This window comes from Dactylosporangium sp. CS-033363, assembly GCF_050942475.1.
In the GTDB taxonomy this organism is placed as follows: Bacteria; Actinomycetota; Actinomycetes; order Mycobacteriales; family Micromonosporaceae; genus Dactylosporangium.
In genome coordinates, this window is record NZ_CP192032.1 from 5,589,829 (window position 1) to 5,645,541 (window position 55,713).

Consider the following 55,713-nt stretch of genomic DNA (forward strand, 5'->3'; position numbering starts at 1 on the left):
GGCGGGTCAGTTCGATCACGCCGCCGACCCTACTGGCCGCCCGGCCCGTCACCACACGTACGGTACGAGCCGCGCTCTGGTGCGGGCGAACTCGCGGTACGGCTCCCCCAGCGCCGCCGTGAGCGCCCGCTCCTCGATCCGGATCCGGTAGCTGAGCGCGGCCGTAATGACGGCGACCGCTGCGAGGGTGCCGGCCCAGGTGCCGAGCATGAGGCCGCAGCCGGCGATCGCGAGCAGCAGGCCGGTGTAGCTCGGGTGACGCAGCACCTTGTAGGGGCCGCGGTCCACCACGGGCTGGCCGGCGGCGGTTTTGAGCACGACGGTGAAGTACCGGCCGAGGGTGAGAAACGACCACCAGCGCAACAGCAGCCCGGTCCAGGCGACGACCACCCCGGCCCCGAGCGCCCACGGCCGGGGGATGTTCGCCTCGGGCAGGAAGGCGCGTGCGGCGGGCAGCAGCAGGATGCCGGCGAAGAGGACGGCCCGGAACAGCACCTCCGCGCCCAGATCGATGCGCGTCGCCCCGCGGCGCAGGCGGAGCGCTTGGAGCAGTTCGCCGAGGACGATGGCGCCGATGGTGATGCGGAGCGCGACCACACCGGGATTATGCCGAGTTCAGCCGGCTACTGGAGGGCGGGGACCTCCGTGGAGGCGCGCGGGACCAGGCGGCAGGGCAGGGCGTGCTGGCCGGCGATCTCGTCGCCGTTGATGGCGGACAGCAGCAGCTCCGCGGCCGTGCGGCCGATGCCCTCCAGGTCCATGTCCACACTGGTCAGTTGCGGGCGGCAGCCCTCCACCATGACGTCCCAGTTGTCGAAGCCGACCAGGGCCACGTCGTCCGGGATCGTGCGGCCCGCCTCGCGGAGGGCCTCGGCGACGCCGCGGGCGATCTGGTCGCTGCCGCAGAACACGGCGTCGAACTCGCGGCCGCCGGCCAGCATGATGCCGGCCGCCTGGCGGCCCCAGGCCTCGCTCCACTCGCCGTAGAGGGTGGGGGCGACCATGACCAGGTCGTCGTAGGCGAGGGTGATGGCCGCCGCGCCGGCGCGGACGCGGGCCGAGTGGTGGTGTTCCGGGCCGGTGATGTGCGCTATGCGGCGGCGGCCGATGCCGAGCAGGTGCAGGATGGCCCGGCGGGCGCCGTCGGCCTCATCCGGTACCACGGAGCAGTCCTCGGGGTTCGAGGAGCTGATGAACGCGTAGACGGTCGGGACCGGCAGGTCGGCGGCGATCGGCGGGCGGGCCTGGGTGCGGCGGCCGGTGACGATGATGCCGTCGACCTTGCGGCTGAGCAGGGTGCGCAGGTAGTACTGCTCGCGGATCACGTCGTCGCGCGCGTCGCAGAGCAGGACGGAGACCTGGCCGGCGCCCAGGGCGTCCTCGGCGCCGATCATCAGCGGGATGCTGAACCGGCCGATGCTGTCGGTGGTGATCATGCCGACGGTGTAGGTGCGGCCCGCCTGCAGGCCGCGGGCGGCCGCGTTGGCGATGAATCCCAGCTGGTCGGCGGCCTGCTGGACGCGCTGGCGGGTCTCGGCGCGCAGGGAGCCGCGGCCGTTGAGCGCTTTCGATGCGGTGCCGGTCGAGACCCCGGCCAGGGCCGCCACCTCGCTGATGGTGGCGGGTCGGACGATCCTGCTCAGAACGACCTCCGGGGAAGGAAACTCGGAAACTCCGGCTGTGACCGTAACACCGCCTTGACAGCCGTTCAACCCGCTCAATAGCGTGAAGGCAATCGTTTTCCGAATTTTCCTTACACCCCCTCGAGGAAACCGCCATGAGAGGCTTCAAAGCGGCTGTCGTTGCCGTGTCCGCCTGCCTGGCCGCCGCCGGGTGCTCGACCGCCGGCGGCGTCGACGCCGGCGCGAGCGGCGGCACCGGCAGCACCGACACGTACATGGTCTGGGACCCCTACCCGCAGTTCGACGACTCCTCCGACTGGGTCAAGCTGCTGCGCAAGTGCGGCACCGACGCGGGCGTCACCGTGAAGCGGACCGGGTACGACACCACCGACCTGACCAGCAAGGCCCTGCTGGCCGCGCAGCAGAGCAACTCCCCCGACGTGCTCATCGTCGACAACCCGGTGGTCTCCACGCTCGCCGACGCGGGCGTGCTCACCACCACCGAGGAGATGAAGGTCGACACGTCCGCGGTCGCGCCGAACCTCCTGGCCGCCGGGCAGCTCGGCGGCAAGACGTACGGCATCCCGATCGGCGCCAACACCCTCGCCCTGTACTACAACAAGACGATCCTCACCGCGGCCGGCGTCGACCCGGCCGGCGTGAAGGACTGGGCGGGCCTCACCGCGGCGCTGGGCAAGGTGAAGGCGACCGGCAAGAAAGGCATCACGTTTTCCGCCATCGGCACCGAGGAGGGCAGCTTCCAGTTCCTGCCCTGGTTCTGGGGCGCCGGCGCGAACCTGACCAAGCTCGACTCCCCCGAGGGCGTCGCCGCGCTGCAGCTGTGGACCGACTGGCTCAAGAACGGCTACGCGCCCAACTCCGTCATCAACAACACCCAGACCACGAGCTGGCAGGAGTTCGCGACCGGGCAGTTCGCGTTCGCGGAAAACGGGACGTGGCAACTCGGCAACGCCAAGAAAACCGGGTTCGAGTACGGCATCATCCCCATCCCCGCCAAGGCCGGCGGCACCGCGCCCGCCCCGACGGGCGGCGAGTTCGTGACCGCGCCGGTGCAGAAGGAGACCAAGCGGTACGCGACGACGCAGCAGCTCATCAGCTGCCTGTCCAGTGCCGACAACGCCTACACGACCGACACGACGCTGTCCTACATCGCGGCGACCGACGCCGTGCAGACCAAGCAGGTCGCCGGCAACGCCGAGCTGAAGGTCTGGGTCGAGGCGGTCAAGGCCGCCAAGGGCCGCACCAGCGACAACCTCGGCACGAAGTACCCGAAGATCTCCCAGCCGATGTGGACCGGGTTCCAGTCCGCCCTGTCCGGTGGCAAGTCGCCGCAGGACGCGTTCGCCGCGGCCCAGACCAGCGCGGCCGCGGCCGTCAAGTGACGATGCGGTTCAAGTCGGTCAGCGGGTGGGCGTTCCTCGCGCCCGTCGTCGTGTACCTCGGCGCGTTCTACGCCTACCCGCTGTACCGCAACCTCGACCTGAGCCTGCACAGGTACACCGTCCGCTCGTTCGTGCAGGGCGGCGCGCCGTTCACCGGCCTGGACAACTACGACACGGTCACGGCGGACCCGACGTTCTGGCCCGCGGTCTGGCACACCGCCGTGTTCACCGGCGTCTCGCTGGTGTTCCAGTTCTCCATCGGCATGGCGCTTGCCGTGTTTTTCCACCAGCATTTTCCGCTTTCCGCAACGTTGCGCGCACTGTTCCTCGTGCCGTGGCTGTTGCCGCTCATCGTGTCCGCCTCGACGTGGTCGTGGATGCTCAACAGCGACTCCGGCATCGTCAACGCGGCGCTGCGCCTGGCCGGGCTGGACCCGATCAACTGGCTCACCTCGCCCACGTGGTCCCTCGCATCCGTGACGATCGCCAACATCTGGATCGGCATCCCGTTCAACCTCGTCGTCGTGTACAGCGGGCTGCAGGCGATCCCCGCCGAGCTCTACGAGGCGGCGGCGCTGGACGGCTCAACGCCCTGGCGCACGTTCTGGCGCATCACGTTCCCGCTGCTCCGGCCGGTCTCGGCGATCACCCTGCTGCTCGGCCTGATCTACACGCTCAAGGTGTTCGACATCATCTGGATCATGACCAAGGGCGGCCCGGCCGACGCCTCCACCACCCTCGCCACCTGGTCCTACCGCCTCGGCTTCGGCAACCTGCTGCCGGCGTTCGGGCCCGGCGCGGCCGTCGGCAACCTGCTCATCATCGTGGCCATGCTGTCCGGCCTGGTCTACATCAGGACCCAGCGATGAAAATCAAAACCGCCGCGGGTGTACTGCTGACCGCGCTCATGTTGTTTCCCGTGTACTGGATGATCAACGTCTCGCTGACCCGCGACACCGACATGCGCCGCGATCCGCCGCCGCTGTTTCCGCTGCACGGCACGCTGGAGGGCTACCGGGCGGTGCTGGACCAGCAGTTGCCGTACCTCGGCAACAGCCTGGCCATCGGCCTGGGCACCGTGGCGCTCACCGTCGCCCTGTCCGCGCCCGCCGGCTACGCCCTGGCCCTGCTGCGCCCCCGCGGCGGCCGCGCGCTCAGCTTCGTCCTGCTCGTCGCCCAGATGATCCCCAGCATCATCATGGCGATGGGGTTCTACGCCATCTACCTGCGCCTCGGCGTGCTCAACAGCACCGCCGGGCTGATCCTGGCCGACTCCACCATCGCCGTGCCGTTCGGCGTGCTGATCTTCACCGCGTTCATGTCCGGCATCCCGTCCGAGCTCATGGCCGCGGCCCGGGTCGACGGCGCGGGCGCGCTGCGCACGTTCTGGTCGGTGGTCCTGCCGGTCAGCCGCAACGCCGTGGTCACCGTCAGCCTGTTCGCGTTCCTGTGGGCGTGGTCCGACTTCGTGTTCGCCAGCACGCTCGACGGCGGCGGCACCCAGCAGCCGATCACGCTCGGCATCTACCACTACATCGGCAACAACAACCAGCAGTGGAACGCCATCATGGCCACCGCCGTGGTCGCGTCCATCCCCGCGACGCTGCTGCTCATCGTGGCCCAGCGCTACGTCGCCGCCGGCGTGACCGCCGGTGCCGTCAAGGACTGAGGAAACCCCATGCACAACACGCCCCTGGGCCCCGTCGTGCCCACGGACCGCGCGATCTCGGCGCTGCGTCCCCTGCCCGCCTCCGCCGTCCGGCTCGACCCCGCCGGCCTGCTCGGCGGCTGGCAGGAGCGCAACCGCGCCGCCACGCTGCCGCACTGCGTCGACCGGCTGCACGAGCACGGCAACCTCGACAACCTGCACCGGGTCACCGGCGACTTCGACGGCCCGTTCACCGGCTGGTGGTTCGCCGACACCGACGTGCACAAGACGCTCGAGGCCGCCCTGTGGGCCGGAAACGTTTCCTCCTTCGTTGCCGAAACCGTGCCCCTGCTGGAGAAAGTCCAGGACCCGGACGGTTACCTGGTTTCCTACTTCCAGGCCGGCCACCGCGACCGGCAGTGGCGCGAACTGCCGTCCAGCCACGAGATGTACACCGCCGGCCACCTCATCCAGGCCGCCGTCGCCGGGGCGCGGACCAGTCCCGCCGACCCGGCCGTACAGCAGCTGCTCGCCGTCGCACGGCGCTTCGCCGACCTGCTCACCGAGCGCTTCGGCGCCGGCGGCGAGGATGCGATCGACGGCCACCCCGAGGTCGAGACCGCGCTCGCCGAGCTGTTCCGGGTCACCGGGCACCGCCCCTACCTGGACCTCGCCGCCCGGTTCGTCGCCCTGCGCGGGCACGGGCTGCTGGGCCCCGAGGGCCGCTTCGGGCAGCGCGCCTACTACCAGGACCACCGGCCGGTCCGCGAGGCCACCGAGGTCACCGGCCACGTCGTGCGCCAGGTGTACCTGCTCGCCGGGGCGGTGGACGTGGCCGTCGAGACCGGCGACAGCGAGCTGCTGCGGGCCACCGAGCGGCTGTGGGAATCGGCCCAGGCGACCAAGACGTACCTGACCGGCGGGCAGGGCTCCCGGCACCGCGACGAGGCGTTCGGCGACCCGTACGAGCTGCCGCCGGACCGCGCCTACACCGAGACCTGCGCGGCGATCGGCTCCTTCCAGTGGACGTGGCGGCTGCTGCTGGCCACGGGCCGCTCGCGCTACGCCGATGAGCTGGAGCGGTTGCTGTACAACGGGATCGCCTCGGGCATCGGCGTCGACGGCCGCTCGTTCTTCTACTCCAACCCGCTGCAGCTGCGCACCGGCCACGACGGCTCGGACGAGGACGCGCCGGGCCGGCGGCTGCCCTGGTACAAGTGCGCCTGCTGCCCGCCCAACCTGGCCCGGCTGATGGCGTCGCTGCACACCTACGCGGCGACCGGCACTTCGAGTGGACTCCAACTCCACCTGTACGCCCCGGGCTCGTTCGCCGCCGCCGGCCGCGCGGTCGACGTGGCCACCGCGTACCCGTGGGACGAGACCGTCACGATCACCGTCACCGCGGCGGACGACGAGCCGTGGACGCTGACCCTGCGCGTGCCGGCCTGGTGCGCCGACGCGCGGGCGAGCGTCAACGGCGTGCCCGCCTCGTTCGTCGAGGACGGCTGGATGCGGCTCGAACGCGTGTGGCGCCCCGGCGACCGGGTGGAGCTCGTCCTGCCGATGCCGCCCCGCCTGATCGCACCGCACCCGCGCGTCGACGCCGTGCGCGGCACCGCCGCCCTCGCCCGCGGCCCGGTCGTCTACTGCCTGGAGCACGCCGACGTCCCCACCGCCGACTTCGAGCACGCTCGAAGTGCGGGCGGCGACATCCCGGGCCGCGACCTCGAGCGCACTCCAAGCACCGCATCTCAGGACACCCACACCGCCCCCGCCGACTTCGAGCGCACTCGAACCGCCCGCGACGACGCCCCAGGTGCCGGCTTCGAGCGCGCTTCAGGTGTCGCGTTCGAGGACATCCGGCTCGACCTCGGCGTGCCGATCGGCGTGCGCCGCGACCATCCGCTCGCGCCGGTCGCGCTCGTCGTCAACGGAGACCTTTCCGCCATCCCCTATTTCCTGTGGGCCAACCGCGGGCCCGGACCAATGCGGGTCTGGATCCCGCTCGTCCCTACAACTCCCCCGAGGTGATGCCATGCGCATCCGAACCGCCGCCGCCACGGCGATCCTGACCACCCTTGCCACCGCTGCCGCCACCGGCGTCCCCGCCACACCCGCGCACGCCGCCGGCAACACGCTCACCGTCAACGTCGGCACGGTCGTGCGGCCCGTCACGCAGGTCGCGTCCGGCGGGCTCTACGGCGTCGACACCGGCGGCAAGCCGCCGCTGGCGCAGCTGTACCCGCTGCGGATGAACCACTTCACCCAGCCCCCGCCCGGCGGGCAGCAGCTGGGCAACGGCGCCACCCAGCCCTGCTGCGACGGGCTGCAGGTGGCGGGCAAGGTCACCAGCGCCGGCGCCCGGCAGTTCTACCGGCTGCCGGACATCTACCCGAACTTCCCGTACCGCTGGGTCAGCTGGGCGGACTGGGAGTCCAAGGTCCGCACCATGGTCTCGGCCCGGGTGAACGCGTCCGGCGTCACGAACGTCGACGGGTACGAGCTGTGGAACGAGCCCGACTGGACCTGGAACACCTCGGCGGCCGGCTCGTTCAACGCCGGCTGGACGCGCACCTTCCAGCTGATCCGCTCCCTGGACTCGGTGACGCCGATCGCCGGGCCGAGCCACTCGCAGTACAACCACGGCTGGATGGTTGATTTTCTGACCAACGCCCGCAACACCGGCACGGTGCCGGATGTCGTCGTCTGGCACGAGCTGGGCAACGACGACTATCTCAACGTCGGCGCGCACGTGGCCGACTACCGGGCGATCGAGTCCTCGCTGGGGATCGCGCCGCGGCCGATCTCGATCAACGAGTACGCGTCGCCGAGCCAGGTCGACATCCCCAGCGTCGCCGTGCACTACATGGCGGTGTTCGAGCGCTACGGCATCCGCGACGCCGAGCGGGCCTACTGGTACGAGGCGGGCACGCTCAACGGGCTGCTGTTCAACAACGCGCCGACGGCCTCGTACTGGGCGTACAAGTGGTACGGCGACATGGCCGGCAACGTCGTGCAGACCGTGCCCGGCTCGTGGCTGGAGGGGGTCGCCGCCTACGACCCGACCCGAAAATTCGTCAACGTCGTCTTCGGCGGCGACAGCGGCAACAACACGGTGCGCGTCAACGGGCTCGGCGCGCTCGGCTCGCAGGTGCGGGTGACGCTCTCGCGCACCGGCACCACCGGGCGCACCACGAACCAGTCCGCGCCGACGACCGTGTCCACCGCGACCTACACGGTCTCCGGCGGCAGCATCAGCGTCCCGGTCACCGGCATGGACGCCTGGGCCGCCTACCAGCTGCTGATCACGCCGGCGAGCGGGATCGCGAGCTGGCAGCAGCGGTACGAGGCGGAGAACGCGGCCGTCGTCAACGCCAACCGGTTCTCGTCGGGCTCGGCGTCGGGCGGCGGGTACGTCGGCCAGATCGACGGCTCGGCGAACAGCCGCAACGACGCGTTCGTGGACTTCATCGTGAACGTCCCGCAGACCAGGTCGTACACGATGAGCATCCGCTATGCCAACGGGACCGGCGCGACCGCGACCCACGGGCTCGCCTACAACGGCGGCGGCTGGACAAGCGTGACCTATCCACCGACCGGGGCCTGGGGCTCGTTCGGCTCGGCGGTCACTGTGACGGTGAATCTCAACGCCGGGTTCAACACCATCCGGCTGGCCAAGGGCGCGCCGTCCTTCGCGGGCGGCACCGGCTACGCCGAGCTGGACGCCATCACGCTGTCGTAACTGGGGTGGGGGGCGCTCGCCGGCGCCCCCCGTTTCACTTCTGGGCCGCGATCTGGATGAGGTTGCCGCAGGTGTCGTCGAAGACGGCGGTGGTGACCGGGCCCATGTCGGTCGGCGGCTGGGTGAAGACCACGCCGACCGCGACGAGCCGGTCGTACTCGTGCTGCACGTCCTCGACGGCGAAGGACGTCCACGGGATCCCGTCGTTGACCAGGGCCTCGCGGAACGGGGCGACGGCCGGGTGCCCGGCCGGCTCGAGGACCAGCTCGACGCCGTCGGGCTGGTCGGCGGAGACCACCGTGAGCCAGCTGACGTCCTCCCCGAGCGGGATGTCGGTCTTCTTCACGAAGCCGAGCACCTCGGTGTAGAAGCGCAGGGCGGCGGCCTGGTCGCTGACAAACACGCTGGCAAGGTTGATTCGCATCGTCACGCCCGCCAGCATATGCAAGTCGTGGCTTGCCTATCAAGCCCGGCACACTGCTGAGCTATGACGACGCCGTTCACCTTCGCTTTCGATTGCGCCTCCCCTCGTACGTTGAGCGCCTTCTGGTGCACCGCGCTCGGCTACGTGCCCGCCTCGCCGCCGGCCGGGTTCGCCAGCTGGGAGCAGTGGTTCCGCGACCTGGCGGTGCCGGAGGAGGAGTGGGACGACGGCGCCGCGATCGAGGACCCGGCCGGGGTCGGGCCGCGCATCTCGTTCCTGAAGGTCCCCGAGCCGAAGACCGCCAAGAACCGTCTCCACCTGGACCTGCAGGTCGGCGGCGGGCGGGCCACGCCGTGGGACGAGCGCTGGGAGCGGGTCCGCGCCACGGCCGACCGGCTGATCGCCGCCGGCGCCACCGAGCAGGCGGTCGTGGAGATCGACGGCCGCCGCGACCACGTCGTCATGCTCGACCCGGAGGGCAACGAGTTCTGCGTCGTGTGAACGTCATCGGGACGTTCACCTGTCGATAGACGCGTGTCATTGTGACGGCCGAGGGTCAGCGCCATGACGATCACTCGACGGGCCGCCCTGGCCCTGACGGCGGCGCTGATCGCCGGCGCCGCCGTTGCCACCCCGGCACAGGCCGCGCCCGCGGCGACCTGGGAACGGTCGCTCGGGCTGGCCAACGCCACCAACTTCCGTAACGTGGGCGGGTACTCCACCGCCGACGGGCACACCGTGCGCACCGGTGTGGTGTTCCGCTCCAACAAGCTGTCCGGCCTCACCGCCGCCGAGTGGCAGGTCGTCACCGCGCACGGGATCAACCGCGACGTCGACCTGCGCAACATCCAGGAGCGCAGCGACGAGCCCGACCACGCCCCGGCGGGCGTGGCCTACCAGGTCGCCGACGTCGCCTCGCTCAGCCACGGCATCCGGTTCCACGACAACGCGGGCGTCACCCTGTTCGCCGCGATCGCGGCCGGCCTGCTGTCCGGCTCCTCGGACCTGGGCCAGTCGATCGGCTACCCGTTCATGGTCAACTTCGTCGGCGCCGACTACGCCTTCCGCGACACGCTCAAGGCGATCGCGACGAACACCTCCGGCGGCGTGGTGTACCACTGCTCGGCCGGCAAGGACCGCACCGGCTGGGCGACCGCCGTGCTGCTGACCCTGCTGGGCGTGCCGATGGCCACCGTCGAGGCCGACTTCCTGCTCAGCAACACCTACCTGGGCCGCTCCGACGCGGTGCAGGTGGCGTGGCTGCGCGCGGCGTTCGCCGAGCTGTACCACATCTACGGCACCTTCACCGCGTACCTGCACAGCGGCCTGATGCTGACCGACGCGGACATCGCGGCGATCAAGGCCCGCCTGCTCGTCTGACCCGCACCCGCGAGCCCCGGGAGCATGCGCTCCCGGGGCCCTCACGTCCTACCCGACGGTGCAGGTGGCGCCGTTGAGCGTGAACGCCGTCGGGCGCGGGTTCGAGCCGGTGTACGTCCCGTTGAAGCCCACCGACTGCGCCGCCCCCGGGGCCAGGGTGCCGTTCCACGCCTCGCTCTTCGCGGTCACCACCGCGCCGGACTGCGACCAGGTCGCCGACCAGCCCTGCGACACCTTCTGGTTGCCCGGGAAGGTGAACGCCAGGGTCCAGCCGTTGATGGTCGTGGAGCCGGTGTTCTTCAGCGACACCGTGCCGGTGAAGCCGCCGCCCCAGTCGTTGACCGAGTACGTCACCGCGCACGCGGCCGACGGCGGCGGGCTCGACGGCGGCGGGGACGTCGTGGTCGGCGGCGTGGTCACCGTCGCCGCGCCCGAGGCCGGTCCGGTGCGCCCGGCGGAGTCGACCGCCACCACCGTGTACGTCGTCGTCGTGTTCGGCGTCAGCCCCGTCAGCGCGTAGCTCGTCGAGGCGGCCGTGGCCAGCAGCGTGTCGCCCCGGTACACCCGGTACGACACGGCCGCCGTCCCGCTCGTCGGCGCCGTCCAGGTCAGCGTCGCCGACGTGCTCGTCAGCGCCGACACGGCCGGGGTGCCCGGCTGCCCGGGAGCGCCCGGCGGCGGGGTCGTGGTGTAGGTGAGGCCGTACCCGTAGGCGAACAGCGGCGTCTTGCCGTCGCCGTCGTTGATCGGCTCCTGCGACGCCGACTGCATCCAGGTCATCGGCAGCTTGCCCGTCGGCGCGTAGTCCCCGAACAGCACGTCGGCGACGCCCGCGCCCTCGGTGCCGGGCAGCCAGGCCGCGACCAGGCCGCTCCAGTCCGGCAGCTGCGCCGCGATGTCCAGCGGCCGGCCGGACACGAGGACCACGACGACCGGTACCCCGGAGGCCTTGAGCGTGCTCAGCGTCTGCAGGTCGGTGGCGTCCAGGCCGAGCGAGTTCGGCCGGTCGCCCTGACCCTCCGCGTACGGGGTCTCGCCGATGACCGCCACCGCGACCCCGTAGCTGCGGTCGATGCCAGAGCCGGCCGCGTTGTACGTCACCGTCGCCGACGACCCCGCCGCCGCCCGGATCCCCTGCAGGATCGTGGTGCCCGGCGTCGTGCTGCCCGCCGCGCCCTGCCAGCTGACGGTCCAGCCGCCGCTCTGCAGCCCGATGTTGTCGGCGCTCTTGCCGGCCACGAAGATCTTGCCGCTCTTCGCGAGGGGCAGCACGCCGGTGTTCTTGAGCAGCACCTGCGACTCGCGCACCGCCTGCCGGGCCACGGCCCGGTGCTCGGAGCTGCCGACGGTGCCGGTCAGGTTCCGGTCCGCGAACGGCCGCTCGAACAGCCCGAACTCGAACTTCTTGGTGAGAATGCGCCGTACCGCGTCGTCGATGCGGGCCAGCGGCACCCGCCCGGCCTGCACCTCGCCGCGCAGGGTGTCGATGAACTGCTTCCACGCGGTCGGCACCATCACCATGTCGATGCCGGCGTTGACGGCCCGGCGCACCTCGGAGGCGGTGAAGCCCTCGCCGCCCTCGATCTGGTCGATGCCGTTCCAGTCGGAGACCACGAACCCGTCGAAGCCGAGCTCGCCCTTGAGCACCCCGTTGATGAGGTAGTCGTCGCCGTGCAGCTTCTGCCCGTTGAACGAGGAGAACGACACCATCACCGAGGCGACGTGGCGGCGGATCGCCTCCTGGAACGGCGGCAGGTGGATCGCGCGCAGCTCCGCCTCGGAGATCTGGGTGTTGCCCTGGTCGACGCCGCCGGTCGTGCCGCCGTCGCCGACGTAGTGCTTGGCGGTGGCCAGGACCCCGCCGGACTGGTACCCGTCGATGATCGTCGCCATCGACACCGGCAGCTCCGGCTTCTCCCCGAACGACTCGTAGGTGCGGCCCCACCGGTCGTTGCGGGCCACGCACAGGCACGGCGAGAACGTCCACTGCACGCCGGTGCCCCGCACCTCGTCGGCGGTGACCCGGCCGACCTGCTGTACCAGTGCCGGGTCACGGGTCGCGCCGAGCCCGATGTTGTGCGGGAACATCGTCGCCCCGACCACGTTGTTGTGGCCGTGGACGGCGTCGGACCCGTACACCAGTGGGATCTTCAGCGGCGTGGCCAGGGCCCCGCGCTGGAAGTTGTCGGTCATGTCGGCCCAGGCCGCGGCGGTGTTCGGCGAGGGCGCGGACCCGCCGCCGGACAGGATCGACCCCAGCCGGTACTGCGTCACGTCCGCCGCCGACGCCGATCCCCGCTCCGCCTGCGTCATCTGCCCGAGCTTCTCGTCCAGGCTCATCCGCGACATCAGGTCCGCGACCCGCTGCGACACCGGCAGGCTCGGGTCGAGATACGGCTCGGCGGCCGCGGCCGGCAGCACGTGCACCAGCGTGGCGGCGGCTACCGAGAGGGCGGCGAGGGCGGTGATGAGAACGGGGCGGCGCATGCCAGGGACACTAGGCGGGGGGTACGACAGTTTCGGGTGCGACCATCGACTGGCGTGGAAGTGCGCAGGTCAGGGGGCCGGTGACGGTGTAACATTCACGGCCGCCCAGTCGCAGATGGCCTGCAGCGGTCCTTCCAGGGTCTTCCCGAGCGCCGTCAGGGTGTACTCCACGTGCTGCGGCGCCTCCGCCTTGAGCACCCGCCGCTCGACCAGCCCGTCCGCCTCCATGCCGCGCAAGGTCTCGGTGAGCACCTTCTGCGTGATGCCGGGTACCCGCCGCCGCAGTTCCGCGTGCCGCTGCGGCCCCGCCGCCAACGCATAAATCAGCAGAACCCGCCACTTCGCCGCGAGCCGCTCCAACGCCTGCCGCGTCGCGCACGATGCGTCGAGCACGTCGGGGATCACCAGCGCCATGAGGCCCTCCCGCTGCCATGGGCACCGCGAAGTGCCTTCTGTCGTGTACCGCGGGCCAAGCCTACTGTCGGCGCATGGCCGTACACGTCGATGCATTGGCATTTGCCACCGAAGGCATAGAGCTCAGCGCGCACCTGCGCACCCCGTCCGCCCCCGCGCCGGCCGGCGGCTTCCCGGCCGTGGCGCTCACCGGCCCGTTCACCGGCGTCAAGGAACAGGTCGTCGCCACCTACGCCGAACGCCTGGCCGAGGCCGGTTTCGTCACCCTGGCCTTCGACCACCGCGGCTTCGGCGCCAGCGGCGGCCGCCGCGCCCACGAGGACACCCAGGGCAAACTCGCCGACCTGCGCGCCGCCGTGTCGGCCCTGGCCGCGCTGGACACCGTCGACGCCGCCCGGATCGGCCTGCTTGGCGTGTGCCTGGGCGGCGGCTACGCGGTCCGCGCCGCCGCCCAGGACCCGCGGGTCCGCGCGGTGGCCGGCATCGCGGGCGGCTACAACTCCCCGTCCTTCTCCGACGGCTACCGCACCGCCCTCGCCACGTTCCTCGACGGCTACGACGACTTCATCGCCGCCGTGGCCCCGGACGGCGGCGCGGCGGCGATGCCGGGCGACGAGCCGTGGGCGTACTACGGCACCGCCCGCTCCGCCGCCCCCACCTGGGAGAACCGGGTGACCCGCGGCTCGGTCCACAGCCTGTTGACGTTCGACGCCGTGGGCGCCGCACCGCTGCTCGGCCAGACCCCGCTGCTGGTCGTGCACGGCAAGACCGACGCGTACTGCTCCCCGGACCTGGCCGCCCGCCTCCACGAGACGGCCACGGGTCCGAAGCGCATCGAATGGCTGGACTGCGAGCTGCACATCGACCTGTACGACAACGAGCCCTACGTCGCCGCGGCCGCCCGCTCGGCGGCCGCCTTCTTCACCGAACACCTCTGACGTAGGCGGCTGCGGCGCGGGCGACCCGCCCTGCCGATCCCGGTGGAGCCGACCTATCGCGGTCTCCGCCACCGGGATCGGCTACGGTGCGGTTGTCAGGCGTCGCGGCGCAGCAGCACCCCCCAACCGAGCAGCATCGCGCCGAGGGCCCACAACGCGAGCACCCCCAGCCCGTGCCACGGCCCGATCGGCAGCGCCGCGAGGTCCTTCGTCGCCTGCACCGCGGTCCCGGCGGTCATCGGCCCGATCTGGTCGAGCCGCCGCGACCACGTCTTGTCCCCGAAGGCCCGGCTGATGAGCGGCCACGCGTACATCAGCCCCAGCACGATCCCGGCCGCCCCCGCCGGACTGCGCACCGCCGTGGCCAGACCGAGGCTCAGCAGCGCCACCAGCTCCAGGTAGAGCACCGACCCGATCGCCGGACGCCACAGGAACTCGTGCGCCGGCAGCAGCATCCGCCCGGCCAGCAGCGACCCGGCGACCCCGGCCACCGCCGCGACCGACGTGACGGCCACCAGCACCGCCGCCTTGGACAGGAGCAGCCGCGTCCGGCTCGGCACCGCGGCGAGACTGACCCGCACCATCCCCGACGCGTACTCGTTGCCGATCAGCAGCGCCGCCAGGATCGCGAACACCGCCTGCCCGAGCTGCACGCCGGTGAGCGACACCTTCGTGAAGTCCGACGTGCACCCCGCGACACACGAGATGCTCGCCGCCGCGAACGCGCTCAGCCCGACGGTCGCCACCGCCGCCCCGCCCAGCATCCACCAGTTCCCCGCCGACGTCCGCAGTTTCGTCCACTCCGCGTGCAGCGCCGCCGTCATCCGTCCCCCTCCCGTTCCGCGCAGCCCGCCGCCCCGGTCTGACCGTGCGGGCGATTTCCCGGCCGGCCGCTCCAGGTCCGGCGCAACCTCATCCGCGCCGCGGGCGGTGGTCATGCGTCGCTCCGGCGCAGGCGGTACCAGGCGGCGCCCAGCACCACGGCGACCCACAGCGCGAGGACGGCCAGCCCGCCCCAGGCGCTGAGCGGGAAGAACCCGTCGGCGGGCGAGTACACCGCGTCGACCTGCGCATACCGCGGCGCCGCCTGCTGCAGCGCGAACGCCGCGGCCGGGGTCACGCTCAGCAGCCAGTCGCTGGCCCGCAGCGGCAGCACCGTGACCGACAGCAGGTACGGCAGGACGACCACGACCACCGACACGGTCACCGCGGTCACGCCCCGGCGCAACAGCATCCCGAGACCCGCCGCGAGCGCCGCGCACCCGCCCAGCAGCAGGGCGGTGCCACCCGCCACGCGCAACTGGGTCGCGACGGAGGCCGGCGTGACGTAGACGCCGGCGTCGCGCAGCACGCCGGGCCCGAAGGTGATCGCGACCCCCGCGGCGACCAGGCCGAGCACGAACGCCGCGGCCGCGACCACCAGGGCCTTCGCCGCCAGGACCCGGCCGCGGTGCGGCGCGGCGGCGAACGAGGTGCGGATCATCCCCCGCCGGTACTCCGCGCTGACGGACATCGCGCCGATCACCACGACGAAGATGAGGCCGAGGAAGGTCCCGACGAGCGTCTGGCTGATCGTGACGCCGGGCCCGGACGGGGCGATGTCGCCGGTGCCGGTGACGGTCCAGCCGTCGGCGGTCGGCTCGAAGTGGGGCTGCGGGCCGACGGCGCGGGTGGTGGTGCCGCCGCCACCGCCGCCGGTGGGCTCCGCCGGGCCGATCCTGGCCCCGATCGCCTCACCCTCCCAGTCCGCCGACCACGTGCCGGTGGTCGCGAGCCGCTCGAACGTGCCGGTGGCGACGCTCGGGCCGCCCTGGATGCCCGACAGCACGACGGACTGGTTGACCTGCTGGTCGTACTGCGGCGAGGTGGCGAACAGCCCGGCGGTGACGGTCGCGGGCAGGCCCGGCAGGGTGGCCGTGCCGACCTCGGTCCAGGCGTTGCCGTCGCCGGACTGCTCGGCCTTGATCGTGTCGCCGGTGCGGGTCAGGCGCAGCCACACCGGCTGCGGGGCCAGCTCGGCGCCGGCCGGGCGGCCCTCGTCGTGCACGTAGTCGTACTGCATCCGCACGCCGTGCTCGCCGGTCAGCATCACCGCCGCGTACGCCGAGCCCTGCTTCGTGCCGTCCTTGACGATCAGGCCGGTCTTCGACCACGGCGCGAGGCCGTCGCGCATCGTGTCGCCGTCGTACGTCGGCAGCTGCCCGGTGAAGGACGTCACCCTCGCCGTGATGGTGCCGTCGCCGGTCAGCGTGCGGTGCACGAACGTGAAGCTGTCGGCGACCTCCTGCCCCTCCGGCCCGTGCAGCGGGGTGCAGTCGGAGGCGGGGCCGTGCTGGCCGCAGGAGCCCATCCGGCTCGGGGTGAGGCCCAGGCCCAGGATGATCCCGGCCCCGGCGAGCAGGCCCAGGACCCAGCCGAGCACGGTGCGCAGCTTCGTCCATTCGGCGCGCATCAGTCGCAGGAAGCTCATCGCCCCTCCCCCGGTGCGGTGCCGCGGAACTCGACGGCGTCGCGGGTCAGGTCCAGGTAGGCGTCCTCGAGGGTGGCGCGGTGCGCGGCGACCTCGGAGAACGGCACTCCGGCCCTGGTCAGTGCGGCGATGACCTGCTCGGCGGCGGGGCCGGTGACAGTGAGCGTCCCGTCGCCGTTGGGGACGACGGATTCGGCTTCATCGTGCAGTACACGTGCCGCTGCTTCTATTGCCGAGGAACGCACGACGATCCGTCCGTTGGCGGCCCCCGCCAGCAGCTGCGCGACGCTCGCATCGGCGATGACGCGGCCGCGGCCGACCACCACCACGTGGTCCGCGGCGCCCTGCAGCTCGCTCATGAGGTGGCTGGAGACGAGCACGGCGCGGCCCTCGCGGGCGAGTGCGCGCAGGAAGGTCCGCATCCAGATGATGCCTTCGGGGTCCATGCCGTTGAACGGCTCGTCGAGCATCAGCGCGGGCGGGTCGCCGAGCAGGGCGGCGGCGATGCCGAGGCGCTGGCGCATCCCGAGGCTGAAGCCGCCGGCGCGGCGCCGCCCGACGCCGCCGAGGCCGGTCAGCTCCAGCACCTCGTCGACGCGGCGGGCCGGCAGGGCCTGCGAGTGGGCGAGCCAGAGCAGGTGGTTGCGGGCCGTGCGGCCGGGGTGCAGGGCCGCCGCGTCGAGCAGCGAGCCGAGATGGCACAGCGGACGGGCGAGGCCCCGGTACGGCCGTCCGCCGACGAGCGCGGTGCCCTCGTCGGCGGCGTCGAGGCCGAGGACGACGCGCATGGTGGTCGACTTGCCGGCCCCGTTCGGGCCGACGAACCCGGTGACGAGCCCGGGCCTTACGGCGAACGTCATGCCGTCGAGGGCGAGGGTGGGGCCGAACCGCTTCCGCAGCCCCTCGACGGTGATCGTGGCGTCATGCATGGGACGAGTTCTACGCCGCGGCCGGTGTCATCCCGGTGTCAACGGCTGACACCTCATTGACACCTTCGGGCTGGCACAGTGGGGCCATGCGCGTGCTCGTCGTGGAGGACTTCGAAATACTCGCCCAGACCATCGGAACCGGCCTGCGCCGCGAGGGCCTGGCCGTGGACGTCGCCGCCGACGGCGCGGAGGCCCTCGAACGGCTGGCGAGCACGCGGTACGACGTCGTCGTCCTCGACCGCGACCTGCCCCGCATCGGCGGCGACACCGTGTGCCGCCACATCGTCGCCGAGCACCCGACCAGCCGGGTGCTGATGCTGACCGCCTCCGGCACGGTCCGGGACCGCATCGACGGGCTCGGCCTCGGCGCCGACGACTACCTGCCCAAGCCGTTCGACTTCGACGAGCTCGTGGCCCGCATCCGCGCGCTGCTGCGCCGGCCGTCGGCGGCGCTGCCACCGGTGCTGACCGCCGCCGGGATCACCCTCGACCCCGCCCGGCACGTGGCCAGCCGCAACGGGCAGCGCCTGGACCTCAGCCCCAAGGAGTTCGGCGTGCTGGAGTGCCTGATGGCCGCGGGCGGACGGCCGGTGTCCGCGGAGGAGCTGCTCGAACGGGTCTGGGACGAGGCTGCCGACCCGTTCACCACGGCGGTGAAGACGACGGTGAAACGGCTGCGGTCCCGGCTCGGCGACCCGCCCGTCATCCACACCGTCCGCGAGGCCGGCTACCGGCTCGGTGCGGCATGAGCACCCGCTGGACGCTGCGGCGGCAGCTGACCCTCCTCTACGCGGGCCCGTTCCTGATCTCCGGTGCCGTGCTGCTCACGGTGCCGCTGCTCGGCGCGAGCCAGACCGTCCCGGCCGGAACCTTCCCCGGCAACTCCGAGCCGCACGTCACGGTGGAGACGCACTCCAACGCCGTACCGCTGGCGGGCGTCTCCCTCGCCGTCATGGCCGTGGTCGCGGTCGTGCTCGGCTGGTTCATCGCCGGCCGCTTCCTCCGGCCGATCCGGCGCATCGTCGACACGGCCCGTGACATCTCGGCCACGAACCTGCACCGCCGCCTCGGCCCGACCGCCCGGCGCGACGAGTTCGGCGAGCTCGCCGACACCCTCGACGACCTGTTCGCCAGGCTCGAGGCGTCGTTCGCGGCGCAGCGCAGGTTCGTCGCCAACGCCTCGCACGAGCTGCGCACGCCGCTGACCGCCCAGCGGGCCCTGCTGCAGGTGACCCTGGCCGACCCGGAGGCCACCAGCGAGGAGCTGCGCGCCGCGGCGGACGAGGTGCTGGCCCTGGGCGAGAGCCAGGCCCGGCTCATCGACTCGCTGCTCACCCTGGCCACGGGCGAGCAGGGCGTGGAGCACGCGGCGCCGCTCGACCTGGCCGAGGTCGTCTCCCGCGCGCTGGCGTTCCGCGAGCTGGACGGGCCGCGACTGCTGCCGACCCTGCACGATGCCCCGACCACCGGCGACGCCGACCTGATCGAGAGCCTGGTCGCCAACCTGATCGACAACGCCGAGAAGCACAACGTGGCCGGTGGCAGCGTCACCGTGCTGACCGGGATGACGGACGGCCGGGCGACGCTGGTCGTCGAAAACACCGGTCCCGTCGTACCGCCTGACGAGCTCGACCGGCTCTTCCAGCCCTTCCAGCGGATGGGCGGCCAGCGGGTACGCACGACGAAGGACGGGTACGGGCTCGGCCTGGCGATCGTGCGGGCCATCGCCGATGCGCACCGTGCCGACCTGGCCGCCACCCCACGCGAAGGGGGTGGCCTCAGGGTGACCGTGACCTTCCGCTGACCCTCGGCAGCCCGCCGGCCGCTCGTCCAGCTCGGATCCCTCGGGCGAGGGGAGACGGCGACTGATGCCGCCTCCGCCCCTCGCCCTACAGGTAGTCGAAGAACCTGATGAACCACGTCGCCGGGTACGACGGATAGGCATCCCTCAGCACGTCGCTGATGCCGTCGTACTCATCGCCCAGAAGGTCTTCCAGCAGCGGTACGTAGTCGTAGTTGGCCAAAGTCCTCAGGACCCGGGTCAGGTCGGCATCGGCAAGGAGCGACAGCGTTTCCGCGTCGTCATAACGGCCTGGCCCCTCGGCACCGACCAGCGCCAGACCACCGAAGTTGCTCACCCGAATGAAAATCGGGACACCGGCCCTTGTCACTGGACCCGGCACGACCACCTGGCCGAAGTAGCTCGCGTCTTGCACCCTTGCACCGGCATCGACCGCGCACACACAGCCGAAACTCGCCTCAAGACCAGCCACCAGCTGCCCGAACCGGCGGCTTTCGGCCGCATAGTCGAAGCCGGTGGGACGCTCCAGATGGTCGGCATCGTCGCACCGCCGCAACAGCGAAACGATCTCAGCTCGGTCGGGCCACAGCACAAGCGTATGGTGCCAGTCATCCGACCGCGCCGCCGACAAGCACGATCACGAGGTGCCGCGCTACGCGTCCCACCATCGCTGAGAGCCGCAGCCGACCTCGTAGTGCCACCAGCCATCGGCCTGGCCTTGTTCCAGCAGACGCTTGACGTCGCGGATTTCGGCCGCCGCCGGGACGGTCAGGGCGACAAGCGGGAACTCCGCGCTGAAGACCTCACCACCGAGGCCGAACCGTGCGAACTTCTCGTGCACGCCATGGGCGCTGCGACCAAGAGGCCCATTCGGAATCGGCAGGACACGAATCGTGCAGTTCCCCGACTCCACGACTCGCCCGAGCGCCCAATGCCTTCCATCCGCATCGGTCTCGAACCGCACGATGTCGCCTTCGGCAACACCATCCTGCAGGAACGGCACGTTGTTGACGCTCGCCGTGTCCTCGGTGACGACAGTGGCCCACAAGCCCTCAGTGTCGTAGGGCAGCCAGCCCTCACGCGGAACGAACTTGAACCAAATCCTGATCTTGGCTTCGTGGCCGACGGGCCGCACATGCACGTCAGGCGCGATCGAAGTCATACCGGACATGCTCGCTCACCACGCTGAACTCCACACGATCGAGTGAGGTGCAGACAAGTCCGGACAATCACAAACACGCACCTTGCCGAAATCGCCGGCATGCCGCGAAGGAGCGGTCTCAGGGTGACCGCGATCTTCCGCAGCTCCTGGTGCCCGGGCCCGCCACAGGGCTCGCGCGGAGGCCGGTGCGGGCCAGGCGAGTGGCGGCCGCTTCGCGGCTGGCTGCGCATGACGGCAAACCCGCGGCACACCGTGGCGCCGTGACGGGCCGGCCCGGCGCGCCTCGGCGGACGACGGACTCACGAAACGCGAGTCGATAAGCGAACAGCCTGAGTCTCCCAAGGAGGAAGAACAAGAATTTGAGCCTGACGACGCAACGTGCCTTGGCCACGACTCGTGGCCGGTGAGATCACCGCCGGGGTTCGAACTGCTCCCGAAGGTGGCACCGGCCGCGCGGCGCACGCTCAGCACAGGCAACGGCGAGGCCGTCGCGCGGATCAAGGAACCTCGACGCGGCGACTGCCCCGCCCCGGCGGTCAGTGCACCAGGCTGTGGTCCCCCGGCGGCGGTGTCCGGGGTGGGAACGAGCGGCGACTGAGCCAGCCCTGTTCGCCGAGGCAGGCCAGGGCGAACGCGAGCTGCAGTACCCGTTCGTGCCATTCGAAGCCGTGCGTGTCGCCGGCGCCGAAGGTACTGCCGAAGATGCCTGCCAGCAGGGCCGATGTGCCGGTCCCGGCGGCGGCCCACCACCACTGGCCGATCGGGGTGCGCAGCCGGGCGGCGCTGCCGAGTACCAGGGCGACCAGGGCTGCGAACACAACATCACGTGGATCCATATGCGACTCCTTCAAGATCCACGCTACGCCCGTACGCGCCGTGTTGCAGGGGTGAAGAGCGCCAGGACGCGTTGGCCGTCGCGAGGGGCCGGCTCATGGCGTCGAAGGCGGCCAGCAAGCGGCAGCGCGAACTGCGCCTCCTCCACGCACATCAAACCGGTCGCGAAGCCGGACTCGAGGCCCGTCGCGTCCAGCGTCCGACAAGGGACGATGCACGCCCGTGCCGCCAACGGACCCGCCGAGGACGGAGCCAAGGCCGAGAAGTCCAAGCCGAACAGGCGGGCCGATGGACGGCGGGCGAGTTCGATGCCGTACACGCCGTTCCTGCGACCGCGCTCACAGAACCTGCGAGAAACTTCGAGCAACAAGCCTTGCCGCTGTTCTGACGCCCACGCACACTCGGGCTACAGGGTCGACGCCCATCGACAAGGGAGACCACCATGGGACTTCGCTTCCTAGGAAAAGACCCCGCTTCTGATGGTGGGCAGTCGCCGGCTGTCTGGGACGACGGTGAGAACTATGTCGTCCAGGGGTGGAGAATCGATGACCCTGCGACACTTGCCGAGGTCGGCGACATCCCGCCACATGAGACTCTGATTCGCATTCCCAAGCGGCTGATGCCCGTCTTCCCGGAGGTACGCCTTGGTCATGGCGCTGCCGAAGCTGGCTGACCTGCTGCTGTCCGGCAGGCGTCGGGCGTTGCACCTCGAGATGCGCGACACCTACGCCCGCACGCCCCGCTTCGACGCTTGGAAGGCCGGCCGCATGTCGGAGCGGGGAGGTGCGGACGCCGAATGGCGGGCGCTGCTTACCCCACTTGTGGAGCATGGTGCGGACATCCGGCGGCTGCGCATTGTCTCGGAGCCCATCACCGAGTACGTCCGATACGAGTACGACGTCACGCCATCAGCCAATCTCGCCGCGGGCGAATTGGTGCGATGGTTGCCCCGTGATCAGGCGTCCGATCTGAGGCTTCCGGGCAATGACTTCTGGCTTGTCGACGATGCCCTGTTGTTCAACCTCTCCGGCGGTGACGGCGAGTGGCTCGGTGTTCAGCCGAACGACGACCCGGACGTGATCGCCTTCTGCGCCGACTCGTTCGAAACGGCATGGGATCGCGCGGTCGACCACAGCGACTACCACCCCGCCTGAGCCGCCGCCTTGCCCACCGAACCGACCCCCGCGATCGGCGAAGCTCGCGCAGCCCTCGCCGCGCGCCTGCGTGAGATCCGAGTCGACGCTGACATGTCGGCCATCGAGCTCGCCAGGCGCGCGGGATGGCCGAGGTCGAAGGTAAGCAAGATTGAGCACGCCCGCCAGACGCCGACGGCCGACGACATCCGAGTGTGGTGTCGCCTCATCGGTGCCGATGACCAAGCGGCTGACCTGATCGCCACTCGGCATGCCGTCGAAGGCATGTGGGTCGAGCTTCGGCGGCTGCAGCGTACCGGCCTCCGTCGCTTCCAGGACTCCTTCGTGCCGCTCTGGGAGCGGACCCGACAGTTTCGCATCTACGAAGCAGGTGTGGTTCCGGGCCTGTTCCAGACGCCTGCGTACGCCAAGGCCCGCATGCGTCGCATTATCGAGTTCAGCGGCATCCCGGACGACCTGGAGCACGCCGTGCAGGCACGAATGGACCGGCAGCGCGTTGTGTACGCCGGAGGCCACACGTTCGCCGCGGTGCTCGAAGAGAACGTCCTGCACGCCCGCATCGGCGACACCGACATGATGGCAGCTCAACTCGCGCACCTCATCTCCGTCGCGGTGCTTCCGAACGTGAGCCTCGGCATCATTCCGCGCGACATCGACCGGATCATGTGGGCGAGTCCCGGATTCTGGATCTATGACGACGCGCGCGTCATCGTCGAGACGCCCTCAGCGCAGCTCACGATTACCCAGCCGCGCGAAGTCGCCGTCTACGCACGCTGGTTCGCGGAATTGTCCTCGATGGCCGTCGTCGGACAGCCCGCCCGCCGGATCATCACCGACGCGATTGGAGCGCTCGACGGCTGATCCGCCGGCAACTTCGAGAAACATCATTCCGAAGCAAGGGGCAGCGCTCATACCGTCTGCATCACTGGTGAGACGGTTGTGACATTGGTTCCGGCCGTCGAACCGCCGGCCAACCAGGGACCGGATGGGACCGCGATGCTGCTTCCTGAACGTAGGAAGCCCCGCCCGCTCCCTGGTGGCCGGTTCCACCACGAACGCAGCGGAGGCGGGCGATACCCGCGCAACCGGCGAGGAGCCACCGATTCAGGTCGGGGAACTGCTCAGTCTGGCTGACGCCGAATACATGTACGGTGCGGGATCGATCCGGCTACGCGTGACCATGGTCCCGCGCGCCCAGGTGATGCCGGGATACACCGAGGTCATCGGCCACCAGATCCTCTGGACCGGCGAGCGTGGCGACGACCGTGTGGTGTTTGTCCAGCGGGCGGCGCTGTCCACGATCCGAGCGAGATCCAACGTCGACTGAGAACCGAGGGTCAGGGGGCGGTGGCCGTCGCGAAGACGCGGTGCATGACGTCGAAGGTGGCCAGGGACGAGCGGGCCTCGTCCTGCAAGGCGACGATCGCCGGGTCGGACGGCGGCGCCGTGTTGCAGGGTGTGGGGGGTCAAGGCGCGGGAGACCGGTCAGCCGAAGGTGAAGGAGTAGGCGTTCAGGCCGGGAGTCAGGGTGAGCCGTAGCGTGCCGCGGCCGGGTTGGTCCCGGTGCGCCACGGTGATGATGTTCGGGGCGCCGGAGACCTGGAGTGTGGTCGTTGCGCCGTCGGCGGTGGCGGTGATGGTGCCCGTGCCGCCGGCGTCGAGGTAGACGTCGGCGGCGTCGAAGTTCAGCTCGATGACGGCGCCGGCACCGGCGGTCAGCGACTCGGCGGTGACGGTCCAGACGCCGGACAGGGCGAAGGAGTCGCGGGGCAGGGACGGCGGGGCGGTGAACGTGCCGGTGTCGGGAGCCAGCGGACGGTCGCCGGCGTAGTTGTTCGCCCGGGCCGATCCCAGGTACGTCTCGGCTGTCTGCTCGGGGTTGCTCGGTGTGGTGTCGGCGACGTCGGTCGGCGCGGGCAGGTCGATCGCCGGGCTCGCCGCGGTGAGGAGCTGGCGGATGATGGTCTCGACGGTGCTGTAGTCGCCTTCGCCGTAGGACACGTAGCGGACGGTGCCGTTGCTGTCGATGAGGTAGTCGGCCGGCCAGTACTGGTTCTGGTAGTTGTTCCAGGTGGCCAGGTTGTTGTCCAGGGCGACGGGGTAGGCGATGCCGAGGCGGGCGGCGCCGGCGGCGACGTTGCCGGGGTCGTGCTCGAAGGCGTACTCGGGTGCGTGCACGCCGATGACCTCGAGGCCGCGTGGGTGGTAGGTGGTGTACCAGGCGTCGACGTGGGCGATGGCGCGCTGGCAGTTGATGCAGGAGTAGGCCCAGAAGTCGACGAGGACGACCTGGCCCTTGAGGCCGTCGAGACCGATCGGGGCGTCGCCGGGGGTGTTGAGCCATCGGTCGATGCCGGTGATCTGCGGTGCGGGCCCGCAGTCCTGCAGGCGGCCGCTCCCGGCATTCGCGATGCAGCCGGCGAGGGGGCCGCTGCCGCCGAACGGGTTGCCGAGCGCCTGCACCTGGTTGTTGAGGCCGGTGGCGTAGTCGGGGATGGCGCGCTGGACGGCGTCGGTGGCATTGAAGGTCAGGGCGACGGCGAGCGCGACGACAACGGCTCCGGCGGCGATGCGGATGCCGCGCTGGCGGCGGCGGAAGGCGCGGACGCGTTCGGCGACCCGCCGCCCGGCGAGGGCGAACACCAGCAGGGGCAGGGCGTTGCCGGCGGCGAAGGCCAGGGTCAGCAGAATCGTCCCGCCGCCGATCCGTCCGGTCGCGCCGGCCACCGAGATCGCCGCGAGCACCGGCCCGGCGCAGGGGACGTACACGGCGCCGAGCGCGAGCCCGAGGCCGAACCCGCCCCGGCCGGGCGTGACCGGGCGTTGCGGTATCCAGGAGAACGGCGCTTCCAGCAGCGCCTCCACCCGCGGCACCATCATGCCGATGCCGAGCAGGACCAGCACCGCCAGGCCGGCCCAGCGGATGACGTCACCGGGCAGCGAGAGGGCCCGCAGCAGCAGGGTGCCCAGGAGCGTGAAGGTGCTGAAGCTGAGGGTCAGGCCGAGTACGACCAGGTAGGGGCGCCGGTTGAACCGGGTCCGGCGGTCGGGCTCGGCGCCGGGTTCGCGGGCGCCCTGGGCGCCGCCGGCGAGCAGGACCACCGGCAGGACCGGCAGGATGCACGGCGAGATCGCGGTGATCAGCCCGCCCAGGAACCCGATCACCACCAGCGTGACGCCGGGCGTCATCCGGCACCGCCCGCGGCCGCACTGTCTCGCATGCCGCCCATCATCCCCGCGGTGGCCGGTCGCGGACCCGGCGGCGACCTTACAGCCCGGTTACGTACCGGCCGCGACACGGCGGTGCGGCCGGCCCGGGCCGAGGAGCCGAACCGCGAACGCCACCGAAACAGCCGCGAAACGCGTCGGCGGCACCATGGGGCGACCAGCCGTCGTGGGAGGTGAGCGCCAGGTGCCCGCCGTGACCGATGTGCGCCGCCGCACCCACCAGCGTGCGTGGACCCGCGGACGGGTCGCGCACGGCCGGCATCCGCAGCGCTGAGCTACCGCCGCCACCGGGTCCCGGGGACGTTCGTCCGGCGGGCCCTCATGCGTCGCTCGCCCGCTGCGGGCCTGCGGCCGCGCGCTGCCTGATGCCGCCCACACGCCGCTGGAGCCACCGATGACGGTCACCGACACCGACCCACCGCCCGCCGCCGCGGTCACGCCGCCCGCGACCTGCACGTTCGACCTGGCCGACTGGGCGATCCTGGCGCGCGGCTGGTACGCCGTGGCCCGCGCCGAGGACATCGGCACCGCCCCGGTCGCGGCGACCCTGCTCGACGTCCCCCTCGTGGTGTACCGCGCGGGCGACGCGATCGTGGTCGCCGACGACCTCTGCCCACACCGCGGCGTACCCCTGACGATGGGCACCGGCGACGGCACCGCCGTCGTCTGCGCGTACCACGGACTGCGGTTCGGCGCCGGCGGCGCCTGCGTCGCCATCCCGGCGCACCCGGCGGCGAAGATCCCCGAGCGGATGCACCTGCGCCCCTACCCGGCCGTACAGCGTTACGGCCTGGTCTGGACCTGCCTCGACCGGACCGCGGGCGAGGCGGTGCCGCCGATGCCCGGCTGGGACGACCCCGGCTTCCAGCGGGTCACCTGCCCGCCGTTCGACGTCGCCGCGTTCGCCGGCCGGCAGGTCGAAGGGTTCCTCGACGTCGCCCACTTCGGGTTCGTGCACCCCGGCACGTTCGGCGACCCGGGCAATCCGGAGGTGCCGCCGTACAACCCGGCGCCGACCGCGGACGGGTTCGCCGTCGACTACTGGTCCACCGTGGCGAACTACCCGCACGGGGCCGGGCTGCGCGCCCCCGACGGGTACCAGTGGCTGCGCCGGTTCACGGCCCACCTGCCGTTCACCGCCACCCTCGCCGTGCACTTCCCGGACGGCGGGCGGCTGTGCATCATGAACGCCGCCACCCCGGTCTCGGCCCGCCGGACCCGGATGTTCGCGCCGATCGCGAAGGACTTCGCCACCGACCAGCCCGCGCAGGAGATCTTCGACTTCAACCTGCGCGTGTTCGAGGAGGACCGGCGCATCGTCGAGGTCCAGAAGCCGGAGAACCTGCCGCTCGACCCGCGCATCGAGGTCAACATCGCCGCCGACCGCAGCTCAGTGGCGTACCGACGCGGCTTGAAATCCATGGGTCTGAGCCACTTCTTCACGGCCTGAAGGGGGCTGACATGGAACTGTCCGTCGTGGACTTCGGCGCCCGCCTGCCCGGGTGGGTCGCCGACGAGATCGCCGGGGTCGACCGGCGGCTGGGGCACGTCGAGGACCGGATGCGGCTGGCGCACCGCCTCGCGGGGCGCAACCACCGCGAGGGCACCGGCGGCCCGTTCGCGGCCGTCGTCAGCGACACCGCGACCGGCGAAGTGCTCGCGGTCGGGGTGAATCTGGTCCTGGCCAGCGGCCTGTCCGGGATGCACGCCGAGATGGTCGCGCTGTGCCTGGCCCAGGCCGCGGCCGGCACCTGGGACCTCGGCGGCGCCGGCAGGGCGCCGGTCGAGCTCGCCGTGAACTGGCGGCCGTGCGCGATGTGCTACGGCGCGGTGCTGTGGTCCGGCGTCGCGCGCCTGGTCATCGCCGGCGAGGGCGACGAGGTCGAGCACCTCACCGGCTTCGACGAGGGCCCGATGCGCCCGGACTGGAAGGAGCAGCTCGCCGCCCGCGGCGTGCAGGTGCGCACCGACGTGCTGCGCGAGGAGGCCCTGGCCACGTTCCGCGAGTACGGCGAACGCACCGACGTCGTGGTCTACAACGGCGGCGGCCGCGGCCGCTCAGACGCCCGCGTGCTGCAGGTCGAGTAGCTGCTCGTAGAAGCCGCCGAAGCCGCGGCGCCGGTCGACGAGGTGGATCTCGAGGATCCAGTGGCACAGGTCGCCGCCCGGATCGAGGCGGCGCATCGGCAGGTCGTTGCCGGGCGTGTCAGCGGTGCAGCCGCAGCCGCAGCCGGATGAGCCTCGACACGTACGGCCCGGTGCACCGGCGACGCACCCGGCTCGGCGAGGCTCAGCCGCGGCCGGTGCGCGGCGGTCCTAGAGGCCGGGACGCCGCCGTGGGCCCGCTTCGCAGCACCGGCGCGATCGGCAAGATCGCGGGTATGCCTCTGCTCTTCTCGTACGGCACGCTGCGCGACCCGGCGGTACAGCGGGCGAACTTCGGCCGCGAGCTCGCCGGCCGCGCCGACGCGCTGCCTGGCTACGCCACCCGCATGCTCGAGATCACCGACCCGGACGTCCTCGCCGTCAGCGGCGAGACCCACCATCCGATCGTCGTGGCCACCGGCGACGGCGCCGACCAGGTCGCCGGCGTGGTGTTCGAGGTGACCGACGACGACCTCGTCGCTGCCGACGGCTACGAGGTCGCGGACTACCACCGCATCCTGGTCGCCCTCGCCTCCGGAGTCCGGGCGTGGGTGTACGTCAGCGCCACCGCCTGAGCCCGGCAGGTGGACCCGGACCTGGACCGGCGGGTGCGGGTCGGTGTGGCGCAGCCCTCTTCGCAGCGGGGTCGCGGCGCGGCCGGTGCTGCCGTTACGGTCGCAGCAGACGGTCGTGACCGGCGTTCCGGCACGGCAGTGCCGGCCGGCAACGCTGACCACCCGCCTGGAAAGGAGCCGCGCATGCCCGCCGGAGACGTCGACTACGCCCGCCACGGCCACGGCTACGCCACCGCGCGCCGCCACGGCCACCTGCGCACCCAGCCGACCTTCGCCGGTTCGCTGCGCCTGCTGGTCGGGCGCCCGTGACGCCGCGCCCCGCGACCGCCCGGACGGCCGCCGGCGTCTTCGGGGGGTGGACGCCGGACGGGGTGGTGTTCGACTGCGACGGGCTGCTCGTGGACACCGAACCGTGCTGGAGCGTCGCCGAGGCCGAGCTGTTCGCCCGCCGCGGCCTGCCGTTCGGCCCGGACCAGAAACGCCTGCTGATCGGCAAGTCCCTCACCGCCGCCGGGCTCGTCCTCGAGACCGTCTTCAGCGAGCCCGGCCACGGCGCGGCGATCGGCGCGGAGCTGGAGGCGCTCGTCGGCGACGTGATCGCCGGGCAGGCCGAGCCGATGCCCGGCGCGCACACCGTCGTCGCCCTGGCCGCGGCCCGCGTGCCGGTCGCCGTCGCCAGCAACTCCTCCCGGCGTCTGCTCGACCTCGCCCTGCACCGCGGCGGCTTCACCGGCACCTTCCCCGTCAGCCTCGCCGCCGGCGACGTCGAACACCCCAAACCCGCCCCCGACATCTACCTGCACGCCTGCGCGCGCCTGGGGATCGCGCCCGTCCGCGCCCTGGCGTTCGAGGACTCCATGACCGGGATGCGCGCCGCCGTCGCCGCCGGCCTGCGCCTGATCAGCGTCCCCACCCTCGCCCAGCCCGACCTGCCCGGCGACTGGGTCCTGCCCAGCCTCGAGCGCACCGACCTCGTCGAATGGATCGCCGGCTGGCCGACCGCCGACCGCCCCGCCTGACCTCCCGCGCAGGCGTGGGAGGTCAGGGCGCGGTGGCCGTCGCGAAGACGCGGTGCATGACGTCGAAGGTGGCCAGGGACGAGCGGGCCTCGTCCTGCAAGGCGACGATCGCCGGATCGGACGGCGGGGCCGCGAGCGCCTCCTCCCACAGGGAACGCTCCGCTGCCCGCCACCCCGGCCGGTCCTCCACCAACACGTCCACGAACCCGGCGAGGGGCAGGTCCCGCGCCAGGTCAACCGCCTGAATCCGGGCCGGCACGTCCGCCGACGACCCCTCCCAGCACGTCACAACCAGCCGCCCGCCCGGCTTCAGCAGCCGCCGGAACTCGGCAAGACCGGCGAGGGGCGGCGCCGCGAACTGCACCGCGTCGATGCACATCAGGCCGTCGGCGATGCCGGAGTCGAGCCCGGTCGCGTCCAGCGTGCCGACCTGAAACGACGCCCGGCCCGGCAGCCGTGACGCGGCCAGTGGTACCGCCGAGGACAGGGCCACCGCCGAGAAGTCCACGCCGATCAGGCGGGAACCGGCGCGGCGGGCGAGCTCGATGCCGTACCCGCCGCGGCCGCACGCGATGTCCAGCAGCAGGCCGTCAGCGGGCAGGCCCAGCGCCGCCGACAGTTCGTCCAGCGCGGGTCCGGTCAGCACGCCCGGGAGGCCGTAGGAGCTGGGCACGTCCAGGGTGCGGGACAGGATGGCGTCGCGGGCGGGTGAGGTGGCCATGTCCGCGTACCACTGGTCGAAGTAGGCCGCGTCGAGTGCGCTCATGATCGTTCAACATAGTCCGCCAGGTGCTGGCCCGTGAGGGTGGCCCGCGCGGCGACGAGGTCGGCGGGGGTACCGGTGAAGACGACCCGGCCGCCGTCGTGGCCGGCGCCGGGGCCGATGTCGATGATCCAGTCCGCCGAGGCCATGACGGCCAGGTGGTGTTCGATGACGATGACCGACTTGCCGGCGTCGACCAGGCGGTTGAGCAGGGCCAGGAGCTGCTCGACGTCGGCGAGGTGCAGGCCGGTGGTGGGCTCGTCGAGGACGTACACGCCGCCCTTCTCGGCCATGTGGATGGCGAGCTTGAGGCGCTGGCGCTCGCCGCCGGACAGGGTGGTCAGGGGCTGGCCCAGGCTGATGTAGCCGAGGCCGACGTCGGCCAGGCGCGAAAGAATGGTGTGGGCGGCGGGGATCTTGGACTCGCCCGAGGCGAAGAACTCGCGGGCCTCCGAGACCGGCATCGCGAGGACCTCGGCGATGTTGCGGCCGCCGAGGCGGTACTCCAGGACCGAGGCCTGGAAGCGCTTGCCCTCGCACTCCTCGCAGACGGTGGCGACGCCGGCCATCATGGCGAGGTCGGTGTAGATGACGCCGTTGCCGTTGCAGTTGGGGCAGGCGCCCTCCGAGTTGGCGCTGAACAGCGCAGGCTTGACCCCGCCGGCCTTGGCGAAGGCCTTGCGGATCGGGTCGAGCAGGCCCGTGTACGTGGCGGGGTTGCTGCGCCGCGAGCCGCGGATGGCGCCCTGGTCGACGGAGACCACGCCGGCGCTCTTCGGGATGGAGCCGTGGATCAGCGAGCTCTTGCCCGAGCCGGCGACGCCGGTGACGACCACGAGGACGCCGAGCGGGATGTCGACGTCGACGTCGCGCAGGTTGTGGGTGCTCGCGCCGCGGATCGGCAGGACGTCGGAGAACGTGCGGGGCGAGCGGAGGGTCGCGCGGTAGTCCAGGTGGCGGCCGGTGAGGGTACCGCTGCGTCGGAGTCCTTCGACGGTGCCCTCGAAGCACACGGTGCCGCCGACGCCGCCCGCGCCGGGGCCGAGGTCGACGACGTGGTCGGCGATGGCGATCGTCTCCGGCTTGTGCTCGACCACGAGGACCGTGTTGCCCTTGTCGCGCAGGCGCTGGAGCAGGCCGTTCATGTTCTGGATGTCGTGCGGGTGCAGGCCGACGGTGGGCTCGTCGAAGATGTACGACACGTCCGTGAGCGACGAGCCGAGGTGCCGGATCATCTTGGTGCGCTGCGCCTCGCCGCCGGACAGGGTGCCCGAGGGGCGGTCCAGGGACAGGTAGCCGAGGCCGATCTCGACGAACGAGTCGAGGGTGCGCTGCAGCGTGCCGAGCAGCGGGGCGACCGAGCGGTCCTCGATGCCGCGGACCCACTGGGCCAGGTCGCTGATCTGCATGGCGCAGGCGTCGGCGATGTTGATGCCGCCGATGCGGGAGGCGAGCGCGGCCTGGTTGAGCCGGGTGCCGCCGCACTCGGGGCAGGTGGTGAACGTGACGGCCCGGTCGACGAAGGCGCGCAGGTGCGGCTGGAGGGCCTCCTTGTCCTTCTGCAGGAACGCCTTCTGCACGCGGGGCACCAGACCCTCGTAGGTCATGTTGATCGTCTCGATCTTGACCTTGACGGGTTCCTTGTACAGGAAGTCGTGCCGCTCCTGCTCGGTGTAGTCCTTGATCGGCTTGTCGCCGTCGAGGAACCCGGAGGCGGAGAAGATGCGCACCAGCCAGCCGTCCGGGGTGTACCCGGGGATCGTGATCGCGCCCCCGTTCAGCGACTTCTCGGCGTCGAAGAGCTCGGCGAGGTCGATGTCGTTGATCGTGCCCATGCCCTCGCAGCGCAGGCAGGCGCCGGCGGGCACGTTGAAGCTGTAGTGGAACGCGGGGCCGGCGCTGGGCGAGCCGAGCCGGCTGAACACGATGCGGAGCATGGCGTTGGCGTCGGTCGCGGTGCCCACGGTCGAGCGCGAGTTGGCGCCCATCCGCTCCTGGTCGACGATGATCGCGGTGGTGAGGCCCTCGAGCAGGTCGACGTCGGGGCGGGCGAGGCTGGGCATGAAGCCCTGCACGAACGCGCTGTACGTCTCGTTGATGAGCCGCTGCGACTCGGCCGCGATGGTGCCGAAGACGAGGGAGCTCTTGCCGGACCCGGACACGCCGGTGAACACGGTGAGCCGGCGCTTGGGGATCTCGACGCTGACGTTCTTCAGGTTGTTCTCGCGGGCCCCGTGAACCTGGATGAGGTCATGACTGTCGGCGACATGCACTGCAACACCCTACGCAGGTGATGTGACGATCGCATGTACCTTCGCCAGGAACTTCTCCACCGCTTCGCGGTCCCGGTCGGCGCCGTCCAGCGCGGCCTGGATCACGGTCCGTTCGGACGGCAGGCGGTCGAGGGCCCACGCGGCGGCCGCGCGCTTCGGGTACCAGGTGTGCTCGGCGTGGTAGCGCAGCGACCGGCACGCGTTGAGCACCGCGTTGTCGCCGTGCTCGCCGAGCGCGGCCAGGTGCGCCGCGACCGACTCGGCGACCACCGGCATGAGCTGCCGCGAGCGGACCCTGGTCACGAGGCCGGGGAACGGCGGGCCGATGAGCGCGCGGCGCTGCTGGCGGACGATGTCGCGGTCGATCGGGTACCAGAAGGCGGGTCCCTCCGAGGAACCGATCTCGGCCTTGTACTGCATGTCCCGCCCCGTGTTGAGGTTGAGCGCGAACCCGGCCTCGGTGGTCAGGCCGGCCAGCGCGTCGCGGTCGTAGAGGACGAACTCGAGGCCGCGGGCCGGGCAGGGCAGCGCCCCGTGGTCGAGCGCGGCGATGACGGCCTCGATCTCGGCCGTCGTCGGACCGGCGGCCACGGCGACCAGGTCGAGGTCGCTGCGGCCCGGGAGGTACGCGTCGAGCGCGAGCGACCCCGCCGGATACACCCCGACGAGCCGCCCGCCGAAGATCCCCTGCAGGCGGCGGACGACCGCGCCGAGGTACCCGTCGAGTGAGCTCACCGGACAGTTGTAACGCCCGGCGGTGTGAGCGCGCCGCCCCGGGGTAGTCCGGCCATTCCTGCGCAAAGGGGGTGCAACCGTGAACAGAGTGGCGGTGGTCACCGGTGGTTCCCGCGGGATCGGGCGGGCCGTGGCCGAGCGTCTGGCCACCGACGGGATGGCCGTCGCGATCGCGTACGCGGGCAACGACGTGGCGGCCAAGGAGGCCGTCGACGCGATCGGCGCGGCGGGCGGGCGGCCGGCGGTGGCGGCCCGGGCGGACGTGGCCGACGAGGGTGCGGTGAAAGCGCTCTTCGACCTGGCCGAGCACGAGTTCGGCGGGGTGGACGTCGTGGTCAACGCGGCCGGCCGGATGGTCCTCGAGCCGGTGGCCGAGATCGACCTGGACGAGCTGGACCGGATGCACCGCACGAACATCCGCGGCACGTTCGTGGTGTCGCGGGAAGCGGCGCGGCGGCTGCGGCCGGGCGGGGCGCTGGTGAACTTCTCGACGTCGCAGACGCGGCTGCAGCATCCGACGTACGCCGGCTACGTGGCGAGCAAGGCCGCGGTGCAGGCGCTCAGCCTGATCATGGCGCGGGAGCTGCGGGGCCGGGACATCACGGTCAACGCGGTGGCACCGGGGCCGACGGAGACCGACCTGTTCCTCGACGGCAAGGACGCGGCGACCGTGGAACGCACGGCGAGCCTGAACCCGATGGGGCGGCTGGGGCGACCGGACGACATCGCCGAGGTGGTGGCGGCACTCGCGGGGCCGGCCCGGTGGATCAACGGCCAGACGCTGTTCGTCAACGGCGGCGCCGCGTAAGGGGGTTGGTGTGCCGGGTCGAGTGGTTTCTCGACCCGAGCCACCGTCCGGGCAGGACTACTTCTTCTTGCCCTTCTTGTCCTTCTTCGACTTCTTGGACTTCTTCGCCATGGGAATCACCTCCAGCGCGTCGGCAACGACACCGAGACTACGACCAAACAGCCGGTGAACAAAGGGTTTCCGAGACATTTCCAGTTATCCCCCAACGGTCGCGCACCGTCCACTGTGGGCAATTCAAGAGCCAGAAGCTGCTCTTGTACCGTCTGATCCTGCGCTGTGAGCAGTCGTTCCACGTTCGGTACAGTCATCGTGAAGTGAGGTGAGCATGACTGCACTGAATGTGCAAAGGAGATACAACGCACCCCGGCGGATCGCGGCGGCGGCGGCGACCAAGGAGGCGATCGCGGCCGCGGCGGAGCGCCTGTTCGCCCGGCACGGCTATGCGGGGACGACCATCGCGGCGGTCGCGGAGGACGCGGGCGTCACCCCGAAGTCCGTGTACGCGCTCTCCGACAAGCCCGGCCTGCTGCTGCTCGCGGTGCGGCGCGCCTCGGCGGCGCCGGTGCCCGAGGACCTCGCCGGGTCGCTGCTGCGCCGGTACCCGGTCGAGCGGGCGTTCGAGGAGGCTGCGCACGCCGAGCCGACGCTGCGGGAGGCGTGGCGGCGGCACGAGCGGGCCCGCCGCGCCGGGCTCAAGACCCTCGTGCGCGCCTACGCCGACGCGGGCCAGCTGCGCGAGGGGCTGACCGTGGGCCGCGCGACCGACACGCTGTGGGCGCTGGTGACCTGGCACACGGTGGCGCTGCTGGTGGAGCAGCGCGGCTGGGGCCGAGCCAAGCTCACCGCCTGGCTCGACCAGCTCGTCGCGACAATCCTGAAGTGATCAGCCCGGCAGCTTGCCGGTGCCGGCGTTCACGGTGACCAGGGCGGGGACGTTCGCGGCCGGGTCCAGCCCGGCGCGCAGGGCCGGGGTCCAGCCCGCGTCGGTGGCGATGTCCGGGTCGAACGCCTTGTTGTACTCGTCCAGCAGGTTCACCGCGAGGATCGGGCCGGTGCCGACCCGGGCCAGGGTGCCCTTCTCCGTCATCTGCACGCCGCCCCAGTTGTAGACGAAGGCGTTCAGCGGGGTGTCGGCGCTGCGCAGGACGAAGTTGTTCTCCGCGTACACCTGCGACTGCACGCCCACGCCGATGGCGTACACGAAGGTGTCCTCGTCGGTGGCGTAGTAGTAGTTGTTGTACACGTCGACCTGGCCGAAGCGGACCCGCGGGACGCGCTGGCCGACGTTGGCGAACCGGTTGTGGTGCAGCGTGACGCGCAGCTTGCCGACGTCGACGCCCGGGGTGTTGGTCGAGCCGATCAGCATGGTCTTGTCGTGCTCGAACAGGTTGTTGTACGACACCGTCACGTAGTCGGAGCCGCGGATGATGTCGGCCGCGCCGTCGTGCACCTGGTACGGGCGGCCCAGGTAGATCGGCTGGTCGACGTCCTGGTTGGCGCCGTCGGTGAACGAGTTGTGGTCCAGCCACACGTTGGTGGCGCCGCTGAGCGTCACGCTGTCGTAGAGGGAGTTCCAGTTGCCGTCGGCGCCGTCGGTCGGCGTCCAGGCCGGGAAGCAGTCGTACGCGTCCTCGAACGCGATGTTGCGGATGATGACGTTGCTCTGGTTGGTGATGAGCAGGTTGCCGCCCTTGATGCGGGCGTTGCGCAGGCCGTAGACCGTGGTGTTGGCGCCGACCTCGATCTTGACCTTCAGGCCCTGGTTCTTCGCCGACTGGACGCGGGCGGCCTCCAGCGGGCCGCTGGGCGCGACCTTGCCCCACGTCGCCGGGTCGTACGCGGTCAGGTAGGCCTGCAGGTCGTAGGCCGGGTCCGCGTAGTCGGCGCAGGAGCGGCCCTCGTTGGCGTCGATCGTGCCGGCGACCAGCACGATCTTCGGCGTGCTGCCGGCCACGGCGGCGGCCAGCTCGTCGCGGGTGCGCACGGTGAACACGTGGGCGTCGTCGGCGGCCGACCCGCCCGTGGTGCCGGCGCCGGCCGCGGCCCAGCCGTCGTTGGCGGCGAGGGTCTGCCGCGCCGCCGCGGGCACGCCCGGCCCGCCCGCGTTGGCCGAGGCCGCTAAGGCGACGCCGGCCGCGACCAGCCCGGCCACCGTGGCGGCGGTGAGACCGGTCCGGATCCCTACGCGCATGGAGTCCTCCAGGAAGTTAGGAAAGCGCATTCCTGGCGACCACGGTGGCACCGGCGGACCGGGCGAGTCAACGCGTGGCGTTTGCAGGTTTGTTGCAGTCGTCACTTCCGGCCGCCCGGTCGCCACTCGGCGGCCAAGACCATTAGAGGGTTATGGGGTGACCGCCCCCGCCCCGGCCGCCCGCCGCTTCGCCGCGCTGCGCAACCCCGACTGCCGCCCGTACCTCTTCGGCGCGGCGCTGTCGATGATGGCCGACAACGTCGAGCACGTGATCACGTACTGGGTGCTGTGGCAGAAGTTCCACTCCGAGGCCCTGGCCGGCTTCCAGGTGATCAGTCACTGGGTGCCGTTCCTGCTGTTCTCGGTGTGGTTCGGCGGGCTGGCCGACCGGCACGACTGCCGCCGGGTCATCCAGGCCGCCCAGGCGCTGTTCATGCTGGTCTCGCTGCTGTGGGGGATCCTGTTCCTGACCGACTCGCTGCAGATCTGGCAGGCCTGCGTGCTGCTGGTGCTGCACGGCATGGCCGGGTCGCTGTGGGGCCCCGGCGAGCAGCTCATGCTGCACGACTTCGTCGGCGACGAGGACCTCGTCTCCGCGGTCCGGCTCAACGCGACCTTCCGCAGCCTGGGCGTGCTGTTCGGCCCGGCCGTCGGCTCCGCGCTGCTGCTGTGGCTCGGCCCGACCGCGGGCATCTTCGCCAACATCGCGTTCTACCTGCCGCTGACGCTGTTCCTGTTCCGCACCCGGTTCACCGGCCACACCCGCCACGCTGGTCCCCGCGGCCCCCGCGTCGGCCTGCTCGACACGTTCAAGGTGCTGCGCCGCGTGGCCGGCGACCACACCCTGATCAGCATGATCATCCTGGCCGGCCTCGCCTCGTTCTTCGTCGGTACCGCCATGCAGGCCACGATGCCCACCTTCGCCGAGGATCTCAGCGCCGACAGCACCGACGCGTACGGCATCCTGCTCTTCGCCGCGGGCGCCGGCGGCGTGGTCGGCGGGCTGCTGCTGGAGGCGACGGGCTGGCTGCGCCCGACGGTCCGCGCGGCCGTCGGCACCACCCTGCTGTACGGCGTGAGCAGCCTGCTCTTCGCGGTCGCGGGACAGCTGTGGCTGGCGGTGATCCTGCTGTTCATCGGCGGCATCGCGAACCTGGCCTCGATGTCCATCGGCCAGACCGTCACGCAGCTGCTGGCCCCGCCGGACGAGCGCGGACGGGTCATCGGGGTGTACAACGTGTCCTCGGCGGGCCTGCGGGCGGGCAGCGGCCTGACGGTCGGCGTGCTCGGCCAGGCGATCGGGGTGCACTGGTCCCTGGCGCTGAGCTCGGCCGCGCTGTGCGTCGGGACCGGCTTCGCCGCGCTGTACACGCGGCACGGACGCCGGGTTCCGGCCGCGAAGTAGCCACCTGGGCGATATGTCGGGCGCTGGCGCGCCACGATATATCGGACTTATTCCCCGACAGACTATAAGTAAGCATTTGTCCGTTTCTGCGCGAACCTGCACGCACCCGTGAGGCACCGGGGCGGAACTCTTGTGTCCTCCGGTTGGTCCGATGTAACCCCTGACGGCGTTACAACGACCTGGAGGGGGGCCGCCATGAGTGGTGGTGGACACGCGGCGAAGGCCGGCGCGCACACGAAGCACAAGAAGGGCGGCCACGACGAGGAGGAGCACGAGAACCACGAGCGGTGGCTGGTGTCCTACGCGGACATGATGACGCTGCTGATGGTGCTGTTCATCGTGCTGTTCGCGATCTCCCAGGTCGACCAGAAGAAGTTCGCGGAGCTCAAGAACGGCCTCGCGGTCGGCTTCGGCAACCCGTCCGTCGCGTTCGAGGGCGGCGAGGCCAGCCTGATGGAGTCCTCGGACTCCAACTCGCCGATGGACCTGTCCTCCGGCGTCGGCGGCACCACCTCGGACGCCACCGCCGTGCAGGACGCGGTGCAGGCCAAGGAGCGCGCCAGCGCCTCGAAGCGCCAGCAGGCCGCGGCCGAAGAGGTCAAGAACTACGACAAGATCAAGGCGCAGATCGACGCCGAGCTGGCCAAGCAGGGCCTGGCCGACCAGGTCAAGTACACCGTCGACGAGCGCGGGCTGGTCGTCACCATCGTGACCACCGGCATCGTGTTCAACGGCAACGAGGCCAACCTCCTCGCCGCCGGCAAGAAGATCATCGACGGGGTCGGGCCGGCGATCGCCGCCCTGCCGAACAAGATCGAGGTCGACGGGCACACCAACCAGCTCTCCGGCGGGACCGGCAACTACCCCTCCGGCTGGGAACTGTCCTCCGCCCGCGCCTCGGCCGTCGTGCGGATGCTGCACGCCGACGCCGGGATCGCCGAGAACCGTCTGCAGGCCGCCGGCTTCGCCGACACCAAGCCGCTGTACCCCACCACCGACCCCCGCGCGGCCGAGCTGAACCGCCGCGTCGAGGTCATCGTCCTGTCCAACCTGCCGGCCGACACCCGGGCGCTGCTGCCCTCGGCTTCAACGAACTGAGGGAGTAGAAGACCATGGCGAAGGACGAGAAGACCACCGAGGAGACCCCCGCCAAGGGTGGCAAGAAGAAGCTGATCATGATCATCGCGATCGCGGTCGTCCTGCTGGGCGGCGGCGCCGGCGGGTACCTGATGTTCAAGCCGAAGACCGCCGCGGCCGAGCCGGAGCCGACCCCGGGCGTCGTGTCCGTCCTCGACGCGGTCACGATCAACCTGGCCGACGGGCACTACCTGAAGCTGAAGATGACGCTGCAGGCCACCACCGACGCCGCCGAGGCCCCGGACGGCAGCAAGGCCCTCGACCTCGCGATCACCGAGTACAGCGGCCGCAAGATGGACGAGCTCATGAGCAACGCCGAGCGCGACCGCACCAAGAAGGAGCTCGTCGAGAAGGTCGTCAAGGCCTACACCGTCGAGAAGAAGAAAGAGGTCATGGACATCTACTTCACGACGTTCGTGATCCAGTAGCGGCAGGAATGGCCGTCCCCGCCGCGGGGGCGGCCATCGCCTTGACCGCGTCGATCCAGAACCGCTGGCGCTCCGGCGCCTGCCCGACCAGGTAGGTGGCCCGCAGCTTCGGCGGGAGGTGCCGCAGCAGCTGGACCACCACCGCGGTGTGCTCGCGCAGCTGGGAGACCTCGGCGTTGGAGAACACCTGGTGCACCAGGTCGGTGTCGTCGGTACCCTCGTCGCAGTCGGCCACGGCGCGGGCCAGCCGGGCCGCCCAGCCCGCCGGGTCGGCCGCGAGCTCGTGCAGGCCCACCCGGCGCTCCCCCGCGAGGCGGGCCTCGAGGCCGGACAGCGCGACCGGCGCGAACTCCCCCTCGCCGAGATAGATCAGGCCGGCCTGCAGCGGCTGGTCGTGCAGGTGCAGCTTGATGAGCCGCTCCAGGGTGCGCTTGGAGACCCAGTCGCGGCCCTCGTCGTCCAGGTCGTACTTCCACCAGTCCAGCGCCGCCTCCGCCGGGCGGCCGTAGGTGTCCAGCAGCCACTGGCCGGCCGGGATGTCGTCCGGGCCGACCTCCAGGCTGGCGGTGAACCGGCTCGCCTGGGCCAGGTTGTTCGGCGTCACCTGCAGCTTGCGCCCCACGTGGTACGGCGGGTTCTGCAGCGCGAACTGCGCCCGCAGCGCCTCGATCGGCCGCCCGGCCAGCGACCACTCCTGGGTGATCTCCATCAGCCGGGCGAAGGCCGCGCGGTCCTTGGGCCGGTTGTACTCGTCCCACACGATCACCTTGGGCCGCGGCCCGAGCAGCGCCCGGGTCAGCAGTGTGTCGAGCGTCCCGTCGGCGGCCGGCACCGGCACGCAGAGGTCCTCGACGTTGGTGACGGGCAACGAGAAGTACACCGGATCCTGCCCTGTCTCCTCCCGGACGATCTGCTTCGCGATCTCCGTCTTCCCGCAGCCCGGCGGCCCCTGCAGCAGCACGGCCCAGCGGCGGGCGATCGCGGTGCGCAGGAGCCGGCGCACCGGGTCGGGAACGGTCACGGGGTCGGTGATGCCCAGTTCGGTCGCGATCTGAGCCAGGATCGCTTCGTCGAGGTCGAGGCGGGCGCCGTTGAGCAATGGCAGCGCCCAGCGCATCGGCAGCCCCTCGGCCGCGCAGTCCAGCACGTGCTGCAGGGTGCGCGGCGAGAGCAGCTTGCGGACCTCGGGGGTCTGGGCAGCCCAGACCCGGAAGACCCCGTCGAGGTCCCAGCGCGGGTACCGCCGGACCAGGCTCTCCCGCCACGACGTGTCGTTGGCCCCGATGTGCAGCGTCGCCATCCGGTCGAGCACGGCGAGGTCGGTCCGCCGGGCCGAGGTCTCCGCCGCCGACTCGTTGTCGGTCAGGAACACCCCGACGCAGCCGAGCGCGCGCAGGTCGTGCTCGCCGAGCGTCCAGTTGCACGCCACCTGCATGAGCTGCGACTGGATCGTGTCCCCGGCCTGCAGCGAGTCGTCGATGAGCAGCACGAACCGCCGGCCGGGCGTGAGCTGCTTCATGATCAGCTGGTGCAGCGCCAGCTCACCGGTCTCGGCGTCCCGGACGGGCGCGTTGACGAGCAGGTCGTCCGGCGTCAGGTTGGCCGCCGGGACGAGCACGACGTCGAGGCCGTGTTCGCGCGGCACGTACGACAGAAACGTCGACGTCTTGCCGATCCCGTGCTCGCCGAACACCTGCCCGGTGATCCCGGCCGCGATCATGCCGTCGATGAACCGCTCCAGCAGCGACGTACCCAACTCCGCTAGTCCTCTCCCGTGCGCACCCGATGGCAGGCCATCGGCGGTTCCTGGGTCTCCGGCCACGTCGACCCGCCGTCGGTGATCAGCCAGATCCACTTCTCCGGCTCGGCCGGCCGGACCTCCGGCGCCAACCCGTCGGTCACCACGATCACGGCGTCGACGGTGTCCTCGAGCCGCTTCCCGCCGACGTCGAGCCGCCTCTCGGCATAGTCGACGACCCCCTGGAAGCTGGTCCCGCCGCCGCCGAGCACCCGCTCCCCCGGCTTGAACGGCATCACGTGCGCGTCGAAGCTCAGCCAGTGCGCCCGCACCCCGTCGATCTGCCCGACGAGCGTCGTCAGCCACTCGACCACCGAATCCGGCATCGACCCCGAGGTGTCAAAGGCGATGAGCACGGTTTTGTACCGTGTGTTCCCCCGCCGATGCAGCAGCGGTTCATGGCCGAGGGCGAGGAGCACCGCGCCGAGCTTCTTCGGGTACACCAGACGCTCGCCGGGCTGCAGCCGGGCCGCCAGGACGTCGGCAAGCCACCGCCGCCACCACTCGACCCGCCGCGTCTTCTGCGTCGTCCCGCGCAGGGCACCCAGGCCGAGGTCCCCCCACATCCGGCTGAGCCGCTCCCCGCCGCCGCCGCTGCGATCGGCCATCTCCAGCAGCTCGGCCCGAGCGGCCGCGTTGCCCGCCCGCGCCTGCCGCATGAGCGATTCGAGGACGGCCGCGCCGACGCGCTCGACGGTCTCCGCGTCCAGCGGAACGCCGCCCGCCCCCATGTGCACGCACAGCACCACCCGCACCGGCGGCTCGGCCATCCGCCGCAGCTCGCGGTACAGGCCGAGATCGGTCTCGACGAACGCGGCGTACGACAACGGTTCGAGCCCCTGCGAGCGCAGGTCGTCCTCGTAGCGCCGGTGCACCGCCACCGGATCGACCCCCACGGTCTCCCCGTCGACCTGCGGCATCCCCATCCCGAGCCGCCGCATCGCCACGTGGTTCACACTGACCTCGGTGGCGAGCACGAACAGCGGGTCGCCGACGAGCTCCCGGTCGGCGTAGAGGTGCCGCTGCATGAGGTGCCGCGCCTCGTGGAACAGCACGAACTTGACGCCCGACGGCCCCAGCCGGCTGAAGAACTCCGGGTTGTACAGCAGGCTGCACACCCCGTCCCCGCCCGCCACCACCGCCGCCGTGGGCACCGCCATCGTGGCGATCTGATGCCGGCACTTCGCGTAGATCCAGGACCCGGCCACGCTGTCGCGCACCCCGAAGTCGAGCAGCGCCGCCTCCTTGAGCCGCTCCGCCCGCGCCGTGATGTCGGGATCGGGATGCGCCATGGCCGCCAGCGCCCGCCGATCCCGCAGGTCGACCGCCGGCACGCCCAGGACCACCACGTGCCCGCCGCCGGCCGTCATGCGGCCACCGCTTTCGTCACCGGTCGCGGCCGCCTCGCGATCACCGCTGCCGCCGACCGCCGCAGCCGCCGCCACGCGGTCACCGCCGCCGTCGCCACTCGCGGACGCACCGCCGCCATCGCCACCCGCGGACACCTCGCCACCGTCGCCACTCGCGGACGCCTCAGCGCCGGACGCCGCACGCGTGACGGACGCACCGCCGCCATCGCCACCCGCGGACACCTCGGCGCCGGACGCCGCACGCGCCACGGACGCACCGCCGCCATCGCCATCCGCGGACGCCTCGGCACCGGAGGCCGCACGCGTCACGGACGCACCGCCGCCGCGGCCACCTGGAGCAGTTCGGCTGCCGGGCCGGGGAAGTCGGGGGCAAGGCGGATGGCGAGCAGGACCGCGTCGACGTCGCCGCCGCAGGTCTCGGCGACGAGCGCGGCCAGGGCGGCGCGGCCGGACGGGTCGGAGGAGTCGCCGCCGATGTAGGTCAGCGGGTCGGCGGCCGGCGAGGTGTGGCGCAGGACCTCGTCCCAGGTGACCGCGCCGGACCGGGTCGCCCGGTACATCCAGCCGGGGGCGTCCCGCGGTGCGGCGATCACCTCGGCGACCGGCGTCGTCCCGGCGGCCAGCGCGGCCTCGACGGCGTTGGCGAACGGGCGCAGCCGGGTCCGTCCGGCCTCGGCGAGCTCGGGCGGGCAGCCGCGCGCCTCCCCGATGCCGGTCAGCCCGGGCCCGGTCAGCGGCGCCCGGCGGTGCTCGGCGAGGATGGCGTCCCAGTGCCAGAGGCGCGTCTCGCCGTACACCTTCTGGAAGTCGACGCCGACGGACGTGAGCAGCTCGATCTGCCCGGCCGCCGACTCGGCGTGGGCGATCTCGGCCTCGAGCTCGGCGAGCTTGCCGGCCCGGTCCCGCGCGGCGAGGACCTTCTTCACCCGGCTGCGCACGGCCGGCGTGATGGCCGCCCTGGTGAAGGTGACCGGGTTGAGCTCGTCCTCCAGCAGCTCGGTCACCGCCTCCGGCCCGTGCCGGTGCCACAGGTTGAGCAGGAGCCGGAACTGCGCCGTTTTCCCGCGTACCCGCACGTGCCGCAGCAGGTGCCGCTGCAGCTCCCGGTCCGCGCAGTCGAGCGGGTCCGTGCCGTGGAAGCCGGCGCTGAGCGTGAGCAGGTGCGCCCGCACCTCGGGATCGAACGGCCGCCCGTCGAGCAGCTGCATCCGCAGGCGGTGCGAGGTCCCGGTACGCCGGAACAGCGCCCCGTTCACCCCCGCGTCCCCGAGCGCCGCCAGCCGATCGGCCGCCGCGCCGTCGAGCGTCGGCCGGGCGGCCAGCGCGAGCCGCAGGGCCGGCCGCGGATCGGTGACGGCCCGCTCCACCCACGCGTCCCGCCAGACACCCTGCGTGAACAGCTCGTGCACCGTCTTGTCGTCCAGGTGCTCCAGCAACGCCAGCTGCGTCCCGTCGGACGCATGGTCGAGCAGCGCCACGAACGCGGCCCGGGCCCCGGTCGTACTCGACGGCCAGGCCGCACTCCCGGCCGACTCCAGCAGCTCGGTGACGCTGCCCTTGAAGGCGTTGACCTTCGCCCGCACCCACGCCCATTTGCCCGGGTCGGCCCCGAGGTGGACGTCGACGAGCTTGCCGAGCGCGTCGAGCCGCACCACTTCGAGCACCGCGGCGGCGGGCCGCATCCGTTCCAGCAGCAGCTCGGGTTCGAGCCCGTCGTCGACGGCGCGCCGGGCGACGATCCGCGCCGCCTTGGCCGCCCCCTGCTTGGGCAGCGGCGCGAGCGCCATCGCCTCGGTCAGCACCGGCACCGCGGGCGCCACCGCCGCGGGTTGGGCCAGGAACAGCGCGAACCGGAACTCCTCCGGGCAGTCCGCCCGGACGGCGAGCGCGGCCGCGGCCGCGGGCCCGAACGGCATCTCGGCATGCGCGGCGCCGACCGCGTCCCAGTCGAGCGACTCGCGCAGCGCCAGGTGGTCGGTGAAGCCGTCGAGCAGCTCGGCGATCGCCCCGGCCGTCCCCTCCTCCTCGGCGACGCGGCCTTCGAGGAGCGAGGCGGGCTCGGCGGGCACGGTCGGCAGCCAGTACGGCAGCGGCGTGTCCGGCCCCTCCGCCCGCCGCAGGCTCAGCATCGCCCGCAGCCGCTCCGCGATCGTCAGCCGCTCGCCGACGTTGTTGGTCGCCTTCCGCGCCACGAACGCGACGGGCGCGACGACCCCGGACCGATCCCCCGCGGCCCAGACACCGGGCGCCTCGGTGAGCCGCGACATGACGAGACGCCGCAGCCGCAGCTCCCACCCCCGCCGCTGAAACCCCTGCGGCGCCGCGGCATCGGCGACCTGCCGCGCGCCGGTGGCGGCGAGCCGTTCCCGCAGTCCGGGGTGCCGGGCGAGCGCGTCGTCGTTCCAGGCGAGCCCGCCGAGCAGCTCCCCGTCGCCGAGCGCGATCACCGCCTCGATGAACGGCCACGGCAGCCGATCCTGGAACCGCACGATCCGGTACAGCAGGTCCCGCGCCCCGCTCACGACCCGATCCCACTCGACGTCCGGGCCCGCGACCGCCTCCATCAACGCCCACGGCCCCGGCGACTTCTCGAACGTCACCCCGCCACCACCGGCACCCAGCCGCCGCCGAGCCTCGCGAGCATCACGGCGCCACCGCGGCGGTGGCGACCGCGATCAGTTCCGCCGCCGGGCCCGGGAAGGTGGTGGCCATCTCGCCCGCGAGGACGAGCGCGTCCAGGTTGCCGTCCCAGGTCGCGGCCATCAGCTCCACCAGCGCCGCCCGCGACACCTCGTTCGAAGTCCCGCCGATCAGGTCCAGCGGGTGCGCCGCCGGCACGACCTGGCGCAGCACCTCCGGCCAGGTCACGATGCCGGCGGCGATGAACGCGGCGATCCAGCTGGTGTCGTGGCCCTCGCGCGGCGTGGCGAGGATGTCGGCGAGAGGCCGGCCCGCCACGTACTCCTCCGCCGCCGGGCTCTCCCAGGGGCGCAGCTTGTCGCGGCCCGCCTCGACGAGTGAGGCCGGCACGCCGCGGCCCGTGGCGATGGTGGCCAGGATCGGGTCCGGCAGCGGCGAGCGGCGGTGCTCGGCGATGATGGCGTCCCAGTGCCACAGCCGCGTCTCCTTGAACAGCAGCATGTGGTCGGTCCGCTCGGCCCGCAGCAGCGCGAACTGCCCCTCCGGCGACTCCTCGGCGACGACCTCCGCCTCCAGCGCGTCGAGGGCGGCCCGGCGTTCCGCGTCGTCCGCGCGGCCCAGGATCTGCGCCATGCGCTTGCGCACCGGCGGGTTGAAGGGCGACGCGCTGTAGTTGGCCGGCTTCAGGTCCGCCGCGAGCAGTTCCGCCGCCGCGGCCTGGCCGTGGCGGTGCCACAGGTTGATGAGGAGGCGGAACTGGGCCGCGTTGCCGCGTACCCGCACGTGCCGGACGATGTGCCGCTGCAGCTCGGCGTCGGCGCAGTCCAGGGCGTCGGTGCCGTGCCAGCCGGCGGTGAGCGCCAGCAGCTGCTCGCGCACGGCCGGGTCGAGCGGGCGGCCGGACAGCAGCGACGTGCGCAGCCGGTGCGGCACCGCCGTGCGCCGGAACAGCAGCCCGTTGAGCTCCGGGTCGTCGAGGGCGGCCAGCCGCTCGATCGCGGCCGCGTCGATCGACGGGCGGGCGGCGAGCGCGACCCGCAGCACCCGGCGCGGGTCCGACAGCGCCCGGTCGAGCCACTCGGCGCGCCAGGTGCCCTTGGCGAACAGGTCGGTGACCGTACCGTCGTCCATCCGCTCCAGCAGCGCCAGGTGGGCGCCGGCCGGGGCGTGGTCGAGCAGGGTGAGGAACGCCTGGCGGGCGCTGGTGACCGAGGCCGGCCAGGGCGCGGTGCCGGCCGACTCCAGGAACTCGGTGACGGTGCCCGCAAACGCGTTGAGCTTCGCGCGGGCCCAGCACCACTTGCCGGGGTCGGTGCCGAGGTGCGTCTCGACGAGCTTGGCCAGGGCGTCGGACTCGATGGTCTCCAGCACGGCGACGGCCGGGCGCATCCGCTCCAGCAGCAGGGCCGGGTCGAGGCCGTCGGCGACCGCGCGCTTGGCGACGACCCTGGCCGCCTTGGCCGCGCCCTTCTTCGGCGGCGGGGCGAGGGCCATCGCCTCGGTTAGCACCGGTACGGCGGGGGCCACGGCGGCCGGGTCGGCCAGGAAGAGCGCGAACCGCAGGTCGTCGGGGCAGTCGGGGCGGGCGGCGAGGGCGGCCGCGGCGGGCCCGGCGAACGGCTGCTCCGCGTGGGCGGCGGCGAGCGCGGCCCAGTCCAGCTCGGGACGGAGGGGCAGGTGGTCGGTGAAGCCGTCGCGCAGCTCGGCGATCGCACCGGCGGTGCCCTCCCACGCCGCGGCCGTCGCCTCCAGCTCGTCCAGCGTGCGGTGGAGGCCGGGCTCAGGCAGTACGACATCCGGCCCTTGCAGGCGGCGCAGGGTGGCCATGGCCCGCCAGCGTTCGGCGGTGGTGAGCTGCGCGGCGTGGGCCTCGAGGGCCAGGTGGACCCCCTCGGCGGTGGGTCCGGCGACGGCGGCGCGCTGCCGGTCCAGCCAGCCGTCGAGGCTCCGGCCGTCGGGCTGGTAGGCGGCCAGGACGAGGCGCTGCGAGCGCAGGTCCCAGCGGGCGCGCAGGGAGCGCAGGGCGACGAGGTGCCGGCCGGAGCGGGCGACGCGCTCCTTGACGTCGGGCATCGCGGCGAGCAGGTGGTCGTTCTCGGCGAGCTCGTCGAGCAGGGCCGGGTCGCCGAGGCCCAGGGCGGCCTCGACGAACGGGCGGGGCAGGCGGCGGCTGTAGCGGAGCAGGTTGGGCAGGGCCGTCCGCATGCCGCTGACGAGGCGGGGCCAGTCGATGGACTCGCCGACGACGGTGGCCGCCGCCTCGATCAACGCCAGTGCCGTGTACGTCCTCACGGCTCGGGACACTACCAACCAGGTACGACAAAACCTGTCAGGGCAAGATCCACTGTTGGTTGGCCGAACCGGTGCAGGACCAGATCTGCAGCTGGGTGCCGTCGGCCGAGCTCGGGCCGGTGGCGTCCAGGCACTTGCCCAGCGCGACCAGGCTGTTGTTCGGGCCGGCGGTCCACTGCTGGGCGGTGGTGCCGTTGCAGTCGTACAGCTGCACCTTCGTCCCGTTCGCGGAGTTCGCCGCGGCCACGTCCAGGCACTTGCCGAGCGCACGCACGGTGCCGTCGCCGCCGACGGTCCACTGCTGGGCCGTCGTGCCGTTGCAGGTCCACAGCTGGATCTTGGCGCCGTTCGCGCTGCTGGCGCCGGAGACGTCGACGCACTTGCCGCCGTACCCGCTGATCTGCCCGGTCCGGCCGGTCGGCGTGCCGCTGTCCGCGCCGGCCCACAGGTAGGTGCCGACGGTCTTGGCCGGCAGCGTGCTGCTGACCTGCTGCGACCCGACCCGCAGGGTGAACGCCTGGCTGGCCGAGGTCTGGTTCACCACGACGGTCACCAGGGTGCCGTCGGGGTTGCGGAAGGCGACGTTGGTGACGCTGCCGGTGGAGCCGTAGCCGGTACTGACCCGCTGCGCCCCGGCCTGCACGAACTTCGAGAACTGGGCGACCATGTTGTAGTCCGGCAGCGCCCAGAACGTGTCGCGGTTCGCGGTGCTCTGCACGAGCATGGTCGGATCGGGCGAACCGGACCAGCGCTCGGGCGAGCGGTTCTGGTCCAGCATGCTGACCCAGCCCTCGTACAGGGTGGCGGAGTTGCGGAAGTACTGCACGATCCGGTCGGCGCCCGCGGTACCCCAGACGGAGCGCTCGGTCATGAGCACGTCCTTGGCCGGATAGTTCGCCTTGACGGTCGCCATCGCCGACGGGTCACCGGCGTAGTCGTGGAAGGCGATCCCGTCCACGGCCGCGTAGCCGTTCCCGCTCAGCACGCCGGCCGCGTAGGAGACGCCCTCGCTGAAGTTGTGGTCGAAGGCCCAGATTTTCACGGTACCGAGGGATGCGTTGGACAGCTCGGTGCGCAGTGCCACCGCGAGCTGGCGCTCCTGGTCGGCGGAGACCAGCATGCCGGGGTAGTCGGCCGGGGAGAACAGCGGCTCGTTCTGCAGGGTGAGGGCGTAGATCGGGATGCCCTGTGCCGCGTACGCCTGCACCGCCCGCCGGTAGTACGCCGCCAGGGTCGGGATGTAGGTGCTGTTGAGGCTGCCGCCGATGATGTTGTTGCTGGTCTTCATCCACGGCGGCGCCGACCAGGCGCTGGCGAAGATCTTCAGGTTCGGGTTGATCGCCAGGGCCTGCTTGAGCGTGGCGATGATGTTGTAGTCGATGTCGCGCTGGATGGAGAACCGCGACAGCGACGGGTCGGCGGCCCCGTCGTCATACGTGTAGAAGTCGTGCGAGGTGAAGTCGCTGGTGCCGAAGGTGATCCGGGCGACGTTGAACCCGGCGCCGGCGGACGGGTCGACGAGCGCGCGCAGCGCCCGGTCGCGGCCCGCGGCACTCATCCTCGACAGGTTGAAGATCGTCGACTCTTCGAGCGAAGAACCAACGCCAAGCACACTCTGGTACCGCGTGTTCGTGTCGACGACAATGCCCGCGCTCCCGCTCGCGGCGGTGATCGGGAGGTCGGACTGGCGGGACAACTGGTACGGCGTGCCGGCGAGGCCGGTGGCGGGGTTGCTGTACCAGTTGGCGTTCTTGGGCTCGTACCCCGCGGTGCGGGACTCGGAGCTCCAGTAGACCTGCACGCTGGTGGCCGCGGCGGATGCGGGCACCTGGGCGTAGGCGAGGGTGGCGGCCGCGGCGGCCGCCACGAGCAGTGCGGACAGTGGCCGGGTTGGGACCATGTTCGCGCCTCCTTTACTTCAGGACTTGTATTAAGCCCTTCGGTAAGACAACTGTCAATGTTCTTAACAGTTCGGTGCGCGGGTCCCGGGCATGGAAAAATCCGATCATGCTCGAGGTGGCGATCCCGTGTGCCCTCGCGGCGGCCGGTGCGTACGGCGCGGCCACGGCCCTCGAACACGCGGCCGCCGCCTCCGGCTCGTGGCGCGACCCGCGCTGGCGGACCGGCATCATCCTCGACGGCGCCGGGGCGCTGCTGCAGGCCGTGGCGCTGGCCACCGGGCCGGTCATCCTCGTCCAGCCGTGCCTGGTGCTGGCGCTGCCGGTCGCGCTGCTGACCGCGTGGCGGCTGGGGGCGGCGCGGCCGAGCGGGGTGCAGTACGGGTCCTGCGCGTTGATCGTGGCCGGGCTGGCGGCGTTCTTCCTGCTGGTCGGCGACCCGGGCGACGCCGATCCGCTGCGCCTCCCGACGACGCTGGTGACCGCCGGTTCCCTGCTCGTGGCCGGCACCCTGGTGCTGAGCCTGGCCCGCCGCTTCACCGCCAAGGCCCGCGCGACGGCCCTCGGGCTCATCGCGGGCTGCAGCGCGGGGCTGGCCGCCGTGCTGCTCGACGCCGTGGCGGCCGCCTGGCACCAGCTCGGCCGCGGCGCCCTCACCGACGCCGACGCGCTGGTCGCCACGGCCCTGCTCGGCCCGGCCGCCGCGGCGAGCTTCATCCTGCTGCAGCTGGCCTTCGCCGCCGACGGGCTCGGGGTCGGCTACCCGGCGGACCTGATCGCGAACCCGATCACGGCGGTGCTGCTCGGCGCGCTGCTGCTGCACGAGGAGATCCCGCACAGCCCGCGTGACATGGCGGTGTTCGCGCTCTGCCTGGCCGCGATCGTCGCCGGGGTGGTCCGGCTGGCCACCCACCGGCCGGCGGCGCTGGCCTGAACCTCACACGTGCGACGTGGCCCGCCGGCCGGCCAGGTGGGCGGCGGCGACGGTGGCGGCGAAGCCCGCGAACGCGACCAGCGTCAGCACGTCGAAGACCCGGCTGTCGAGATCGGCGGCCAGCCGCGGCGCGAGCAGGTTGCGCGGGTCGACGACCACGTCGAGCGGGGCGCCGTACTCGTACTCGACCGAGTCACGGAACACGCCCGGCAGCGGGGTGCCGGCGGGGTCGTGCAGGGTGTAGTGGTACAGGCAGCGGCCCTGGCTCGTCTCCATGCAGGCCACCTCGCGCACCGTGGCGGTCGTGCGGCTGCCCGCGGCGCGCATGTACCAGTCGCCGGGCGCGGCGTAGGCGGTCAGCAGCAGCACGAACACGAAGCCGTAGGCCACCCAGGTCGGCCAGGTCCGCCCGCCGGAGGTCTTGTACAGCACGATCGGCGCCGCGAGCAGCGCCGCGGTCGGCAGCGCGGCCACCGCCCACCACAGCCACCCGCCGAGCGCGCCGGCGATCCCGGCGGCGAGCCACACCAGCGCCGTGGCCGCGACCAGCAAGAAGCTCCTCACGTCACTCCCCGAGCAGGACCCGGCGCTTGCCGGCCTCGAACGCCGACGTGCTCAGCCCGCCCCGTTCGCGCTGCTCGTGCAGCTCGCGGATCCGGTCGACCCGCCCGTCCGCCGGGGCGTCCCGCAGCGCCGTGAACTCCGCGCGGGTCAGCGCACCGGTGCTGCGCAGGTCGTTGAGGGCCTTCATGCGGGTCCAGGCGTCGTCGTGCGGTACCGGAGCAGGGGTCTTCGTCTTCTTGACCGGGCGCCCGGGCCGGCCGCGGACCAGTTGCACGATCCCGACGATGCCGACCGCCAGCCCCATCGGCAGGAACACCCCGGCCATGATCGACGCCCCGAGCTTCGCGTCCTCCGGCATCGACGGCTCCGTCAGCACCTTGACCAGCAGCGCGGCCCCGCCCCCGGCGAAGCCCGCCGTCCACAGCAGCTGCCCGGCCCCGGGCGCGAAGAAGGCCCGCCGGCTCGCGATCATGCCGCCGACCCACCCGGCCGCCCCGGCGATCATCGTCCAGAACCAGCCGTCGGTCCCCTCCGGGCAGGGCCGGGCGCTCACGTACGGCCCGCCCGACGCGCAGCTGCCGATGTCGAGCACGTGGTCGATCCCGAGCGCGAGCAGCACGATCCCGGTGAGCCCGACCACGACGCAGACGATCTCCCGCACGACGATGTTCATGCCCGAGAAAGGTACTGAAATTTCCCGGCCGCGCGGTGTCGGATTGCCGCAGCGGCATTCGTAGGTGGGGCGAGACCGGCCAGGAACGAAGGGAATTTGCGACCATGAAGCTCACCACCATGACCCAGATCACCGTCGACGGCGTCGTGCAGGGCAACGGCGGCGCGTCGGAGGAGGACCGCCGGGGCGGCTTCACCCGCGGCGGCTGGGCACTGGGCAAGGGCGACCGGGACACGGTCGGCTACATCAACGAGACCTACCGCCGGGCGGACGCCTTCCTGTTCGGCCGCCGCACGTACGAGCTGTTCGAGGCCTCGTGGGGCACCCTGTCCGCGGCGGATGTGCCGGGCTGGGAGCGCACCTGGGAGGCGCTGAACACCCGCCCGAAGTACGTGGCCTCGGCGACCCTCACCGACCCCGCCTGGTCGGGCACGACGGTGCTGCCGGGTGACCTGGCCACCGCCGTCGCGGAGCTGAAGGCCAAGCCGGGCGGCGAGCTCCAGGTGCACGGCAGCGGCACCCTGATCCGCTCGCTGCTGGCCCACGGCCTGGTCGACGAGCTGACCCTCGTGGTCATCCCGGTCATCCTCGGCCAGGGCACCCGCCTGTTCCCGGCGGACGGCCCGGACCTGCCCCTCGAGCTGCTGGAGTCCACGACCGACTCGAAGGGCGTCACGATCCAGGTGTACCGCCCGGCCTGACCCACTACGGATTCCAGCGCCGCAGGGTTGTGTTAGATATTCGTCAGCGCCGATCGCTTGGGCGCGGCCTTAGGCTGCCGGCATGCGTGCATCCAAGAAGGCCGCGCTCGTGCTGGCGGCGACGGCGACCCTGATCGCGGCGGGTGCCGGCACCGCGTCCGCCGCCACCGACGCGTTCACCGGCGTCCGCTTCCGCCTCCCCGCCGGTGCGCCGACGCCGGGCAGCGGCTTCCGGATCGGCTCGGCGTACCGCGTGACGGCGGGCACCCAGACCTACGCCTGCACCGCGAACCCGGACGGCACCGCCACGTGGGCCACGAAGTCGACGCCGGAGGCCCGGTTGCAGCGCTACGGCCGCCCGGCCACGACGATCCACCACTACGCGGGGCCGCGCTGGGAGTCCGACCGCGACCACTCCATCATCCTGGGCGCGGTGGACGTGACGGTCCCGAAGGACGGCACCATCGCGTGGCTGCTGCTGCACGTGGCCGCCCACGAGAACACCACCCCGGGCGAACTGGACGCGGTGGCGTTCATCAGCCGCGTGAACACCACCGGCGGGGTGGGCCCGACCGGCGCGTGCACGCCGGGCACCGACGCGCCCCGGTCGGTCGCCTACACCGCCGACTACGTGTTCTGGGTGCCCTGCCGCCTATAGCCCCGGCCCGGGCGGCGCAGGGCCTCGGCGTCCACCCGGAGGCGCTCGGCCATCCGGTGATCGCCGAGGGCTCTCGCGCGCTTGATCGCCTCGGCCAGCGCGGCGCCATAGGCGGTCGCGAACTTGTCGGGGAACCGGCCGTGGAGCTCGCGGTACATCGCCGCGGCGTCCATCGCCGGTCGGACGGCGTCGCGGTGCAGGCCCGCGCCGGCCATCCGCAATGCCAGGTTGTACAGCGCGGCGGCGGTTGCCGAACGGAACGCCTCCGGCCCGTGCTCGTGGTGTGTCTCGGTTTCCCTGAGCGCGTCGTGCGCGGCCTGGAGCGCCTCCTCGGGCCGGCCGGCGGCAGCTAGCCGGTCCGAGACCGTGATCGAGGCGGCGGCGACATCCGGTCCGAACGCCTCCCATTCCGCCTCGGCCAGCCGCCGGTACAGCCCGAGGGCCTCCTGCGCGGCTTCGAGGGCCTCATGGCGGCGGCCCACCGCGGCCAGCCGGTCCGAGTGGGCAACCAGAGCGGCGGCGAGGTCGGGCTCGAACGCCCGCGGATGCCGCGCCGCGAGCGGCCGGCACACCGCGACCGCCTCGGCCGCCGCCGCGAGACCGTCGGCGAGTCGCCCCGCCGCCGCGAGCCGCGCGGCCTGATCGGCGAGCGCGGCGGCGAACGCCGCGGGCTGGGCGGCGGCCGCCGCTCGGCGCAGGTGCACCGCCTTGCCCAGCGCCGCCAGGCCACGCCGGACGGCGCCGTCCGCGATGCGCAGCGTCCCGAGCCGGTGCAGCGCCGCCGCGAGGTCGGACCGGAACGCCTCCGGCCAGGTCCGGCCGAGCCGCCGCCAGATCTGCACGGCCTCCTGCGCCGATCGCAGGGCCTCCTTGCCGCGCCCGAGCTTCGCCTGCTGCCGGGCGACGACGTCCAGCGCCCGTGCGAGGTCCGGCGCGTGCGCGTCGGACGTTCCGGCCGCTGCCCGCCGGCACGTCCCCACCGCCCGTTCCGCGGCGCGCAGGCTCTCCTCGGATTCGCCGATCCCCTCGAAACGATCGGCCACCTCGATCAGCGCCCCGGCGACCACGGTGGTGTAGGCACCGCGGTGGTGGTCGTTGACGTCCTCGACCGGGCCCACGGCTCTGGTCGCGTAGCGGACGGCGTCGTGGCGGTGTCCGATGGCGTTGAGATGCCGCGACATGGCCCGCATCACGTCGGCCCGGGCGAGCATGGCGCCGAGGGGACCGGACCCTTGATCCCGTTCCAGCAGCTCCAGCGCATCCTCGGCCGATTGCAGCGCCTCCTCGCGGCGTCCGACCGCGGCAAGCCGGTCGGCGTGGCTGACCAGCACGGCCGCAAGGTCGGCCGCGAGGATCTCCGGCCGCAGGTCCACCAGCTGCCGGTGGGTGTGCAACGCCTCCGTGGTCACCTGCAGCGCCTCGTCCAGCTCACCGAGGGCCGCGTGTTGCCCGGCGAGGGCGTTCACGACCGCCGGGCGGTCCGGCAGGTACGCCGTCGGCCGCGACTTGGTGAGTTCGCGGTAGAGCTCCGTTGCCTGGTTGATGGCCGTCAGGGCCGCATCGTCCCGCCCGACCGCGCTGAGCAGGGTGGAGTGCAGCTGCAGGGACTTGGCGAAGTCGAGCCGGTGGGCATCGGGCCGATCGTGGGCGAGCCTGCCGTGCACCTCGACGGCGTCCTGCACGGCGGCCAGGCCGCGCTCGTGGCGGCCGACGGCGCTCAGGCGCTGCGCGAGGTTTCGCAGCGCGTCCGCCCGTGCCGCGTGGACGTCGCCGCGAGCGTGGTCCAGCCCGTGCACGGCTGCCTCGGCTGCCGCGAGCGCCCGTCCGAACTCTCCGACCCGCGCCTCGCAGACCGACAGGACGACGAGCGTCGCCGCGCGATCGACCGGATGCGGCGCCGGGCCGGTCCGGCCGGCCTCGTCGGCGTGGCGCGCGACCATTACGGCCTCGTGATAGTCACCGACATCGCCGAGCCGCTCGGCGAGCACGGTGCGCGTGCGGGCCAGCTCCGCCGCCAGGTCCGGGTTCATGCCGTACAGGTCCGCGTGCAGACCGTGGGCCTCCTGAGCCCAGCCCAGCGCCTCCCGGCGCATACCCATCGCCGCCTGACTGGCCGCGAGCGCACGCATCACCACGGCGGCCCGGGCTCGGGCCGGCGGGTCGTCGCCTGTCCCGCGCAGCCGTTCGGCCAGCGACCGCAACAGGTCGATGCGCAGGTCGGCGAGGTTGTGGCTGGTCTCGGGGATGTGGCCGGCGAGGAGATCGAGCACCTCGACGGTCGTCCCGTCGGCCGCGGCCACCTGGCGGAGGCCCCGGATGAGCGGGTCCGGCGCCTCGACCTGGGCCGCGACGTCGATCGCGATGCCGGCGAGCTGCTCCGGATGGCGGACGATCAACTCGGCCAGGGGCCGGTCGAGCCGCTTGAGGAACGCGGGCTGGAACGCCGCGCGGGCGTAGACGGTCACCAGGGACTTGAGCTGGCCCGGCGTTGCGTCGCCGATCAGCGCGTCGACCAGCTCCGGCGACCTGACAAGGCGCAGGCCGGCATGCCGCTCGGCGAGCCGGTCGGGCTGCAGCCCGCCCCACGGCCGCGCGTCGGCCGCCGGGTACAGCGTCGCGATCCAGGACCGGACCTGGTTGCGCCGGTCGCCGGACTGCCCCTCGAGCACCGGCAGCTGCTTGAGCATCCGGTTGGCGCCGGCCCCGTCCTCGGCCCCGAGCAGCATCGCGGCGGCGAGGACGTCCTGCAGGCCGGGCTCGCTGATCCCGGGGGCAATGCCGAACGCCGTCGCCGCGCGGTTCCAGTACCGATGTTCGTGGGCGAGCACGCGGTCCTCGACCGACGCGCCGACGGGCGGCGGCGCCGCCGACGGGTCGACGCTGTCGAGCAGGTCGGCCAGGGCGGTCATGTGCACCGTCAGCGCCGACACGCCGTCGGACCGGGGCTCGGCCGCGGCGACGAGCCGCTCGACGACCGGCGGCCACGCGTACTGCGCGTACTCCGGCAGCTCGGCCAGGTGCGGGGCCAGGTCGGCGACCGCCTGGCGGTACGTCGTGAGCCAGCTGTCGC

At 72.2% G+C, this 55,713-nt stretch carries 52 protein-coding genes and 1 pseudogene (2 of these 53 cut by a window edge); 27 read left to right on the top strand and 26 right to left on the bottom strand.

Going from position 1 to position 55,713, the window contains the following annotated elements; all coding sequences use genetic code 11:
- The 3 genes in view from ACQPZ4_RS25855 to ACQPZ4_RS25865 are tightly spaced (at most 29 nt apart) and all read right to left on the bottom strand, a layout consistent with a single transcriptional unit that may run on beyond the window.
- A protein-coding gene (locus tag ACQPZ4_RS25855; protein ID WP_433040213.1) for a GNAT family N-acetyltransferase crosses the window boundary here: on the bottom strand, positions 1 to 19 show its beginning. The gene continues 509 nt to the left of window position 1, outside the view; only the first 19 of its 528 coding nucleotides appear in the window; its start codon is at positions 17 to 19; the stop codon falls past the left edge of the window.
- Positions 20 to 48: 29 nt separating this feature from the next.
- Positions 49 to 597 (bottom strand): methyltransferase family protein, encoded by a 549-nt coding sequence (locus ACQPZ4_RS25860; RefSeq protein WP_433040216.1) that lies wholly within the window; start codon positions 595 to 597, stop codon positions 49 to 51.
- A gap of 26 nt (positions 598 to 623) precedes the next feature.
- Positions 624 to 1,607 (bottom strand): LacI family DNA-binding transcriptional regulator, encoded by a 984-nt coding sequence (locus ACQPZ4_RS25865; RefSeq protein ID WP_433040219.1) that lies wholly within the window; start codon positions 1,605 to 1,607, stop codon positions 624 to 626.
- A gap of 170 nt (positions 1,608 to 1,777) precedes the next feature.
- On the opposite strand from ACQPZ4_RS25865, the gene ACQPZ4_RS25870 reads away from it, so the two are divergent.
- From ACQPZ4_RS25870 to ACQPZ4_RS25890, 5 genes are read left to right on the top strand one after another with little or no spacing between them, the layout of a single operon-like run.
- Positions 1,778 to 3,025: a sugar ABC transporter substrate-binding protein gene (locus tag ACQPZ4_RS25870; RefSeq protein ID WP_433040222.1), complete on the top strand. Its 1,248-nt coding sequence runs from the start codon at positions 1,778 to 1,780 to the stop codon at positions 3,023 to 3,025.
- A gap of 2 nt (positions 3,026 to 3,027) precedes the next feature.
- Positions 3,028 to 3,894, top strand: coding sequence for a carbohydrate ABC transporter permease (locus ACQPZ4_RS25875; protein ID WP_433040225.1), 867 nt, complete (start codon positions 3,028 to 3,030; stop codon positions 3,892 to 3,894).
- Entirely contained in the window at positions 3,891 to 4,694 is an 804-nt protein-coding gene (locus tag ACQPZ4_RS25880) for a carbohydrate ABC transporter permease (protein WP_433040228.1), read from the top strand. Before ACQPZ4_RS25875 ends, ACQPZ4_RS25880 begins: the two co-directional genes overlap by 4 nt.
- A 9-nt stretch (positions 4,695 to 4,703) precedes the next feature.
- Complete coding sequence (locus tag ACQPZ4_RS25885; RefSeq protein WP_433040231.1) at positions 4,704 to 6,704, top strand: glycoside hydrolase family 127 protein; 2,001 nt, start codon at positions 4,704 to 4,706, stop codon at positions 6,702 to 6,704.
- 4 nt (positions 6,705 to 6,708) lie between these two features.
- Positions 6,709 to 8,415 carry a CBM35 domain-containing protein gene (locus ACQPZ4_RS25890; RefSeq protein ID WP_433040234.1) on the top strand — a complete coding sequence of 569 codons (1,707 nt, stop codon included), beginning with the start codon at positions 6,709 to 6,711 and terminating at the stop codon, positions 8,413 to 8,415.
- A gap of 34 nt (positions 8,416 to 8,449) precedes the next feature.
- On the opposite strand, the gene ACQPZ4_RS25895 is transcribed toward ACQPZ4_RS25890, so the two are convergent.
- Complete coding sequence (locus tag ACQPZ4_RS25895; protein ID WP_433066659.1) at positions 8,450 to 8,839, bottom strand: VOC family protein; 390 nt, start codon at positions 8,837 to 8,839, stop codon at positions 8,450 to 8,452.
- A 111-nt stretch (positions 8,840 to 8,950) separates the two neighbouring features.
- On the opposite strand from ACQPZ4_RS25895, the gene ACQPZ4_RS25900 reads away from it, so the two are divergent.
- Entirely contained in the window at positions 8,951 to 9,340 is a 390-nt protein-coding gene (locus ACQPZ4_RS25900) for a VOC family protein (RefSeq protein WP_433040237.1), read from the top strand.
- A 63-nt stretch (positions 9,341 to 9,403) separates the two neighbouring features.
- Positions 9,404 to 10,219, top strand: coding sequence for a tyrosine-protein phosphatase (locus tag ACQPZ4_RS25905; RefSeq protein WP_433040240.1), 816 nt, complete (start codon positions 9,404 to 9,406; stop codon positions 10,217 to 10,219).
- 48 nt (positions 10,220 to 10,267) lie between these two features.
- On the opposite strand, the pseudogene ACQPZ4_RS25910 reads toward ACQPZ4_RS25905, so the two are convergent.
- A pseudogene (locus ACQPZ4_RS25910) lies at positions 10,268 to 12,658 on the bottom strand (glycoside hydrolase family 3 N-terminal domain-containing protein); the annotation flags it as partial.
- A 117-nt stretch (positions 12,659 to 12,775) separates the two neighbouring features.
- Complete coding sequence (locus ACQPZ4_RS25915; protein ID WP_433040243.1) at positions 12,776 to 13,120, bottom strand: winged helix-turn-helix transcriptional regulator; 345 nt, start codon at positions 13,118 to 13,120, stop codon at positions 12,776 to 12,778.
- Between the two features lie 17 nt (positions 13,121 to 13,137).
- Here ACQPZ4_RS25915 and ACQPZ4_RS25920 point away from each other — a divergent pair, with 17 nt between their 5' ends.
- Entirely contained in the window at positions 13,138 to 14,058 is a 921-nt protein-coding gene (locus ACQPZ4_RS25920) for an alpha/beta hydrolase (protein ID WP_433040246.1), read from the top strand.
- Between the two features lie 95 nt (positions 14,059 to 14,153).
- Here ACQPZ4_RS25920 and ACQPZ4_RS25925 read toward each other — a convergent pair whose 3' ends face one another.
- The 3 genes from ACQPZ4_RS25925 to ACQPZ4_RS25935 all read right to left on the bottom strand — a co-directional run bounded on the left by ACQPZ4_RS25925 (position 14,154) and on the right by ACQPZ4_RS25935 (position 17,457).
- Positions 14,154 to 14,882, bottom strand: coding sequence for an ABC transporter permease (locus ACQPZ4_RS25925; RefSeq protein ID WP_433040249.1), 729 nt, complete (start codon positions 14,880 to 14,882; stop codon positions 14,154 to 14,156).
- A 110-nt stretch (positions 14,883 to 14,992) separates the two neighbouring features.
- Positions 14,993 to 16,528 carry an ABC transporter permease subunit gene (locus tag ACQPZ4_RS25930; RefSeq protein ID WP_433040252.1) on the bottom strand — a complete coding sequence of 512 codons (1,536 nt, stop codon included), beginning with the start codon at positions 16,526 to 16,528 and terminating at the stop codon, positions 14,993 to 14,995.
- On the bottom strand, positions 16,525 to 17,457 hold the full coding sequence (locus ACQPZ4_RS25935) for an ATP-binding cassette domain-containing protein (protein WP_433040255.1): 933 nt from the start codon (positions 17,455 to 17,457) through the stop codon (positions 16,525 to 16,527). The genes ACQPZ4_RS25930 and ACQPZ4_RS25935 overlap by 4 nt, the downstream gene beginning before the upstream one ends.
- 86 nt (positions 17,458 to 17,543) lie before the next feature.
- On the opposite strand from ACQPZ4_RS25935, the gene ACQPZ4_RS25940 reads away from it, so the two are divergent.
- Positions 17,544 to 18,206 carry a response regulator transcription factor gene (locus tag ACQPZ4_RS25940; RefSeq protein ID WP_433040258.1) on the top strand — a complete coding sequence of 221 codons (663 nt, stop codon included), beginning with the start codon at positions 17,544 to 17,546 and terminating at the stop codon, positions 18,204 to 18,206.
- Positions 18,203 to 19,261, top strand: coding sequence for a sensor histidine kinase (locus ACQPZ4_RS25945; RefSeq protein WP_433040261.1), 1,059 nt, complete (start codon positions 18,203 to 18,205; stop codon positions 19,259 to 19,261). Before ACQPZ4_RS25940 ends, ACQPZ4_RS25945 begins: the two co-directional genes overlap by 4 nt.
- 85 nt (positions 19,262 to 19,346) lie before the next feature.
- Here the strand turns inward: ACQPZ4_RS25945 and ACQPZ4_RS25950 are convergent, their stop codons facing one another.
- The 3 genes from ACQPZ4_RS25950 to ACQPZ4_RS25960 all read right to left on the bottom strand — a co-directional run bounded on the left by ACQPZ4_RS25950 (position 19,347) and on the right by ACQPZ4_RS25960 (position 21,256).
- Entirely contained in the window at positions 19,347 to 19,850 is a 504-nt protein-coding gene (locus ACQPZ4_RS25950) for a hypothetical protein (protein ID WP_433040263.1), read from the bottom strand.
- Between the two features lie 60 nt (positions 19,851 to 19,910).
- On the bottom strand, positions 19,911 to 20,420 hold the full coding sequence (locus ACQPZ4_RS25955) for a DUF4265 domain-containing protein (RefSeq protein WP_433040266.1): 510 nt from the start codon (positions 20,418 to 20,420) through the stop codon (positions 19,911 to 19,913).
- Between the two features lie 536 nt (positions 20,421 to 20,956).
- Complete coding sequence (locus ACQPZ4_RS25960; RefSeq protein WP_433040269.1) at positions 20,957 to 21,256, bottom strand: hypothetical protein; 300 nt, start codon at positions 21,254 to 21,256, stop codon at positions 20,957 to 20,959.
- 440 nt (positions 21,257 to 21,696) lie between these two features.
- Between ACQPZ4_RS25960 and ACQPZ4_RS25965 the strand changes: the two genes are divergently transcribed.
- The 4 genes from ACQPZ4_RS25965 to ACQPZ4_RS25980 all read left to right on the top strand — a co-directional run bounded on the left by ACQPZ4_RS25965 (position 21,697) and on the right by ACQPZ4_RS25980 (position 23,735).
- Positions 21,697 to 21,927 (top strand): hypothetical protein, encoded by a 231-nt coding sequence (locus ACQPZ4_RS25965; protein WP_433040272.1) that lies wholly within the window; start codon positions 21,697 to 21,699, stop codon positions 21,925 to 21,927.
- The gene (locus tag ACQPZ4_RS25970) at positions 21,905 to 22,408 is read left to right on the top strand and encodes a DUF6879 family protein (protein ID WP_433040275.1); all 504 of its coding nucleotides are present in this window, start codon (positions 21,905 to 21,907) and stop codon (positions 22,406 to 22,408) included. The genes ACQPZ4_RS25965 and ACQPZ4_RS25970 overlap by 23 nt, the downstream gene beginning before the upstream one ends.
- A gap of 9 nt (positions 22,409 to 22,417) precedes the next feature.
- Positions 22,418 to 23,269 carry a helix-turn-helix domain-containing protein gene (locus ACQPZ4_RS25975; RefSeq protein WP_433040278.1) on the top strand — a complete coding sequence of 284 codons (852 nt, stop codon included), beginning with the start codon at positions 22,418 to 22,420 and terminating at the stop codon, positions 23,267 to 23,269.
- Between the two features lie 175 nt (positions 23,270 to 23,444).
- The gene (locus tag ACQPZ4_RS25980) at positions 23,445 to 23,735 is read left to right on the top strand and encodes a hypothetical protein (protein WP_433040281.1); all 291 of its coding nucleotides are present in this window, start codon (positions 23,445 to 23,447) and stop codon (positions 23,733 to 23,735) included.
- 158 nt (positions 23,736 to 23,893) lie between these two features.
- Here the strand turns inward: ACQPZ4_RS25980 and ACQPZ4_RS25985 are convergent, their stop codons facing one another.
- Complete coding sequence (locus ACQPZ4_RS25985; RefSeq protein ID WP_433040284.1) at positions 23,894 to 25,597, bottom strand: cytochrome c biogenesis protein CcdA; 1,704 nt, start codon at positions 25,595 to 25,597, stop codon at positions 23,894 to 23,896.
- A gap of 433 nt (positions 25,598 to 26,030) precedes the next feature.
- On the opposite strand from ACQPZ4_RS25985, the gene ACQPZ4_RS25990 reads away from it, so the two are divergent.
- Complete coding sequence (locus tag ACQPZ4_RS25990; protein WP_433040287.1) at positions 26,031 to 27,086, top strand: Rieske 2Fe-2S domain-containing protein; 1,056 nt, start codon at positions 26,031 to 26,033, stop codon at positions 27,084 to 27,086.
- Positions 27,087 to 27,097: 11 nt separating this feature from the next.
- Positions 27,098 to 27,724, top strand: a complete 627-nt coding sequence (locus ACQPZ4_RS25995; RefSeq protein ID WP_433040290.1) for a nucleoside deaminase — start codon at positions 27,098 to 27,100, stop codon at positions 27,722 to 27,724.
- On the opposite strand, the gene ACQPZ4_RS26000 is transcribed toward ACQPZ4_RS25995, so the two are convergent.
- A complete protein-coding gene (locus ACQPZ4_RS26000) occupies positions 27,695 to 27,820 on the bottom strand; it encodes a hypothetical protein (RefSeq protein ID WP_433040292.1) in 126 nt (41 codons plus the stop codon). The two genes, ACQPZ4_RS25995 and ACQPZ4_RS26000, sit on opposite strands and share 30 nt — an antisense overlap.
- Before the next feature lie 197 nt (positions 27,821 to 28,017).
- On the opposite strand from ACQPZ4_RS26000, the gene ACQPZ4_RS26005 reads away from it, so the two are divergent.
- The 3 genes from ACQPZ4_RS26005 (at position 28,018) to ACQPZ4_RS26015 (ending at position 29,375) form a co-directional block, all read left to right on the top strand.
- Entirely contained in the window at positions 28,018 to 28,356 is a 339-nt protein-coding gene (locus tag ACQPZ4_RS26005) for a gamma-glutamylcyclotransferase family protein (RefSeq protein ID WP_433040295.1), read from the top strand.
- Positions 28,357 to 28,539: 183 nt separating this feature from the next.
- Positions 28,540 to 28,665: a hypothetical protein gene (locus ACQPZ4_RS26010; RefSeq protein WP_433040297.1), complete on the top strand. Its 126-nt coding sequence runs from the start codon at positions 28,540 to 28,542 to the stop codon at positions 28,663 to 28,665.
- Positions 28,662 to 29,375 (top strand): HAD family hydrolase, encoded by a 714-nt coding sequence (locus ACQPZ4_RS26015; protein ID WP_433040300.1) that lies wholly within the window; start codon positions 28,662 to 28,664, stop codon positions 29,373 to 29,375. Before ACQPZ4_RS26010 ends, ACQPZ4_RS26015 begins: the two co-directional genes overlap by 4 nt.
- A 22-nt stretch (positions 29,376 to 29,397) precedes the next feature.
- On the opposite strand, the gene ACQPZ4_RS26020 is transcribed toward ACQPZ4_RS26015, so the two are convergent.
- From ACQPZ4_RS26020 to ACQPZ4_RS26030, 3 genes are read right to left on the bottom strand one after another with little or no spacing between them, the layout of a single operon-like run.
- On the bottom strand, positions 29,398 to 30,141 hold the full coding sequence (locus ACQPZ4_RS26020) for a class I SAM-dependent methyltransferase (RefSeq protein WP_433040303.1): 744 nt from the start codon (positions 30,139 to 30,141) through the stop codon (positions 29,398 to 29,400).
- Entirely contained in the window at positions 30,138 to 32,411 is a 2,274-nt protein-coding gene (locus ACQPZ4_RS26025; RefSeq protein WP_433040306.1) for an ATP-binding cassette domain-containing protein, read from the bottom strand. Before ACQPZ4_RS26025 ends, ACQPZ4_RS26020 begins: the two co-directional genes overlap by 4 nt.
- Before the next feature lie 9 nt (positions 32,412 to 32,420).
- Positions 32,421 to 33,146, bottom strand: coding sequence for an aminoglycoside adenylyltransferase domain-containing protein (locus ACQPZ4_RS26030; protein ID WP_433040309.1), 726 nt, complete (start codon positions 33,144 to 33,146; stop codon positions 32,421 to 32,423).
- Between the two features lie 58 nt (positions 33,147 to 33,204).
- Here ACQPZ4_RS26030 and ACQPZ4_RS26035 point away from each other — a divergent pair, with 58 nt between their 5' ends.
- Both ACQPZ4_RS26035 and ACQPZ4_RS26040 read left to right on the top strand, forming a co-directional pair.
- Entirely contained in the window at positions 33,205 to 33,954 is a 750-nt protein-coding gene (locus ACQPZ4_RS26035) for an SDR family oxidoreductase (protein ID WP_433066662.1), read from the top strand.
- Positions 33,955 to 34,279: 325 nt separating this feature from the next.
- Complete coding sequence (locus ACQPZ4_RS26040; protein ID WP_433040312.1) at positions 34,280 to 34,837, top strand: TetR/AcrR family transcriptional regulator; 558 nt, start codon at positions 34,280 to 34,282, stop codon at positions 34,835 to 34,837.
- Here ACQPZ4_RS26040 and ACQPZ4_RS26045 read toward each other — a convergent pair whose 3' ends face one another.
- Positions 34,838 to 36,145, bottom strand: a complete 1,308-nt coding sequence (locus ACQPZ4_RS26045; RefSeq protein ID WP_433040315.1) for a pectate lyase family protein — start codon at positions 36,143 to 36,145, stop codon at positions 34,838 to 34,840.
- A gap of 157 nt (positions 36,146 to 36,302) precedes the next feature.
- Between ACQPZ4_RS26045 and ACQPZ4_RS26050 the strand changes: the two genes are divergently transcribed.
- The 3 genes from ACQPZ4_RS26050 to ACQPZ4_RS26060 all read left to right on the top strand — a co-directional run bounded on the left by ACQPZ4_RS26050 (position 36,303) and on the right by ACQPZ4_RS26060 (position 39,115).
- Positions 36,303 to 37,550 (top strand): MFS transporter, encoded by a 1,248-nt coding sequence (locus ACQPZ4_RS26050; RefSeq protein ID WP_433040318.1) that lies wholly within the window; start codon positions 36,303 to 36,305, stop codon positions 37,548 to 37,550.
- 195 nt (positions 37,551 to 37,745) lie between these two features.
- Entirely contained in the window at positions 37,746 to 38,648 is a 903-nt protein-coding gene (locus tag ACQPZ4_RS26055; RefSeq protein ID WP_433040321.1) for a flagellar motor protein MotB, read from the top strand.
- A 14-nt stretch (positions 38,649 to 38,662) separates the two neighbouring features.
- Positions 38,663 to 39,115 carry a flagellar basal body-associated FliL family protein gene (locus tag ACQPZ4_RS26060; RefSeq protein ID WP_433040324.1) on the top strand — a complete coding sequence of 151 codons (453 nt, stop codon included), beginning with the start codon at positions 38,663 to 38,665 and terminating at the stop codon, positions 39,113 to 39,115.
- Here the strand turns inward: ACQPZ4_RS26060 and ACQPZ4_RS26065 are convergent.
- From ACQPZ4_RS26065 to ACQPZ4_RS26085, 5 genes are all read right to left on the bottom strand, one after another.
- A complete protein-coding gene (locus ACQPZ4_RS26065) occupies positions 39,093 to 40,871 on the bottom strand; it encodes an AAA family ATPase (RefSeq protein WP_433040327.1) in 1,779 nt (592 codons plus the stop codon). The genes ACQPZ4_RS26060 and ACQPZ4_RS26065 overlap by 23 nt on opposite strands.
- A 5-nt stretch (positions 40,872 to 40,876) precedes the next feature.
- Positions 40,877 to 42,358, bottom strand: a complete 1,482-nt coding sequence (locus ACQPZ4_RS26070) for a hypothetical protein (RefSeq protein WP_433040329.1) — start codon at positions 42,356 to 42,358, stop codon at positions 40,877 to 40,879.
- A gap of 230 nt (positions 42,359 to 42,588) precedes the next feature.
- Positions 42,589 to 44,883 carry a hypothetical protein gene (locus tag ACQPZ4_RS26075; protein WP_433040331.1) on the bottom strand — a complete coding sequence of 765 codons (2,295 nt, stop codon included), beginning with the start codon at positions 44,881 to 44,883 and terminating at the stop codon, positions 42,589 to 42,591.
- 43 nt (positions 44,884 to 44,926) lie between these two features.
- Positions 44,927 to 47,215 carry a hypothetical protein gene (locus ACQPZ4_RS26080; protein ID WP_433040334.1) on the bottom strand — a complete coding sequence of 763 codons (2,289 nt, stop codon included), beginning with the start codon at positions 47,213 to 47,215 and terminating at the stop codon, positions 44,927 to 44,929.
- A gap of 37 nt (positions 47,216 to 47,252) precedes the next feature.
- Positions 47,253 to 49,115: a ricin-type beta-trefoil lectin domain protein gene (locus tag ACQPZ4_RS26085; protein ID WP_433040337.1), complete on the bottom strand. Its 1,863-nt coding sequence runs from the start codon at positions 49,113 to 49,115 to the stop codon at positions 47,253 to 47,255.
- Positions 49,116 to 49,222: 107 nt separating this feature from the next.
- On the opposite strand from ACQPZ4_RS26085, the gene ACQPZ4_RS26090 reads away from it, so the two are divergent.
- On the top strand, positions 49,223 to 50,047 hold the full coding sequence (locus tag ACQPZ4_RS26090) for a DMT family transporter (RefSeq protein WP_433040340.1): 825 nt from the start codon (positions 49,223 to 49,225) through the stop codon (positions 50,045 to 50,047).
- A 3-nt stretch (positions 50,048 to 50,050) separates the two neighbouring features.
- Here the strand turns inward: ACQPZ4_RS26090 and ACQPZ4_RS26095 are convergent, their stop codons facing one another.
- On the bottom strand, positions 50,051 to 50,611 hold the full coding sequence (locus ACQPZ4_RS26095) for a hypothetical protein (protein ID WP_433040343.1): 561 nt from the start codon (positions 50,609 to 50,611) through the stop codon (positions 50,051 to 50,053).
- Between the two features lies 1 nt (position 50,612).
- The gene (locus tag ACQPZ4_RS26100; protein WP_433040346.1) at positions 50,613 to 51,284 is read right to left on the bottom strand and encodes a hypothetical protein; all 672 of its coding nucleotides are present in this window, start codon (positions 51,282 to 51,284) and stop codon (positions 50,613 to 50,615) included.
- A 104-nt stretch (positions 51,285 to 51,388) separates the two neighbouring features.
- Here ACQPZ4_RS26100 and ACQPZ4_RS26105 point away from each other — a divergent pair, with 104 nt between their 5' ends.
- Together ACQPZ4_RS26105 and ACQPZ4_RS26110 are read left to right on the top strand one after the other, a co-directional pair.
- A complete protein-coding gene (locus ACQPZ4_RS26105) occupies positions 51,389 to 51,985 on the top strand; it encodes a dihydrofolate reductase family protein (protein WP_433040349.1) in 597 nt (198 codons plus the stop codon).
- An 82-nt stretch (positions 51,986 to 52,067) separates the two neighbouring features.
- On the top strand, positions 52,068 to 52,643 hold the full coding sequence (locus tag ACQPZ4_RS26110; protein ID WP_433040352.1) for a DUF3455 domain-containing protein: 576 nt from the start codon (positions 52,068 to 52,070) through the stop codon (positions 52,641 to 52,643).
- Here the strand turns inward: ACQPZ4_RS26110 and ACQPZ4_RS26115 are convergent.
- A protein-coding gene (locus ACQPZ4_RS26115) for a hypothetical protein (protein ID WP_433040355.1) crosses the window boundary here: on the bottom strand, positions 52,613 to 55,713 show its 3' portion. 1,129 nt of this gene lie beyond the right edge of the window; 3,101 of the gene's 4,230 nt are visible here — the last part of the coding sequence; its start codon lies beyond the right edge, outside the window; its stop codon occupies positions 52,613 to 52,615. The two genes, ACQPZ4_RS26110 and ACQPZ4_RS26115, sit on opposite strands and share 31 nt — an antisense overlap.

Coding starts and splice junctions, on each gene's coding strand:
- ACQPZ4_RS25870 (WP_433040222.1), top strand. CDS start 1,778: ATGAGAGGCTTCAAAGCGGCTGTCGTTGCCGTGTCCGCCTGCCTGGCC.
- ACQPZ4_RS25875 (WP_433040225.1), top strand. CDS start 3,028: ATGCGGTTCAAGTCGGTCAGCGGGTGGGCGTTCCTCGCGCCCGTCGTC.
- ACQPZ4_RS25880 (WP_433040228.1), top strand. CDS start 3,891: ATGAAAATCAAAACCGCCGCGGGTGTACTGCTGACCGCGCTCATGTTG.
- ACQPZ4_RS25885 (WP_433040231.1), top strand. CDS start 4,704: ATGCACAACACGCCCCTGGGCCCCGTCGTGCCCACGGACCGCGCGATC.
- ACQPZ4_RS25890 (WP_433040234.1), top strand. CDS start 6,709: ATGCGCATCCGAACCGCCGCCGCCACGGCGATCCTGACCACCCTTGCC.
- ACQPZ4_RS25895 (WP_433066659.1), bottom strand. CDS start 8,839: ATGCGAATCAACCTTGCCAGCGTGTTTGTCAGCGACCAGGCCGCCGCC.
- ACQPZ4_RS25905 (WP_433040240.1), top strand. CDS start 9,404: ATGACGATCACTCGACGGGCCGCCCTGGCCCTGACGGCGGCGCTGATC.
- ACQPZ4_RS25915 (WP_433040243.1), bottom strand. CDS start 13,120: ATGGCGCTGGTGATCCCCGACGTGCTCGACGCATCGTGCGCGACGCGG.
- ACQPZ4_RS25920 (WP_433040246.1), top strand. CDS start 13,138: ATGGGCACCGCGAAGTGCCTTCTGTCGTGTACCGCGGGCCAAGCCTAC.
- ACQPZ4_RS25925 (WP_433040249.1), bottom strand. CDS start 14,882: ATGACGGCGGCGCTGCACGCGGAGTGGACGAAACTGCGGACGTCGGCG.
- ACQPZ4_RS25930 (WP_433040252.1), bottom strand. CDS start 16,528: ATGAGCTTCCTGCGACTGATGCGCGCCGAATGGACGAAGCTGCGCACC.
- ACQPZ4_RS25935 (WP_433040255.1), bottom strand. CDS start 17,457: ATGCATGACGCCACGATCACCGTCGAGGGGCTGCGGAAGCGGTTCGGC.
- ACQPZ4_RS25940 (WP_433040258.1), top strand. CDS start 17,544: ATGCGCGTGCTCGTCGTGGAGGACTTCGAAATACTCGCCCAGACCATC.
- ACQPZ4_RS25945 (WP_433040261.1), top strand. CDS start 18,203: ATGAGCACCCGCTGGACGCTGCGGCGGCAGCTGACCCTCCTCTACGCG.
- ACQPZ4_RS25955 (WP_433040266.1), bottom strand. CDS start 20,420: ATGACTTCGATCGCGCCTGACGTGCATGTGCGGCCCGTCGGCCACGAA.
- ACQPZ4_RS25960 (WP_433040269.1), bottom strand. CDS start 21,256: ATGGATCCACGTGATGTTGTGTTCGCAGCCCTGGTCGCCCTGGTACTC.
- ACQPZ4_RS25965 (WP_433040272.1), top strand. CDS start 21,697: ATGGGACTTCGCTTCCTAGGAAAAGACCCCGCTTCTGATGGTGGGCAG.
- ACQPZ4_RS25970 (WP_433040275.1), top strand. CDS start 21,905: ATGGCGCTGCCGAAGCTGGCTGACCTGCTGCTGTCCGGCAGGCGTCGG.
- ACQPZ4_RS25985 (WP_433040284.1), bottom strand. CDS start 25,597: ATGACGCCCGGCGTCACGCTGGTGGTGATCGGGTTCCTGGGCGGGCTG.
- ACQPZ4_RS25990 (WP_433040287.1), top strand. CDS start 26,031: ATGACGGTCACCGACACCGACCCACCGCCCGCCGCCGCGGTCACGCCG.
- ACQPZ4_RS25995 (WP_433040290.1), top strand. CDS start 27,098: ATGGAACTGTCCGTCGTGGACTTCGGCGCCCGCCTGCCCGGGTGGGTC.
- ACQPZ4_RS26000 (WP_433040292.1), bottom strand. CDS start 27,820: ATGCGCCGCCTCGATCCGGGCGGCGACCTGTGCCACTGGATCCTCGAG.
- ACQPZ4_RS26005 (WP_433040295.1), top strand. CDS start 28,018: ATGCCTCTGCTCTTCTCGTACGGCACGCTGCGCGACCCGGCGGTACAG.
- ACQPZ4_RS26010 (WP_433040297.1), top strand. CDS start 28,540: ATGCCCGCCGGAGACGTCGACTACGCCCGCCACGGCCACGGCTACGCC.
- ACQPZ4_RS26020 (WP_433040303.1), bottom strand. CDS start 30,141: ATGAGCGCACTCGACGCGGCCTACTTCGACCAGTGGTACGCGGACATG.
- ACQPZ4_RS26040 (WP_433040312.1), top strand. CDS start 34,280: ATGACTGCACTGAATGTGCAAAGGAGATACAACGCACCCCGGCGGATC.
- ACQPZ4_RS26045 (WP_433040315.1), bottom strand. CDS start 36,145: ATGCGCGTAGGGATCCGGACCGGTCTCACCGCCGCCACGGTGGCCGGG.
- ACQPZ4_RS26055 (WP_433040321.1), top strand. CDS start 37,746: ATGAGTGGTGGTGGACACGCGGCGAAGGCCGGCGCGCACACGAAGCAC.
- ACQPZ4_RS26060 (WP_433040324.1), top strand. CDS start 38,663: ATGGCGAAGGACGAGAAGACCACCGAGGAGACCCCCGCCAAGGGTGGC.
- ACQPZ4_RS26085 (WP_433040337.1), bottom strand. CDS start 49,115: ATGGTCCCAACCCGGCCACTGTCCGCACTGCTCGTGGCGGCCGCCGCG.
- ACQPZ4_RS26090 (WP_433040340.1), top strand. CDS start 49,223: ATGCTCGAGGTGGCGATCCCGTGTGCCCTCGCGGCGGCCGGTGCGTAC.
- ACQPZ4_RS26100 (WP_433040346.1), bottom strand. CDS start 51,284: ATGAACATCGTCGTGCGGGAGATCGTCTGCGTCGTGGTCGGGCTCACC.
- ACQPZ4_RS26105 (WP_433040349.1), top strand. CDS start 51,389: ATGAAGCTCACCACCATGACCCAGATCACCGTCGACGGCGTCGTGCAG.
- ACQPZ4_RS26110 (WP_433040352.1), top strand. CDS start 52,068: ATGCGTGCATCCAAGAAGGCCGCGCTCGTGCTGGCGGCGACGGCGACC.